Source organism: Veronia pacifica (assembly GCF_001707825.1).
Classification (GTDB): Bacteria; Pseudomonadota; Gammaproteobacteria; order Enterobacterales; family Vibrionaceae; genus Veronia; species Veronia pacifica.
On the sequence record NZ_LYBM01000010.1, the window covers coordinates 1 to 57,671 of the forward strand.

Here is a 57,671-nt window from a genome sequence, read left to right on the forward strand (position 1 = left end):
TCAACCGTCGTTAACGACATTAACCGCAACATTGAAGATATTAATGAGACCACACTGCGCACCGCAGAAACTGCAGCACTGATGGCAGAATCCAGTCAGGAGCTACACCACCTCTCAACCCATCTGGATAAGCTTGTCGGTCGCTTTAAACTCTAAGTGATTATCTCGACGCGAGCGTAAAGCCAGCGACATCTGAAAACCGCCTCAGGGCGGTTTTTTTATGTGCTGATTGTGTAGTTATATATTGATACAGAGACTAGAACTGAGTCCCTAAGCTTAGGTAAACAGCGTCATTGCCCTCATCTGCCAGACCATAAGCAAGCAGCAACGGACCAAATAAAGTGTCGACACCAACAAATACACTGCCAGCATTAAAATAAGGTACATTTTTTAATGATAGCTCTGGGTTATTCCAAATCGCCGCCCGTTCAATAGAGGCACCGACATAGACAGGCGTTTTAAATAAACCGAAGTCGTTGTCTTGCAAACGATAACGGTAGATAAGAGAGCCAAACATGCTGTTGTCTCCGGTCAAGCGACCTCTGGGCAAACCAGATAAGTTGAACAGACCACCCAATTTACGAGGTTCTATCACAAGGTTTGTTTGTGCAAAACCACTTATTGAAGATGACTCAGAAACATCGAGAATATCTGAACTCCCCGAATAGCTGAGCCTACCGTAGACCGTATGCCTTCCAAGGCTTCCCGCATGTAAAAGTTCAAGGTCAAGCTGCTTAGACTTAACAACCGTATTCCCCAAAATAGGCTCAGTAATAAAATCATCTGTCACCCAGCGGTGTCTTGCCAGCAGGAAACTGCCTTCTGTTGGGAATACCCTGTTATCAAGCGTATCTATCGTGTAACTGATGTAAGGCTCACTGCGTACATAATTCTTGCTTTCGATATTCAGTGCGATGGTTTCACCGACCAAACGCTGATAGCCAACACTTAACTGGCTCCAGAGCGTTGGCTGCCAACTAAATTCAAGCCCCACCTCCCACTGATCGGTTCGCTCGACAACCGTGAGATCAGAAAAGGCCCCTTGAACATCAAGGCTGGGCTCGCCACCAAACGTGTAAAAATACCGATTTACCTGTTTTTTCGAATATTTACCCCAAACTAGAGAAAAATACTCTTGGGACGGTACCAGAGGGGCAAACAGCTCTACCCCTACCAATTTATTGTTGCCCATCTCAAGTTCTGTACTCAACTCAGCGCCATACTCACTCAAACCTGTATTGGTGATTCGCATACCAGTGGTATAAAAAGTTGTCGTATTAAAGTCGTCTTCAATAGAGAAACGAAAATCAACGAAGTTTGGCCCCCAACTTCGCTCACGCACCTCTAAGTGCAATATGTTCTCGCCATCATCTTGATGCAAGTGATAGTCAATGGACTCGAACCGGTCTAATGCATTGAGGTTTTCGATCGCCTTTTCCAGTTCACGGGTGTCAATTTTCCCATGCGAAATATTCAGCCTTTCTTTGAGTACTTCATCAGAATAAGGCGACTGATTAGTAATGCCCACCCTGTCCACTTCGATCTGGTCGGCATAGACCAGCTGTTTTCGACGTTGTTGTTTGTTGTCGATATAGGTTTGATATTCTGCAGACGACTTCATGAGAGAAGAAAGGCTGGCCTCTGATGAGAGAGTAATTTGATAGCCTTTTTTGAGTGCTTCCGGCATCCGACCAAATTCTGTCGTTTCCATATCACCCACATCCGGTCTCAACAGAATATCCTGTTGTGACATCTTGGCGATTTGATCTTTGGTGCTATTTTTTACCATGAAATTGATCAACTGATTGCTGACCTGATAGAAACTCTTTAGCTTATCTTCCTTCGCATAATCCGTTCCAATATCCACGGCAATCACAATGTCTGCGCCCATCGCTTTCAACACATCAACAGGCATATTATTCACAGGTCCCCCATCGACAAGAAGCTGTCCATTTAGCCTAACAGGGGGCAGAGCACCTGGAACGGACATACTGGCCAGCATCGCTTCGCTTAGTATTCCACCATCGAGAATAACCGGCGTCAGGTTCTCGATATCTGTCGCGACTGCACGAAAGGGCAAGACTAATTCATCAAACGTTAAAAGCTCCGGTAACGACCCTGTCGATTCACGCAAAATGCGTTTCATATACTGGCCTTGAACGATACCTTGCGGCGTTTTTATTTCTAATCCCTCAAAGCCAATATTTGCTCTTATGTTATATCTATCGTCAGATGCCTTAGTATGAACACGGCGCTCCGCTCTGCCCTCCCTGTCCTGATAGCCTTTGCTCCATTCAATCGACTCAATAAGTACCTCAATATCATCCGCTGACATGCCAGATGCATACAGACCACCGACATAGGCTCCCATACTGGTTCCTGCTACGAAATCAATGGGGATATGTAGTTCCTCCAACGCTTTCAGTACACCGACATGTGCCGCACCCTTTGCCCCGCCGCCACTGAGAGCAAGCCCAACTTTAGGGCGCGATGATTCATCAACATCTGACAAGGCGAAGTCTGAAAACAATACAAAGGGCAGCATGAGTGTGAAAATCATTACTCTGCTGAAAAAAACATATCCCATGAAAAGCGTACCTGCTTGGAATGAAGAAAGACGTTACTCCAGAAACTGCGGATAAAAACGTCGGCCGACGAAAAACTATAAAGCAAACATTGGCGTTCACGGTAACTTTTGAGGGCACTGCTCAATGATGAGAAAACAACGTCCAGAAAACCTACTAGCCATGCATAAAAAAAGCGCCCCTAAGGACGCTTTTCTATTTATCTCGGAGAGATAGAGTGAGAAGAATTACTTCTTCTTCACCGCTTTTTTGTTTGGCAGGTCAGTGATTGAACCTTCAAACACTTCAGCAGTCAGACCCACAGACTCGTGCAGAGTCGGGTGAGCGTGGATGGTCAGTGCGATGTCTTCTGCATCACAGCCCATCTCGATCGCCAGACCGATTTCACCCAGCAGTTCACCACCGTTGGTACCAACAATAGCACCACCAAGTACGCGGTTGGTATCTTTGTCGAAGATCATCTTCGTCATACCGTCAGCACAGTCAGACGCGATAGCACGGCCAGATGCTGCCCATGGGAATGTCGCTACTTCGTAGTTCAGACCTTCCGCTTTCGCTTCTTTCTCGGTCTTACCTACCCATGCAACCTCTGGCTCAGTGTAAGCAATAGAAGGAATCACTTTCGGGTCGAAGTAATGTTTCTTACCAGAAATAACTTCTGCCGCTACGTGAGCTTCATGCACACCTTTGTGCGCCAGCATTGGCTGACCCACGATATCACCCACAGCGTGGATGTGCGATACATTAGTACGCAGTTGCTTATCAACGTTAATGAAGCCACGCTCATCAACTTCGATACCCGCTTTTTCAGCGTCGATCAGTTTGCCGTTAGGAATACGACCGATAGAAACCAGAACAGCGTCGTAACGAACAGGCTCAGAAGGCGCTTTCTTACCTTCCATCGTGACGTAAATACCGTCTTCTTTCGCTTCAACCTTGGTCACTTTCGTTTCCAGCATCAGGTTGAACTTCTTGCTGATACGCTTAGTGAAGACTTTAATGATGTCTTTGTCTGCCGCAGGAATAACCTGATCAAACATTTCAACAACATCAATATCAGAACCCAGTGCGTGGTATACGGTACCCATTTCCAGACCGATGATACCGCCGCCCATAACCAGCAGTTTTTCTGGTACTTCTTTCAGCTCAAGCGCGTCAGTCGAATCCCAGATACGTGGATCTTCATGAGGGATAAACGGCAGCTCAAGAGGACGTGAACCCGCAGCAATGATAGCGTTGTCGAAGTTTACAGTCGTCTGGCCGTCTTCACCCTCTACCACGATGGTGTTAGGACCGGTGAATTTGCCGTAACCGTTAACGACGTTAACTTTACGCATTTTCGCCATACCGCCAAGACCGCCAGTCAGTTGGTTAACAACCTTCTCTTTCCATACGCGGATCTTGCTCAGATCAGTTTGTGGCTCACCAAACACGACACCGTGCTCAGCCATCGCTTTCGCTTCTTCGATAACTTTAGCAACGTGAAGCAAAGCTTTAGACGGGATACAACCCACGTTCAGACATACACCACCTAGCGTGCTGTATTTCTCGATAAGTACGGTTTCCAGACCTAGGTCGGCACAACGGAAAGCCGCTGAGTAACCAGCAGGACCCGAGCCCAGTACAACTACCTGGGTTTTGATTTCTTTACTCATTCTGACCTCATTGTAATCTTATGTCCCTAACAGGCTAATCACGGATATATGCTTATTGTTGCCGAGTGCCTTACGAGGGTTGTCCCAGTAGGGGCCGCTATTCTAGCGCTCAGCGGTCAACCAGCAAATGTAAATCCGGTTAGCCTGTGACCAATACATCAATTCGCGCCAGTTAGACCTCAGGTCTTAGCATACCTGCAACGTTGTCGCAGGCTTGCCACTGGCGCGAACGGGGTGGTGCGTTACAGTACCAGACGACGAATGTCAGACATTACGCCGTTCAGGTAAGTAATGAAGCGCGCACCCTCTGCACCGTCAATAACACGGTGGTCATAAGACAGAGACAGAGGCAGCATTAGGCGAGGTGCGAACTCTTTACCATTCCATACTGGTTTCATTTCAGACTTAGATACACCCAGGATACCTACTTCAGGAGCATTCACGATTGGAGTGAATGCAGTACCACCCAGGCCGCCAAGGCTTGAGATAGTGAAGCAGCCGCCTTGCATGTCAGAAGCAGTCAGCTTACCAGCACGGGCTTTCTTAGAAACTTCCATCAGCTCACGAGACAGCTCATGGATGCCTTTCTTGTTAACATCACGGAACACAGGCACAACCAGACCATTTGGTGTGTCTACGGCGATACCGATGTTAACGTATTTCTTCAGGATCAGGCTCTCGCCGTCTTCTGACAGAGAAGAGTTGAATGAAGGGAAGGCTTCCAGTGCTTTCGCAGCTGCTTTCATGATGAACACCAATGGGGTGATCTTCATGCCAGTGTCTTTCTTCGCCTCAATCGCGTTCTGCTCTTTACGGAATGCTTCAACATCAGTGATGTCTGCATTATCCCACTGTGTAACGTGCGGGATCATTACCCAGTTACGGTGCAGGTTAGCGCCAGAAATCTTCTTGATGCGAGACAGTGGTTTAACTTCAGTTTCGCCGAACTTGCTGAAGTCAACTTTAGGCCATGGCAGAAGACCCAGTGCCGCGCCGTCACCTTTACCAGATGCTGCGCTTGCAGAGCCAGACTCCAGACGCTTAAGCGCATCTTTTACGAAGTTCTGAACGTCTTCTTTAACAACACGGCCTTTACGACCAGTACCCTTAACCTTGGACAGGTTAACGCCAAATTCACGAGCCAGACGACGAACAACAGGAGACGCATGCGCGTACTCGTTGTTTTCTTCAAATTCACCCGTTGCTGCTGGTGCAGACGCTGCTGGAGCCGCTGCTTTAGCTGGCGCAGCTGGAGCTGGAGCTGGAGCTGCTGCTGGCGCAGGCGCCGCTGCAGGTGCTGCACCTGCCACTTCGAATACCATGATCAGAGAGCCAGTCGATACTTTATCGCCCGCTGCTACTTTGATTTCTTTCACAGTACCTGCGAATGGTGCTGGTACTTCCATTGAAGCCTTATCGCCTTCAACAGTGATCAGTGATTGTTCTTCTTCAACAGTATCGCCAACCGCTACCATGATCTCGGTAACTTCTACTTCGTCGCCACCGATATCAGGAACGTTAACTTCTTTTTCTGCAGAAGCTGCTGGTGCAGCCGCTGGAGCTGGAGCCGCAGCAGGAGCAGCTGCTGCAGGCGCTGCGCCAGAGCCAGCGACTTCAAAGACCATGATCAGAGAACCGGTAGACACTTTGTCACCCGCATTCACTTTCAGCTCTTTCAGTACACCCGCGAATGGTGCAGGAACTTCCATTGAAGCCTTATCACCTTCAACAGTGATCAGTGATTGCTCTTCTTCGATGCTGTCACCGATAGCAACCATGATTTCGGTAACTTCAACTTCGTCATCACCGATGTCAGGTACGTGAACTTCTTTCAGCTCAGCAGCAGCGGCTGGTGCAGGCGCAGCTGCTGGCGCTTCAGCAACTGGTGCAGGTGCCGCTTCAGCAGCACCCGGTTCGCCGGCCGCATCAGCTTCAAAAATCATGATCAGAGAGCCAGTAGACACTTTGTCGCCTTCCGCTACTTTGATCTCTTTAACAATACCTGCCTGTGATGCAGGTACTTCCATTGATGCTTTATCGCCTTCAACGTTGATCAGCGACTGCTCTTCTTCAACTTTGTCACCAACGCTGACGAGGATCTCAGTAACTTCAACCTCATCTGCACCAATGTCAGGAACATTAATCTCAATTGCCATTTTATTTGCCTCTTACGCGTACAGTGGGTTCACTTTCTGAGTGTCGATATCGAATTTCTTGATGGCTTCAACCACCACAGATTTCTCGACGTCACCGCGTTTAGCCAGCTCAGTCAGCGCAGCAACAACAACGTAGCCAGCGTTAACTTCGAAATGACGACGCAGGTTCTCACGGCTGTCAGAACGACCGAAGCCATCAGTACCCAGCACACGGAAAGACTCAGCAGGAACAAACGCACGTACTTGCTCGGCGTAGTTCTTCATGTAGTCGGTAGCAACGATAGCAGGTTCAGTACCCATCACTTGCGAGATGTAAGGAACCTGTGCTTCGTCCATTGGGTTGAGCATGTTGTGGCGATCGCATGATTGACCGTCACGAGTCAGCTCGTTGAACGAGGTCACGCTGTATACATCAGATGCTACACCGTACTCTTCGCTCAGGATGGTCGCCGCTTTGCGAACTTCATTCAGGATAGTACCTGAACCCATCAGCTGAACTTTAGACTTGTCGCCCGCTAGTGTTTCTAGCTTATAGATACCCTTACGGATGCCTTCTTCCGCACCTTCTGGCATAGCAGGTTGTGCGTAGTTTTCGTTCATCAGTGTCAGGTAGTAGAACACGTTCTCTTGCTCAGGACCGTACATGCGACGGATACCGTCTTGCATGATCACAGCAACTTCGTAAGCGAAAGTTGGGTCATAAGAGATACAGTTAGGAATGGTTCCCGCCTGAACGTGTGAATGACCGTCTTCGTGTTGCAGACCTTCACCGTTCAGAGTAGTACGACCAGCCGTTGCACCCAGCAGGAAGCCACGCGCCTGTTGGTCACCCGCCATCCACGCCATGTCGCCAACACGTTGGAAGCCAAACATAGAGTAGTAGATGTAGAACGGAATCATTGGCAAGTTGTTAGTGCTGTAAGACGTCGCAGCAGCAACCCATGAAGACATCGCACCCAGTTCGTTGATACCTTCTTGCAGAACCTGACCAGAGGTCGCTTCTTTATAGTAAGAAACAACACCACGGTCTTCTGGGGTGTAGTTCTGACCATGTGGGCAGTAGATACCGATTTGACGGAACAGACCTTCCATACCGAAGGTACGTGCTTCATCAGCAATAATTGGCACGATGTTCTTACCAACGCCTTTGTCTTTCAGCAGTACGTTCAGAGCACGAACAAATGCCATAGTGGTGGAGATATCACGCTTCTGCTCTTCCAGCAGAGGCTTGAAGCTATCCAGCTCAGGCAGAGTCAGCTCATCAGTGAACTTAGGCAGACGCTGTGGCGTGTAACCGTGTAGCGCGTCACGACGGGCATGCAGGTACTTGTGCTCAGCTGAACCTTCTTCCAGTTTCAGGTATGGCAGGTTAACCATGTCTTCGTCAGAAACCAGATCTTGCAGGCCCAGACGGTCACGCAGATGCTGAACATGGCTCATGTCCATTTTCTTCACCTGGTGCGCAATGTTCTTACCTTCTGCCGCAGCACCCATGCCGTAACCTTTAACGGTTTTCGCCAGGATCACGGTTGGACGGTCAGAAGTTTCTTGTGCAGTTTTGAATGCAGCGTAAAGCTTCGACGGCTCGTGACCACCACGTTTCAGTGCCCAGATCTCGTCGTCAGTCATGTCTGCAACCAGAGCAGCCGTCTCAGGGTATTTACCGAAGAAGTGCTCACGTACGTACGCACCGTCTTTCGCTTTCAGCGTCTGGTAATCACCATCAACAGTTTCGTTCATCAGTTGCAGAAGTTTACCCGTGGTGTCTTTCGCCAGCAGTTTGTCCCAACCGCTACCCCAAACCACTTTGATAACGTTCCAGCCAGCACCTTTGAACAGACCTTCCAGTTCTTGGATGATCTTGCCGTTACCCATTACAGGGCCGTCAAGACGCTGCAGGTTACAGTTAACGAGGAAGCACAGGTTGTCCAGCTTCTCACGTGCTGCGAAAGAGATCGCGCCGCGTGATTCTGGCTCATCCATCTCACCGTCACCCAGGAAAGCGTAAACACGCTGGTTAGCAGTGTTTTTCAAACCACGACCGTCAAGGTACTTCAGGAAACGTGCCTGATAGATCGCAGAGATTGGACCCAGACCCATTGAAACGGTAGGGAACTGCCAGAATTCAGGCATCAGTTTCGGGTGAGGGTAAGAAGGAAGACCTTTACCGTCTACTTCCTGACGGAAGTTGTCCAGTTGCTCTTCAGTCAGGCGGCCTTCAACGAAAGCACGCGAGTAGATACCCGGAGAAATATGGCCTTGATAGTAAACCAGATCACCGCCGTCCACCTCGTTCGGTGCGCGGAAGAAGTGGTTAAAGCAAGTCTCGTAGAAAGCAGCAGAGGACTGGAATGACGCCATGTGGCCACCCAGTTCCAGGTCTTTTTTCGAGGCGCGCAACACGATCATGATCGCGTTCCAACGAATGATAGAGCGAATACGACGCTCCAGGTTTACATCACCTGGGTAAGCCGGTTCTTTATCAGCTGGGATGGTATTTACATAGTTGGTGGTGATGCCTGTTGGCATATCAACACCTTCAAGGCGCGCCTGCTCCATAACTTGTTCTAGTAGGAACTGGGCACGTTCTACACCTTCTTCACGAACGACTGACTCAAGCGCTTCTAGCCACTCTTGGGTCTCAAGTGCGTCCACGTCATTTTTCATGACTTCAGACATGGCGATCTATCCTTTCGTTGATTGACTCATACAAAACAAAAATTTTTTGCAGCTGAAAAAACGCATCCTGACAGCTTTCGTAAGCTGTCAGGACGCGCTATTTACAACTAGTCCTTGCGCTGCTGAATTCGGCGTAAGGAGCGCTCTCTTCTGCTCTCCTCCCTGCCAAGGTCCAACAGGGTTTCCTCGATAAAAGCCAGATGTGCATGTGATGCCTGCCGGGCTTGCTCTGGCTCGCCAGCAGTTATCGCCTCTACAATATCGGCCCTATGTTTACTTACCTTATCCACCACCTGTGGGCGGCGGTTAAGCAATTCAAAATTCTTAAGAATATTTTGCTCCAACAAGGGAGCCATGCTGCGAATAATATGCAGCAACACAACGTTGTGGGAGGCTTCAGTTACCGCAATCAGGTAATGCATGACGGCTTCAGCTTCAGCTTTTAAATCGCCCACTTGTTGTGCTTCACGGATCTGATCGTGGAAGCGACAAATCCGAGTAAAATCTTCATCCGTGCCACGCAGGGCAGCAAAGTATGCCGATATCCCCTCTAATGCGTGCCGGGTTTCCAGCAAATCGAGCTGTGATTCAGGGTGCTCTGACAGCAATTCAAACAACGGGTCTGAAAAGCGTTGCCACAACTTATCGCTGACGAAGGTACCGCCTCCCTGTCGACGGTTCAGCAATTTCTTGGCTTCCAGTTTCTGAATAGCTTCTCGAACTGAAGGTCGGGAAACATCAAACTGTTTAGCCAGCTCTCGTTCAGGTGGCAATTTCTGCCCCGGTGACAAGCTACCTTCGAGAATCAGACTCTCCAGTTCCTTTTCAATCACCTCTGAAAGCTTGGGTTGACGAATCCGTTGATATGCCATCTTTTCTTATTTTATTTTGGCGTCTGTGTACCAGAGCGCACTACATCGGTAAATTGGTAATACCAATTTTTGAAAACATGAAAAAAGTTACCAGACAGAGCGACATTTGTCCACTCATACTTGGTTTTCGAAGTTGACAATTTTCTGACATAGTGATCATGAAATAATCGGCAAATGCTCATTGGTCAGACCATTGGATCTCAGGCCAAAAAAATAGCTATTTCAATAATGCGCGATATTTATTCCAGTTAAATGACGGTCCAGGATCCGTTTTTCTACCAGGTGCAATGTGCTCATGCCCTGTTATTCGTTCAGGCGTGATCGCTGGATACTGCGCCATCAGTGCTTTGGATACTGTTTTAAGCGCTAGGTATTGTTGATCGGTATAAGGTAAGTCATCCGTGCCTTCCAGCTCGATACCAATCGAAAAGTCGTTACATTTTTCACGTCCGTCAAAACACGAAACGCCCGCGTGCCATGCGCGTCGGTCAAAAGGGACAAACTGAACGATGCTTCCATCACGACGTATCAGACAGTGTGCCGAAACTTTCACCTCTCGGATTGTATCAAAAAAGGGATCTTCGTCACTCTTTAGCTGACCCAGAAAAAAATCCTCAATATAGCTGCCACCAAACTTTCCGGGAGGCAGACTGATGTTGTGAATGACAAGAAGGGAAATTTCATCACGCTCCCTGTCATCATAATGAGGCGACGCGACCTGTTGTGCCTCTTCTAGTCGGTGATTCTCTATTTTCATGGCGCTTTTATCCCGTAGGTCCTTACGCAAGGATAATAGGCTTTGACTCAGACTGCGACGTCATCAATACCTCTTCCCCTAGCTCATACAGCAGGCAACATGTAAAATTGCTATTAGTTTAGCCGGGTAGCACCGGCACCCATTATTTTTTGTGACGGAATCACCATGACACAACAACAGACATCTCGCGTCCATGACAGCGAAGCTCGCCTTGCCGCGCTTAAAGCACAACTGGCAGAAGACGTGACTCGCTGCGTCACCGATACCCTAAAAGAAGATCTGGGCGGTTCACTGGATGCATCCGCAGATATCACTGCCAGCCTCATCCCGGCCGACAATCACGCCGAGGCAACCATTATTACCCGCGAAGATGGCGTATTCTGTGGTCGCCTTTTCGCAGATGAGGTGTTTCGCCAACTCGGCAATCATGTGAGTATCACATGGCATGTTGAAGACGGTGATACTGTGTCTGCCAATCAGGTGCTGTGCGAGCTGTCTGGTCCAGCGCGCGCATTATTGACTGGTGAGCGCAATGCAATGAACTTTATTCAGACTCTGTCCGGCTGTGCCACCGAAACCGCGCGCTATGTGGCAGAACTCAATGGCACCGCTACCCGTCTTCTCGACACCCGCAAAACCATTCCGGGTCTGCGTAATGCCCTGAAATACGCTGTTGCCTGTGGCGGTGGATTTAACCACAGAATCGGTGTTTACGACGCCTACCTGATCAAAGAAAATCACATTATTGCCTGTGGCGGCATCAAACAAACTGTGGCTACAGCAAAATCGCTCAACCCGGGGAAACCTGTTGAAATCGAGACAGAATCACTGGATGAGCTTCAGCAAGCCATTGATGCAGGGGCCGATATTGTGATGTTGGACAACTTTACGACTGCAATGATGCGTCAAGCTGTTGACCTTAACAAGGGACGAGTTGCATTGGAGGTGTCGGGTAATGTCACACTTAGCACTCTTCGCGAATTCGCGGAAACTGGTGTCAATTATATTTCAGTCGGTGCGCTGACCAAGCATATCCGAGCAATGGACCTTTCAATGCGCCTTAAATGATAGCATTTGCGGCGTTTATCGCGCCGCAATTGTGACATTTGCATGATGCCCCACATTATGTAAATAATTTAAAAGTCAATTACATATAAATCTTATTATCCACTCGAAGTTCACACTTTGTCTCCTATATCCCCTTTTTAACTGCCAGTAAATTGACACAGTTCATACATTTTTTGTGAAGTTAATTAAGGGTAGATTTATGAAGAAACAACAGGGATTTAGTTTAGTTGAGTTGATGATTGTGGTTGCTGTGATTGGCGTTTTATCAGCAATAGCTATTCCCCAATATCAAAACTATGTCGCCAAGTCTCAGGCGGCTGCAGCGTTATCGACAATGTCGGGTCTAAAAACCAATATTGAAAACAGTATTGCTGAAAATAGTGTATTCCCTACACTGCCAGCGACGGCAGCAGGTGATACCACTAATGGCGTACCTGTTCTAACAACAGGCACACTTGCTTTAGCTCCTACAGCTGAGGGATCTGTCGGTGGCACAATGGTTTATGCGTTCAATAATACAACACAGCTGAATACCTTTACTCTTACTTTAACTCGCGGTGTGAATGGTGCTTGGGCATGCTCGTCTAGTGCAGCTAACGCACTTGTGCCAAGAGAGTGCCGTTAATTAAATGAACAAACTGTCAAGTATGTTATTGAGAGCTGAGCTTATCAGCTCCCATCAATTTGACATAATTACAGAGAATGTTTTAAGTAAAAGTAAATCTGAAATATCTGTAATTATTGAGAGGCAGCTACTGTCGAGTAGTGAAGTAGCTGCTGCTCAGAGCAAAGTGCTAAATGAACCAATATTATCTATTTATGATTATGATTATGCTTCGGCAACAGATAGCGTTTCAAGACAAGATCTAGTGCTAAAACTAATGTCACTCCCTCTCGAAGTGACAGAAACAATAGTTACCCTAGCCGTGAGTGATTTCACTAACTTAGAGGCACAAGACGAATTTCGCTTCGCCACTGGTAAAATGATTAAACCTGTACTGGTTGAGTATTCACAGTTACTAGGCGCCATACGAAGACTTTACGGGCAAGCAGTTGGAGACCATACCTCGGCTGCAAGTGTGAGTGACGATGAACTGGCAGAGCTTGCCGCGATTGATGAGAGCAACGAATCCGAAACTGCACTCAATGACGATGCCCCAGTTAGCCGATACATTCAGCGCACCTTGATGGATGCGGTGCGTAAAAATGCTTCCGATATCCACTTTGAACCATTTGAAGACAGTTATCAGGTCCGTTTTCGTCTTGATGGTATTTTGCAGCTTTACAGCACACCGCCTGTTGGGATTTCCCGTCGTCTCTCGACACGGATAAAAATTCTTGCCCGACTGAATATTGCTGAACGTCGACTGCCACAAGATGGTCGGATGAAGCTGGATATTAGTGATAGCCAGAGTATCGATATGCGTATCTCTACCCTGCCCACATTGTGGGGTGAGAAAGTAGTCTTGCGTCTATTGGATAGCGGAAATATCGCACTTGATGTCAGTCAGCTTGGTTTTGATCCTTATCAACAGCAACATTACTTATCTGCGTTGAATAAACCTCAGGGGATGGTACTGGTTACCGGGCCCACTGGCAGTGGCAAAACTGTTTCTCTTTATACAGGCCTGAGCCATCTCAACACTCCGGCACGAAATATTTCTACTGCCGAAGATCCAGTAGAAATTAATCTACCGGGGATTAACCAAGTCAATATAAACAATGATATCGGTTTAGATTTTACAACTGCTCTACGCTCGTTTCTTCGTCAGGATCCGGATGTTGTCATGGTAGGTGAGATTCGTGATTTGGAAACGGCAGAAATTGGAATAAAGGCTGCCCAAACAGGGCACTTAGTGCTATCCACTCTACATACCAACTCTGCTGCTGAAGCCATTACCCGGATCGCTAATATGGGTGTCGCACGCTATAACCTCTCAGCCTCTCTCACTCTTATTGTGGCCCAGCGCCTTGCCCGTAGACTTTGTCAGCATTGCAAAATACCTCAAAAAATGGATGACCCTTTGATTGATCCTATAGTCAGGCATTATCCATCAATTGATCTTAATCGTGCTTGTCAGGCAAACCCCGATGGCTGTGACCATTGTAATCATGGCTATATAGGCCGCATCGGTGTATATGAGGTAATGCCTGTCGATCGGACACTGAGACTGGCAATTGAAGAAGGGGATGGTGCGATACAACTTGAGGAAAAAGCCGTCCAGTCTGGTATGCGAACCCTTATCGAATCTGGCATTGCAAGAGTAAATGAAGGTACGACCAGCATCACCGAATTGATGCGAGTCGCCCAATTATAGGAAAGTCAGTATGAGCAAAATAATTAAAAAACAGAAGCTCAGTGCTTTTCACTGGCGTGGTACCACCCGGACAGGAAAAAAAGTGAAGGGCCAAATGCTGTCGGTTGATGAATCTGATGTCAGGGACGCTTTGTCAAGCCAGCAAATAAAAATCCAAAAAATTCGTCGCCGAAATGCTTCTTCTTTTCAACTAAGAAAGCACACTGCCAAAGCAGAAGATATCACCTTATTTAGCCGCCAAATGGCAACAATGCTAACTGCTGGTGTACCAATGGTTCAGGCACTTCAACTGGTACGCAGCAGTTGTAAAAAAGCCGGGATGAAATACATTATTGCTCAGATTTGTCAGCAAATTGAATCAGGCTCCTCACTTTCTCAAGCATTCCTTACCAGCTCACCGTTATTCGATAATTTTTTCTGTGATTTGGTGTTTACTGGTGAAATGACAGGGCAACTTGATACAGTATTTGACCGCATAAGTTTGCAACGAGAAAAACAGGAAAATATGCGCCGTAAAGTTAAAAAAGCGATGATTTATCCTGCAATCGTCTCAATGGTAGCGGTAGGAGTAACGATATTACTTTTACTATTTGTCATTCCCCAGTTTGAACAAGTATTTGCATCTTTTAATGCTGAACTTCCCTGGTTTACCCAACAAATTCTCGCCGCTTCAGGTTTTATTACTAAACACGGTATTACTATTGCGGTGCTAACTATAATTGGGATAATACTCTGTCACGTAGCACACAAAAAGTATTTCAACTTTCGCCTTAAACTCAGTCGATTCAGTCTGAAATTACCCATATTTGGTGATGTATTTACCAAAGCCAGCGTATCACGCTTTTCCCGCACACTGGCCACTACGTTCAGCGCGGGTATTCCCTTACTCAGTGGGTTGGAGTCGTCAGCAAAAACGGCTGGCAACTTACATATCCAGCAAGTGGTGGAAGAGATACAAAAGAAAACTGCTGCCGGACAGCCGATGCACATCGCGATCCGCGACAGTGGTGCATTTCCCGAATTGGTCACTCAGATGGTCATGATTGGAGAAGAATCAGGCTCATTGGACGATATGCTAAATAAAGTCGCCACTATTTACGAAGAGGATGTCGATAATACCGTCGACAATCTCGGTAAAATCATTGAGCCTATGATTATTCTATTTTTGGGTGGGGTGATTGGCTCTTTGGTCATAGGTATGTATTTGCCTATTTTCAACCTTATGAGCGTCATAGGCTGAACAACAAAACCCATCTCTAACCATGGTGAGAAAGCTGTGTTGGAGTTATCATGACTGCAATATCGTAATTTGGACAATATCATGGATCTGCTTTTTCAGTCCCACGGTTTGTATATCGGCCTAGTCACGCTATTCGGGCTGATTGTGGGAAGTTTTCTCAACGTGGTGATCTACCGCTTGCCTAAAATGCTCGAGCAACAATGGCAACAAGAATGTCATGAGTGCTTCAGCGAATTTCCGGCTCCGAAGCAGCAAACCGCGTTTAATCTGAGTATTCCAGGTTCGCATTGTCCCTCTTGCCAGACGCCAGTCAAAGCCATCGATAACATCCCTGTTCTGAGTTGGCTGCTACTCAAAGGGAAATGCCGCCATTGTGAAGCGAAAATCAGTATTCGTTACCCACTGGTCGAACTGATGACCGCAGCAATCGTGGGTGTGACAGCTTGGGTGCTACCCGGCTCCTGGTGGTCTTTAGCCGTTGTGTTTGCCACTTTCGCGCTTATCGCTCTGTTTTTCATCGACATGGATACTCTGCTACTGCCCGATCAAATTACTCTTCCACTTATGTGGGCAGGGATACTGATGGCAGTGTTAGGCTACTCTCCTGTGTCGCTGTACGATGCAGTCATTGGAGCTATGGCGGGTTATCTGTCTCTTTGGTCCGTATATCAGGCATTTCGCTTGTTAACCGGTAAAGAAGGTATGGGCTTTGGAGATTTTAAGCTGCTGGCAGCGCTCGGTGCATGGCTTGGCTGGCAGCCATTAACATTAGTAGTACTCTTGGCCTCATTTGTCGGTGCAATCGGCGGAATCATCATCATGAGAGTATCAGGAAAAGGTAAAGATCATCCCTTCTCTTTCGGCCCCTATCTCGCGGTAGCTGGCTGGGTAGCTATATTATGGGGAAATGACATCATCGACTGGTACTTAACCCAATATATAGGCCTCTAACATGTCATATATCATAGGCCTGACAGGCGGAATAGGCAGCGGTAAAACCACAGTAGCCAAACTTTTTGCCGAGCATGGTGTCGAAATTATCGATGCAGATATCATTGCAAGACAAGTTGTCAAACCCGGCACCGATGGCTTGGCAGCCATAGCTGAAAAATTCGGTAAAAATATACTGACTCTGGACGGCGAATTGGACCGAACCCGTCTTAGAGAGAAGATCTTTGCGAATCCAAAAGATAAGGAGTGGCTGAACAATCTACTCCATCCGATGATCCGCAAACGGATGATAGAGGACTGTGAGCAGGCAACATCGTCCTATTGCTTATTGGTTGTTCCTCTTTTGGTTGAAAATAATCTCACCTCACTGACCAATCGAGTATTGGTGATTGATGTCAGTGAAGAGACCCAGATTGAGCGCACCATCGCTAGGGATAGCGTATCGCGTCAGCAGGTAGAGAATATTCTCGCCTCACAAGCAACGCGTGATCAAAGGATTAAAGCTGCGAACGACCTTATTACAAATGACAGCAACAGTGATACACTGAAAGAGCAAGTCGTTGTTTTGCATAATAAGTATCTGGCACTTGCCAATAACAAAGACGGTTAATAATGAGCAGCGATACCCTTTACGAACACCCACTGACAGAGCAGGTTCGTGTCTACCTTCGTCTGGAACATTTGCTTAACCAGTTAGATCAGGCTGGTGAGATGTTGTCTCCTCACGACAGCTATGTTTTCTTCAAAAGTCTGTTTGATTTGATGGAGATTCTTGAGCAGGTTCAGGTCAAAGGCGACTTGGCAAAAGATCTCGATAAACTGAAAGGCAAATTGAAGGCTTGGGCTGATGTGCCGGGTGTCGATCGAGAACAACTCGACATGCTGATCACTCGAACTGCTCAGCTACAGCAAAGTTTGCTCCAAGGCCCTAGACTGGGTCAGACACTGAAAGAAGATAAGTTTCTATCTGCTATCAGGCAACGATTTAATATCCCCGGTGGAACTTGTAGCTTTGATTTACCAATACTGCATCATTGGCTAAATCTGCCGTTGGCTCATAAGCAGTCTGACACTCAGAAGTGGCAGGATAACCTCCGTTCACTCAAGAACGCGCTTGGCCTTTGGCTATCGTTAACCCGTGAGAGCGTACAACCTCAAATCTGCCATGTACGCAACGGCTTTTATCAGCAAGATATCGAAAACGCCAGCTTGTTGAGGGTTTATCTGTCACCTGACCATCAATGCTACCCACTTATCTCAGCGCATAAGAGCCGTTTTGCGGTTCGCTTTCTTCCGTTTGACGACAGCGTCGATGTGGCTGAAAATATGAGTTTACACATTGCTATATGTTAATAAGCGTATTTGTTGAGAGTCAGAGCTGTGATTGATAATCAAGATACACAAAATACCAAGCCAACAATTGTGAAATGCCCTACCTGTGGCAATCCCGTTGTCTGGGGTGAAATTAGTCCTAATCGCCCATTTTGCAGTAAACGCTGCCAATTAATTGATTTAGGCGAGTGGGCTGAAGAGGATAAACGTATCCCAGGCGCGCCGGATATGTCTGACAGTGACGGTTGGTCTGAAGAATATTAGATTTGGAACGTTTACTTAGCCTGATAGCGAAAAGCGGAGACGACTCTCCGCTTTTTTTATGTTTGAGTATTTCATTGTCTATCGAGCGTATTGCGGCGATCAAACAACTTTTCCAGCACGACACTGTTGGCTTCAGGAAATGCATATTGGTTAAGCTCGGAAATAGAAGCCCATAGCCCCTTTTGCCCCTCTTTTCCAAACGGCATACCCTCAAAGTCTTTAATCAGAAAAAAATCAAAGCTCAACGATTTTTCCGGATAATCATGGTTGAGAGATAAGAAAGGCTCCGGCCGATGTGCCTGAATACCAACTTCCTCTACCAGCTCACGGATCACTGCTTGCTCTGCCGTTTCTCCTGTCTCAACTTTACCACCGGGAAACTCCCAGAAACCACCTTTATGGGAGTTGGCATCACGCTGAGTGATATAAACCTCGGTCTCGTTGTGATTGAGTATGATACCTGCGGCGATATGCACCCGCTTCTTTTCCATTTTTGATTGTTTCCTGTCTTTTCGTTTTACCGAGCCAGTGACTGATATCGAAGCTGGTCTCATAAAAAAGGCCGCTTAGCGGCCTTTTCATTGTCAGGCAATCTTGCCATGACATTGCTTAAACTTCTTACCCGAACCACAGGGACACGGTTCGTTACGACCAACCTTGCGGCCCTCACGAAGTACCGTTCCCTCACCGGTTGACGCATCAGCCAGTTGATTTTCTGCATCTGCATGGCTCGTTTGCTGACGGCGAGCAGCTTCTTCTGCTTGCTGACGGCGTTGCTCTTCCATACGGTCAACTTCTTCAGGCTGTTGAACGCGTACTTTACTGAGCGTTATGACTACATCAGACTTCAAGCTCTGCAGCATTTCCTCAAACAATTCAAACGACTCGCGCTTGTACTCTTGTTTAGGATTTTTCTGTGCATAGCCACGGAGATGAATACCTTGGCGAAGATGGTCCATCGCTGCAAGGTGCTCTTTCCATAAGGTATCCAGATTCTGGAGCATCACGGCTTTCTCAAAGTGACGAAGAGTCTCTTCACCTGCCAGTGCTTCCTTGGTTTTGTATACGTCTACAATTTGAGCCAGAATGCGTTCACGCAGCTGTTCTTCATAGAGCTTATCATCCTCGTCCAACCAAGATTGGATAGGCATTTCAACGTCGAAGTCTGACTTCAGGCGCTCTTCAAGACCCGCAACATCCCACATTTCTTCCAGAGATTGAGGTGGAATATACTGACTGACTACAGCGTCAACCACATCTTCACGGTTGTAGCTGATCATCTCGCTAATGTCCTGAGACGCCATCAGCTCATCACGCAACTCATAAACAACTTTACGTTGATCATTCGCCACATCATCGAATTCTAGCAACTGCTTACGAATGTCAAAGTTGCGGCCCTCGACTTTACGCTGCGCATTTTCAATTGCTTTGTTCACCCAAGGGTGTTCGATAGATTCGCCCTCTTCCATGCCCAATTTCTTCATCATATTGGACACACGCTCAGAGGCGAAGATGCGCATCAGCGAGTCTTCCATTGATAAGTAGAAGCGGGATGAACCTGGGTCACCCTGACGGCCAGAACGGCCACGCAGCTGATTATCGATACGACGAGATTCATGTCGCTCGGTACCGATAATATGCAAACCGCCAGACTCTTTGACTTTATCGTGCGACTCCTGCCACTTGGCTTTCAGTGCCTCAATTTGGTCATCTGTTGGGTTGTTAAGCTTTTCAACCTCAGACTGCCAACTACCGCCAAGAACGATATCCGTACCACGACCCGCCATGTTGGTTGCTATGGTAACTGCGCCCGGCGCACCAGCCTGAGCAACAATATCGGCTTCCTGAGCATGGAATTTGGCGTTCAATACCTGATGTTTGATCCCCGCTTTTTTCAGCGCTGATGACAACAGTTCAGATTTCTCAATAGAGACTGTACCCACCAGTGAAGGCTGACCGTTCGCACTGCGTGTTTTGATATCCTCAATGATGGCATCAAACTTCTCACGCTCAGTCATATAGACCTGGTCAGCCATGTCGTCACGAACCATAGGTCGGTTAGTTGGGATCACGACAGTATCCAGACCATAGATGGACTGGAATTCGAAAGCTTCTGTGTCAGCCGTACCTGTCATACCGGACAGGCGTTCATACAGTCGGAAATAGTTCTGGAAGGTGATTGATGCCAGCGTCTGGTTTTCGTTCTGGATTTGAACGCCTTCTTTCGCTTCGACAGCCTGATGTAAGCCTTCAGACCAGCGACGGCCCGGCATAGTTCGGCCCGTATGCTCGTCGACAATAATGATTTCACCGTCTTTAACGATGTAGTCGACATCTTTCTCAAACAGCACATGTGCGCGAAGTGCGGCATTAATATGATGTAGCAAGGTGATGTTAGTTGGTGAGTAGAGAGTATCACCCTCTTCCATCAGGCCGTTGGTTTTCAGCAATTCTTCAACAAATTCCTGACCATTCTCAGTCAGGTGGGTCTGGCGACCTTTCTCATCAACAGTAAAGTGACCGTCGCCTCGATACTCTTCGCTGTCTTCTTTTTCCTGACGCTGAAGCTGTGGGATCAACGTATTGATTTTGGTGTACATTTCCGAGCTGTCTTCAGCCGGGCCGGAAATAATAAGAGGTGTACGGGCTTCATCGATAAGAATGGAGTCCACTTCATCGACTACAGCGAAATATTTTTCGCGCTGAACACGATCTTCAGGACGGAAAGCCATGTTGTCGCGAAGATAATCGAAACCAAACTCGTTGTTTGTGCCATACAGAATGTCAGCCTCGTAAGCCTCTTTCTTCTGCGGTGGTGCCATATTTGGAATATTTACACCCACCGACATATCAAGAAACTCAAACAGGGGTCGGTTAGTCTCTGCATCACGTTTGGCCAAGTAGTCATTCACGGTAACAATGTGGACACCTTTGCCAGTCAACGCCCTAAGGTATGCAGGAAGAGTCGCCGTCAGGGTCTTACCTTCACCCGTTCGCATCTCTGCAATTTGGCCGTTATTCAGGACCATACCGCCAATCATCTGGACGTCGAAATGGCGCATACCAAAAACGCGCTTTGAAGCTTCACGGACGGTAGCAAAAGCTTCAGGTAGCAGGTTATCCAGTACTTCGCCTTGCTCTAATCGCTGGCGGAACTCTGCCGTTTTCGCTTTAAGTTCTTGGTCAGACAGTGCTTCAAACTGGGGTTCAAGCGCATTGATCTCTTTTACGACTTTACGCAGGCGACGCAGGGTGCGCTCATTGCGGCTTCCGATCACTTTAGTCAGTAGTTTCGATAACATGGCGTTGCCGTTTCTCTCTTAAATCTGGCTCAGGCCTGATCAGCCGGAGCGGGAATATTTGCCTCACAGTTTCCCGGGCCGCATGTGGGTCCGTATGCCTGTCACGCTTTCGCGGTCACTGCAATTCCAGCAACAGAGAAGATCTTGTGTCGAACAGATGATTTTTCAAGGCCAAGCTTGCGCTTTTTTTCCAATACATCAAACTGGCGACATTGCTGGTGTGAAACAAAATATGATGTCAGACAGCTATAATAAGGCATTATGCGCTTGCATCCCATACGATTTGTGATGACGGCCAGATTGATTGATAAAACTTAGATGTTGTTCATCACCTCAATGCCGATTTACGCATTTAAATTTAATTAATTACGGACTGAGACGGAAAGAAACCATGCGCGATCACAGGCCACAGGCTACGCAGGACCTCTTGGCAGACAGTTTACCCGGACAAATACAGCAACGCGCCCTCGCCCTTGCAGAGTTGAACAAACAGGTATTGGGACTTTTACCCCAGAACGCTGCGAATCAATGTCGAGTGGCAAACTTCCGCCAAGGTGTGTTGATCCTCGAGTGTGGTTCATCTTCTTGGGCAACGCGTCTTAATTACGAAAGAATGAATCTTATAAGTCAGTTAAGACGGGACCTGTTACCAGAGTTGACTACCGTGGATATAAAAATCAATCCATCATTAGCTAGCTCTCATCCCTCTACAATACGAAAATGCGAACCCGCCTTTCCTCCAAGCGTGCTAAGTCTCCAAGCTGCAGAGTACCTTAAAGTGCTGGCTTCTGGCGCAGAAGGAAAAGTAAAAAAACGTCTTGAATCTCTGGCGAAACTGGCGAAGTAATCCTGATTACGTCAGCACAAAGATAATCTGTGTTTTGACATAATCAGTCGCAATATCGTCACAGTTCATTTCAGTGACATGAGAATGGCAGCTGTCGAAGATGGAAAATCAAGCAGGCATAAAAAAACCGGCAGAGGCCGGTTTTTTTACTAGAAAGTGACGTTACGCCAAAACCACACCCGGTTCGGCAAAAGTAACTGGCACTTCTGCGTCTTGTTCAAAGGTGGTCCACTCCCATGCTTCCTGGTCAGCAAGCACCGCCCTCAGAAGCTTATTATTCAAAGCGTGGCCGGGTTTGTAAGCGCGCATTTCACCGATGATATTGTGACCACACATGTAAAGATCACCTATTGCATCGAGTACTTTGTGCTTCACCAGCTCATTGTCATAGCGCAAACCGTCTTCGTTCAATATACGGTAGTCATCCAAGCCAATTGCACAGTCCAGGCTTCCGCCAAGACAAAGGTTGCGAGACTGAAGATACTCGAAGTCGCGCATGAAACCGAACGTACGGGCACGACTTATGTCTTTAATAAACGACTGGGACGAAAAATCCAACACCAAATTCTGATGTTCTGCTTCAATCGCTGGGTGATTGAAATCAATAGCGAAGTCTAAACGGAACCCGTTGTACGGAACGAGTTCGGCCCACTTGTCGCCATCTTCGATGCGAACAGGTTTCTTAATGCTAATAAAACGCTTAGGAGCATTAAGGGTTTCAATACCTGCAGACTGAAGCAAAAATATAAATGGACTGGCACTGCCATCCATAATGGGTATTTCTGGTGCGTCGACCTCGACAATTACATTGTCAATGCCTACTCCCGCAAGCGCTGCATTTAAGTGCTCAACAGTTGAGATACGAACACCGTCGTCATTTACCAACGCCGTACATAGCATGGTATCGCGAACAGATTCAGGATCAGCAGGAAAATCCACAGGAGGCTCAATGTCCGTTCTGCGGTATATTACGCCAGTGTTTGCCGCCGCCGGGCGCAAAGTGAGCGTCACTTTACGGCCAGAATGAAGGCCGATTCCTGTCGTCTGAACAATAGTTTTTAATGTTCTTTGTCTTATCATCTGCAATACCAAAAAAAGTCAATGCGTTAGCTTACCGCACGCGAAAGCGCGCACAATGCTAACATGCAACCGGATGTAAACCAAGTTGCCGACTATTAATCTGCCTGTTTACGCAAAAATGCCGGGATATCCAGGTAATCCTGTTCAGCTTTTTGCTTTGGTACGACGTTTGCGTTATCACTCGCAACAGGTGTATCAATCGCTGTATGCGTCTTAGCCGCTTCCTGTTTTGGTTGTGGCTTTTTCTCTGCAGCAGCAGGTGCAGTGGTTGACTGCTTTTGGTTAGCATTAACCAGAGTGATATCCGGCTTGCGCTCTTGACCAATACCTGTTGCCACTACCGTAACGCGAAGTTCGTCGCTCATCTCAGGGTCCATTGACGAACCGATAACAACCGTTGCATTATCAGAAGCAAACGCTTTCACCGTGTTACCGACAGTCTCAAACTCATCAAGACGCATATCAAAGCCTGCTGTAATGTTCACTAGAACACCACGTGCACCTGCCAGATCTATGTCTTCAAGTAGAGGGCTTGAGATTGCCATTTCTGCTGCTTCTTCAGCGCGATCTTCGCCTGTCGCGACGCCACTGCCCATCATGGCATGGCCCATTTCAGACATAACGGTACGCACATCGGCAAAGTCGACGTTGATCAGGCCCGGACGCGTGATCAATTCAGCGATGCCCTGTACAGCATTACGCAACACATCATTCGCTTTCGCAAATGCGTCAAGCAGAGTAATTCCTCGGCCCAGTACTTTGAGAAGTTTCTCATTAGGGATAGTGATCAGAGAGTCCACGTGCTTGGACAACTCGTCAATACCCTGCTCAGCAAAGACCATGCGTTTCTTGCCTTCAAAGCTGAAAGGCTTGGTCACTACTGCAACAGTCAAGATACCGAGTTCTTTCGCTACCTCAGCGATGATTGGTGCAGCACCTGTACCAGTACCACCGCCCATGCCTGCCGCAATGAACACCATATCGGCACCATCAAGCTCGGCTTTAATGGCTTCGCGATCTTCTAGAGCAGACTCACGTCCGACCTGAGGATTCGCACCAGCACCAAGCCCTTTTGTGATGTCGCCACCAATCTGAATAACGTTGCTGATACTGGTTTTACGCAGTGCCTGTGCATCGGTATTCACAGTGATGAACTCCACACCCTCAATGGACTCACGCACCATATGTTCAACGGCGTTACCGCCGCCGCCACCTACACCAACGACCTTTATTACTGCATCGTTGGACATTTCCATCATCGGTTCAAACATGTGTTCTCTCCGTATTTCCTGTTCGCATCAGGTTAAAATTCTTTTTTTAACCAACCACCAAGCATACTGAACACACTCGAAACAGTACGTTTAGACTCGGGTTCGCTGGTTTCGTTCAATAGATTGTCTTTTCCGTAGTGGAGTAAGCCAACCGCCGTCGCACAATAGGGTGCTTCCACATAATCTGTCAGGCCGGTAACACTCTCTGGCTTACCGACCCGGACTTGATTCTGAAAGACACGCTCTGCGCATTCCACCAATCCTTGCATCTGTGCTGCGCCACCTGTGAGCACAATACCAGCCGCTAGATGGTGTTTTACGCCCTGACTTCTCAGGCGCTCCTGAACCCGGGTCAGCTCTTGCTGAACCAGCCCCAGTAATTCCGTACAGCGTGGCTCTATCACTTCAGACAATGTCTGTCGCTGCAGGCTGCGAGAAGGTCTGCCTCCGACACTGGGTACTTCTACCTTGGCGTCTTTGTTGACCATTTCGCTGACCGCACAACCGTACTTCACTTTAATCTTTTCGGCATCGCTCAACGGCGTGCCAAACGCATACGCAATGTCACTGGTGATCACATTGCCTGCGTAAGGTATGACTTCAGCGTGGCGTAACGCGCCACCTGTCCATACCGAGATATCCATGGTGCCACCGCCAATATCGACCACACAGACACCCAATTCTCGCTCATCTGCAGTGATAACAGCATGACTGGCCGCTAAACCGGAAAATACCAGTTGATCTACTTTCAGTCCGCAACGCTCTACCGCTTTTTCGATGTTCTTTGCGGTATCATTGTGGCAGGTGATCAAATGAACACTTGCCTCCATCCGAACACCAGACAAACCCAATGGATTCTTGATGCCTTCCTGATAGTCAATTTTGTATTCTTGTGGAATAACATGAAGAATGCGTTGCTCATCACTAATCTTCACAGACTTCGCAGTATGGATAACAGTATCAACATCTTCCTGCGTCACTTCTTCATCAGAGATAGAGCACATCCCCCTCTCCGTCTGGCAGTGAATATGCTTTCCTGATAAAGACAGATAGACGGAGCGTATTTGGTAGTCGCACATCAGCTCGGCATCATTAATTGCCTGTTCAACTGACCTGACAACAGACTCCAAATCATTCACCCCCCCCTTATCCATTCCCTGTGAGGGACTGTTTCCGACACCGAGTACATTAACTGTGCCATCAGGCAGGACTTCACTGACAACGACAGAGACTTTCGATGTCCCGATGTCCAGCCCTACTATCAGTGACCTATCTGGCACTTGTTTCATTACAGCTTTATCTCTTGTCATTATTTTTGATTCAATCGATCCCGGTTATCTTTCCATCCAACAGCAGCACCGGTGTCATAGCGCAAATCTACATAACTCAGCATGTGTCCAGACTGACGAATATCGGTGAGTAGCGTCACCAGTCTGCGTAATCTCTCTTCACGGTCACGCCTGCCCAGTTCAATCCGGACGCCATCCCGTGTCACTATCCGCCAGGATTGGCGCTCGTTAAGCGCCAATGCAGCAATATCTATTCCTTCGGGGGCAAGAATATTATTCATCTCCCGCCAAGCTGCAAGTACTTCTGGTCCTTTATCTTGAGGACCGTGCAAAGAAACCAGATTCCTGTCTTTCACATCACTGGGGTCAGCGGCAAATTGTGTACCATCGACATCCAGTAATTGACTTGAGTTCCAGATAGCCGCAACACCGTGTTCGGTAATATGTAACTTAATGATATCTGGCCACTGTTTACGGACAGTCACCCTATCAACCCAAGGGATAGCAGACACCACATCATGAATCGCATCCACGTCCTGAAGCATAAAACTGTTCAGTGCGCCACCAGCATTCACCGCCTGACGAACTTCATCTGCCGTCACATGGGACAACTCGCCATGAATAACCATTTTTGATAGTGGCAGCTGTTGCTCATCACTCATCCATCCAAGGATCCGGACGAGACCCCAGACAAGTAACACAACCACGGCAATCAGAAACAACAAACCTCCCCAGTCGGATTTACCGTTCTGAGGATGCTGGGCAATGTCTTCGGCGATCACACTCGTCATTACAGGACTCTTGTTGATTACTTGCCCGAAATCTACCTGACTCGCAATATGCAAAACTCGACGATTATAACGATGAGTTTGGCAGGTCTCCAATCATTGTTGGCACATATGTACTCATGCTGAGAACCCATCCGCGCAAATTGTAAGATCAAAGGGTGAAAATTAGACATAAACCTTGCTTTTCACCCTTAGCTTCCCGGCACTCTGCTCTCTGTTATGCCGACTCCATGGCCGATTTATCTAGTTTCATAGCAGCCAGTTTTTTAGCTACTTTCGTGATATCTCCCGCTCCCTGCGTCAATATCAAATCGCCTTCAGCCATCACTGCCGCAAGTGCCGCTGGCAGTGCGTTGGCATCAGGTACAAAAATAGGGTCAATTTTCCCCCGTCCGCGAATCGTACGACATAGACTTCTACCATCAGCACCAGCGATTGGTGCTTCCCCGGCAGAGTAGACATCCAACATCAACAGGACATCAACCTTCTCCAGCACATTGGCAAAGTCGTCGTAAAGATCCCGGGTGCGACTGTAGCGGTGTGGCTGAAAAATCATCACCAGCCGCTTATCTGGCCAGCCGTCACGGGCAGCCTTAACGGTTACGTCCACCTCAGTAGGGTGATGACCATAATCATCTACCAGCATCACTTCACCATCGCCAACGGGAAAAGCACCCTGATGGTCAAAGCGGCGTCCAGTCCCCTCAAAGCTCGCCAGTGCTCGTAGGATGGCCTGGTCATCAACACCATCTTCTGTTGCGACAGCAACTGCTGCTGCTGCGTTTAGGGCATTGTGGCGACCCGGAATATTGAGCTGAATATCTAGCGCAGGCCTGTCTTTACGGGTAATAGTAAACAAACCCGTCTGCCCTTGCTGTCGATAGTTGGTTAGACGAACATCCGCATCGTCAGCAAAGCCATACGTGATCACTTGACGTCCAATACTTGGTATCAGCTCACGGACAATAGGGTCATCGATACACAATACTGCCTGCCCATAAAACGGTAAATTATGCAGAAAATCGATAAAGGTCTGCTTCAATGTGTTGAAGTCACCGCCATAAGTATCCATATGGTCAGCTTCGATATTTGTGACTATGGCAACCATCGGCTGAAGGTGGAGGAAAGACGCATCACTCTCGTCTGCTTCCGCAATCAGGTAACGGCTGCACCCCAGACGGGCATTGGTACCAGCACTCTTCACCAGTCCACCATTGACGAAAGTCGGGTCGAGCCCCGCTTCCGAATAGATTTGTGTGGTTAACGCCGTTGTTGTTGTTTTGCCGTGGGTACCAGCAATGGCAATACCATGACGATATCGCATCAGCTCCGCCAGCATTTCAGCACGGCGAACAACAGGAATTCTGGCCGCTTTTGCTGCAGCAAGCTCTGGATTTTCTTTTTGTATTGCAGTTGAAATGACCACAACACTGGCACCCACAACATTGTCAGGCTGATGACCAATGAAAATATTTACACCCATAGCTGACAGGCGTTCTGTCACTGCACTGACGGCGAGATCTGAGCCAGACACCTCATATCCCTCATTGGCGAGTACTTCAGCGATACCACACATGCCCGCACCGCCAATACCAACAAAGTGAATCCGCTTCACCCGGCGCATTTCTGGCACCATGGTTCTGATTTTTTCTAATTGTGGATTATCAAATTTACCCATCACTTTGTTCTCTTTCATTTCGCGACTTGTTTGATGGCGTCAGCAACGCGCTGTCCGGCATCAATGATTGCATTACTTCTGGCTTTCTTTGCCATTGTTTTAAGCCTTTCCCTGTCGAGCTCAGACAAAGCCTGTGACAAGCTTTCAGCGCTGAGTTGTGGCTGCTCAATCATTATCGCTGCACCACTCTTGACGAGGTGGTCTGCATTGAGAGCCTGTTGCCTGTCTTTATGCTGGAATGGAACGAAAACAGCGCCCACCCCTGCAGCGGCAACCTCTGAGACAGTCAGCGCCCCTGAGCGGCAGATAATTAGATCTGCCCACGCATACGCATCGGCAACATTTTCGATGAACTCGGTCACTTGGTGGGTATTGACCCCTGCCTGTAAATAGCGCGATTCAGTATCCTCCAGATTTCCCTTTCCGGCTTGGTGACGCACCTCTACATCAGAGGAGAGCTTGGCAATGGCTTCTGGTACTGTCTGGTTTAGCACACGGGCTCCCTGACTACCTCCCATTACCAGAATTCTGAGCGGCCCTTCTCTGTCACCAAAACGGTCTTCAGGTTCCATCAATTCTGATAAGTCATCACGCACGGGATTTCCCACCACCTCCCGCTCAGGAAACGCGCCAGGAAAAGCCTGTAGTACCCGTGATGCAATCTTTGCCAGCCACTTATTTGTCAGACCTGCAACTGCATTCTGTTCATGCAGTACCACAGGTATTCCACTCAGCCAGGCTGCAACGCCACCCGGGCCACTAACATAGCCACCCATACCAAGCACAGCGTTAGGCCTCCAGTTGCGAATGTGCTGCCGAGCCTGAAAAATCGCATTCAGTATCATAAAAGGTGCCAGCAATTTGCTCTTAATACCGGAGCCACGGAGCCCCTTAACTCTTATGAAATCGATATCTATGCCATGTTTGGGTACCAAATCCGCTTCCATACGGTCAGCCGTCCCAAGCCAGCGAATTTCCCATCCCTGCTTTTTCAGTTCATTTGCCACGGCGAGTCCAGGAAAGACGTGCCCTCCGGTACCGCCCGCCATTACCAGCAGGCGCTTATTCTCTTTCTGATTCTCTTTCATCATTACTTCTGATTCTTTGATGAGCCTGCGACGTCTGCAGTCTGTATTCATAATCGACGCGAATAACCAATGCGACCGCTGTCGCCATAATAAACAGACTCGAGCCACCATAGCTGACTAATGGCAACGTCAACCCTTTGGTCGGTATCATACCTGATGCTGCACCTACGTTGACGAGAGCCTGAAACGCAATCCAAATTCCGATCCCTGATGCCAGAAAACCACCAAACATTTGCTCAGCTTCAAGGCACCGCCGCCCTATCATGAGTGCTTTAAATGCCAGAGCAAAAACCATTAACAGTAGGACACTGACACCAATAAGGCCTAATTCTTCTGCCAGCACAGCAACCACGAAATCAGTATGTGCTTCCGGGAGGTACTCCAATTTTTGAACTGAGTTACCCAAACCCTGTCCCCACCATCCGCCACGGCCAAAGGCCATAAGGGACTGTGTGAGTTGGTAGCCACTGCCAAACGGATCCTGCCAGGGATCGAGAAAAGACGTTACCCGCCTCAGACGATAAGGTTCAGCAATAATCAAAACGGCAATAGAGGCAAGGCCGCCGGCCATCAGAGAAACAAACTGCCAGAGCTTGGCGCCGGCAATAAACAACATGCCAATAGTGGTAACAAACATCACAATGACTGAGCCGAGATCGGGCTGAGTCAGCAACAGCACAGCCAGAAGAATCAACACCCCGAGCGGCTTAATAAAGCCTCGGATTTTCTCCTGCACCTCACCATGCCGTCGCACTAAATAACCTGAGATGAACAACAGTAATGAGAGTTTGGCACCCTCGGCAGGCTGTAGGTTGAAGAAGCCCAGCGGAATCCAACGGGCCGCGCCATTCACCGAGTGCCCGACAAACATCACCACAACCAGCAGACATATGGACAGCAACAACGAAGGCACACTGAGCTGCTCCCACTTCGACAGTGGAATGGTCATCGCAATGCAGGCTAAAAGCGTTGCGCCCAGAAGATAAACTGCCTGTCGGGTTGCGAAGTAAAAAGGCATATCAACAAGGCGCACAGCGACAGGTATCGATGCTGAACTGACCATTATCAGGCCAAAAAGCATTAACCCCAATGCCAGCCATACTAACTGTCTGTCATAAAGCACAGGCTGAGAAGGTTCAGTAAACCAGCTTGCCACCGGATTATATTTCAGCCTGCTAATCATCATAACGATACCTTTCTGCCGTCATTGAGCGCCTTTGCCACACAGCAGAAAGTGTCACCACGCTCCATGAAGTTTGCAAACTGATCAAGGCTGGCACATGCCGGTGACAGTAAGACCATATCACCCTGCACTGTTCGGGCATAAGCCTCGGACATCGCCTCATCCATGGTTACAGTAGTAATTGCATCATCGGATAGTTCAGCTAGCACAGTCCCATCTTTCCCGAAGCAATAGATTTGCGCATTCAAGGCGTTCAATGCTGGTTGTAAAGCAGAAAAATCAGCACCTTTACCGTCGCCGCCAAGAAGGAGGTGTAATCGGCCATTCAATGTCAAACCGTCAAGGGCAGCAAGCGTGCTCGCCAGATTGGTTGCTTTCGAGTCGTTAACCCAAAGCACACCATTTGCATTAAGCACTGTCTGGCATCGATGTGGTAGACCGCCATATTCTTTGATTGCTGAATACTGAGCCTGACGGGATATATTTGCAGCATCTGCGAGTGCCATCGCGGCGAGACAGTTTGCTACGTTATGACGACCAACAAGTGCAATATCTGACACTGCTAGCAAAGGTTTCTCATCAACACTTAACCATTCACCTTGTTCGGAAGACGTCAGTGAATACTTACCATGAGAAAAACCAAATGTAGCCTCGTCTGCTGAATTAACCGGCTGAGTCTGAGCATCATCATTGTTCCAAACGGCAAGACGACACTGATCAAAGATCCGTAATTTTGCCGCTTTATAGTCCTCCATACCCTCATATCGGTCCATATGATCCTCAGACAGATTAAGGAAAGCCGCAGCAGTCAAGTCGAGTGATGACGTCGTCTCAAGCTGAAAACTCGATAATTCTAAAATGTACAGTTCATGGTTATCGGCCAGCATGTCGAGCGCTGCATGGCCAATATTACCGCCGACACCGACATCAATACCGTCATGCTTTGCCATCTCGCCGACCAGACTGGTCACCGTACTTTTACCATTTGAGCCAGTAATGCCAATAACAGGCGCTGTCACTGAACGGGCAAAGAGTTCAATATCCCCAATAATCTCGATACCCTGTGCCGCTGCGCGTTGTAATTCTGGGGATGCCAATGCAATACCCGGGCTTGAAACAATCAAATCGGCGGAATGTAACCAATCGCTATTCCAGCCGCCTGAATGAAGCGCAACATCATCGGGTAACTGGTCGACACCCGGAGGATTTTGACGGGTATCAATCACTTTTATACAACTCACTTCATCAAGCCGTTGAAGGTGCCTGACGACGGAAAGCCCGGTCATACCGAGCCCAATCACAACAACTTGTTTTGTTGCTAAACCGTCTTTCATTTATCGAACCTTCAACGTCGCCAGCGCAACCAGTACCAGAATCAGAGATATAATCCAAAACCGGACTATCACTCTTGGTTCAGGCCAGCCTTTTAACTCGTAGTGATGATGAATAGGGGCCATACGGAAGATACGCTGACCACGAAGTTTATAAGAACCAACCTGCAAAATCACCGACAGCGTTTCCATGACAAACACACCGCCCATGATCACCAGTAACAATTCTTCACGCACCAACACCGCAATAGTGCCCAATGCACCACCCAGCGCCAGTGAACCCACATCACCCATGAAAACCTGTGCAGGATACGTGTTAAACCACAGAAAGCCGAGGCCAGCACCGACAATCGCGGTACACACTACCACCAGCTCACTGGCATGCTTGAGATAAGGGATATGAAGATATTCGGCAAAATTGACATTGCCAGTCGCCCAAGCGATGAAGGCAAACCCGCCTGCGACCATTACAGTTGGCATAATGGCAAGACCATCAAGGCCGTCGGTCAAATTAACGGCATTACTGGTACCCACAATCACAAAATATGTCAGCAAAATGTAGAACAAACCTAGCTGAGGCATTACATCTTTGAAAAATGGCACCACCAGTTGCGTTGCGGCCGTGTCCTTACCATGAGCATAGAGGGCAAACGCGACCACAAGTGCAATGGCTGACTGCCAGAAGTATTTCCAGCGAGCAATCAGGCCATCGCTGTTTTTACGGACAACTTTTCGATAATCATCAACGAAGCCTACGGCACCATAACCCAGTAATACTGTCATCACAGCCCAAACATAAGGGTTGGACAAATCAGACCAAAGCAGCACTGTGATAGTAATGGCAGCGAGGATCATGATCCCGCCCATCGTCGGTGTTCCGCGTTTACTGAAATGTGACTCAGGACCGTCATTACGGACAACCTGACCAATTTGCATCATTTGTAAACGCGCAATAAGTCGTGGCCCCATCCAGAGGGAAAGCAGCAGTGCTGTCAGCGCACTGACAATTGCACGAAACGTCAGGTAATCAAAGAGACGCAAAAAAGAGAGATACTGCTCGAACATCTGAGATAACCAGACAATCATTGCGCCGCCTCCTCTATCGCTTTTACAACCTCGGACATTTTCATTCCATTGGCACCTTTTACCAACACAGATACCTCGCCTTTATTTTTCATTAATTCCACTACATGCGCGATAAGCGCACCTTTATCGTCAAAATGCTTACCCTGACAACGTTCGCTAATCACTGCGCTCTCTGGTCCGTATGTCACTACTGTCTGGATAGAGGACTGACAGGTGTATTCTGCAACTTGTTTATGAACATCTTTGCTGTGTTCACCCATTTCAGCCATATCGGCAAGAATAATCACCTTGTCACCGTCAAAGCCCGCGAGCATATCTACAGCAGCTTTCATAGCCGCAAGGCTGGCGTTATAGCTATCATCAATCAGTCGCAAGCCAGCGCGGGGATAACTTATTGCTCCGCGTCCCTTTACCGGAGCTACCTGACTCAACCCGGTTACCACCTCTTTCAGACTTATACCCAGGCTCATAGCAGCGGCTGCAGCCATAAGCGCATTAGAAATATTGTGTCGACCGGGTAATGTCAGCTCAACAGTGCCAGAGCCCTCAGGGGTAATAAGCTCGAAACGGAAACATCCATTGTCGCGCGCAACAATATCATGGGCCTGCAGATCTGCGGATGAGTCAATGACTGAGGTTGTGAGCAAGCACTTACCTTTGAAGTAACTTTGCCAAGATTCTCCCCCGTGACTATCACAGTTAATAATCGCTGTATCATTTTCGGACAGGCCAGAAAAAATCTCACCCTTAGCGCGTGCGACGCCTTCAAGAGAGCCAAAACCTTCCAGATGTGCTGCGGCAAGATTTGTTACTAATGCAATATCTGGCATAACCAGTGAGGTAGTATATGCAATTTCGCCTTCATGGTTTGCCCCGAGCTCCATAACTGCATACTGATGGTCTGCTTCCAATCTCAGTAAAGTAAGAGGGACACCGATGTCGTTGTTAAAATTACCTTCGGTGTAAAGCGTTTTTCCTTTCGCTGAGAGAATACTGGCGAGCATCTCTTTTACTGTGGTTTTTCCGCAACTCCCAGTCAGGGCAACAGTTTTTGCACGGCTTTGGGATTTGACCCACGCACCAAGCTGCCCGAGGGCAAGGCGGGTATCGTCGACAACTAACTGAGGGATATCGATATCAAGGTGACGGGAAACGAGAAGCGCCGTTGCGCCTGCAGCCACTGCCTTGTCTGCAAAATCATGAGCATCGAACCTTTCTCCTTTGAGAGCGACAAAAAGTGCCTCTTCAGACAAAGTTCGGGTATCTGTCGATACCTGGCTAATGATACTGTCAGTTCCAGACAGATTTGCATCGAGAATATCGGCCAGCTTACTGAGTTTGACAGGAATCATTGGCCAGCCTCCAGTAAAGCCTGAGCCGTTTCCCGGTCAGAATAATGAATCTTGCCGGAGGCTAACACCTGATAGTCTTCGTGCCCCTTTCCTGCTACCAAAATGACGTCATCAGGACCAGCCTTCTCAAAAGCAAATGTCATCGCTTCTCGTCTGTCATGCAGAACGTTGGCGTTATCTGGTGCAGTCATCCCTGACAACATATCGTTAATGATTTGAACTGGAGATTCAGAGCGTGGGTTGTCATCTGTCAGAATAACGTGATCGGCCATCTGCTCGGCAATTTCTGCCATCATCGGGCGCTTACCCGTGTCACGATCTCCGCCGCAACCGCAGATACACCACAATTGCCCCTTGGTGTGACGACGAGAAGCATCAAGGGCTTTTTCCAGTGCATCAGGCGTATGTGCATAATCAACGACGATAAGAGGTAATTTTTCACGGCTAAAGACCTCCATCCGACCGCATACTGCAACAAGTTTGCCCGCCGCTATAAGTAAATCATCAAGCGGGTAACCCATCCCAAGAAGAGTCGCCAAACTCAGCAGTAAGTTTGAGACATTAAAAGGCCCCACAAGTGCAGCGTTAAATTTACCCGCTCCCCATTCTGAGTCGAACGCAACTTCGACACCATGAGGGCTGTACTGAGCATCCGTTAGCCAAAGCTTTTTTCCCTGATGCTGACTGACCGCTGCCTGACTATTACCAACTGCAATGGCCTCCGGCATATTTTTCAGCCACTGTTGCCCAACACTGTCATCCGCATTAATCACCGAGACCGGACAACCATAATGAGTGAAAAGCATTAACTTAGCTTCTGCATAGGCTTCCATGGTGCCGTGATACTCGAGATGATCCCGGCTTAAATTGGTAAAGACTGCCGCATCAAAATTAACAGCAGATACTCGCCCCTGTACTAAGCCATGCGAAGACACCTCCATAGCAACATGGGTAGCTTGCTGTTGATGAAAATCTGCCAAGTTTTTCTGAATGTCTAGCGCACTGCCAGTCGTGTTGGCGGCGGGTTTCAACGCATCCAGAAAGCCATTGCCCGCAGTACCCATCACAGCGCTCTTTTTACCCAGAAGGTTGAGCCATTGTGAAAGAAGCTGGCTGATGGTTGTTTTACCATTGGTTCCTGTTATGCCGACAACCCTGAGACGTGAACTGGGAGACTGATAAAAACGGGCTGCAATCTCAGAGAGACAAGATTTAAGATAAGGAAGAGTGATAACGGGAATACCGCTGTCGAATGCGCTGCTGGTATTGTCACCAGACTCACCGCCATCAGCAATCACGGCACACGCACCGGCTTTTATGGCATCGGCGATAAAACGTCGTCCATCCACGACATGGCCTTGAATGGCGATAAACACATCACCCGGCTTGAGCTCGCGATGATCGAGCGTTATCCCGGAAATGCTGACATCCGGTGCATCCGGATACCAAGGTGACAGTAATTCTTTAAAACTTGTATTCGGCATCAGCTTGCCTGTTCTACTTATCCATAATATGTGCCGTTTGCAAAGATGCATCCGGAGCAACGTTTAAAATTTGAAGCGCACTTTTCATCACTTCAGAAAATACTGGAGCAGCAACCTGACCACCGTAATATTTATCACCCTGTGGCTCATTGATGACGACCACCAGCGCAACTCTTGGGTGACTTATAGGGGCGATACCTGCGGTATACCCAATATATTCGTCGCTGTAGCCCCCAGACACCGCCACTTTTGCGGTTCCGGTTTTGGCACCAACACGATAACCATCAACTGCGGCCCGGTGAGCACTGCCTCCCTTTTCGGTAACGGATTCCAGCATATCCAATACCATCAATGCATTTTTCCGGGAAACCACTTGTTTACCCGGTACGACATCTTTCGTTTTGATAATAGATAAAGGCCGGTTAACCCCACCGCTTCCCAATGTGGAATAAGCCCTGACCAACTGAGCAGGTGTAATGGACAGCCCGTAACCAAAAGAGAGAGTTGCCCTTTCAAAATCAGACCAACGAGTGCGGGAAGGAAAAAGACCAGAAGACTCGCCAACCAAGTTAACGCCCGAGAAATCACCCAGACCAAAACTGCTATAGAGACCCAGTAACGCTTCTACTGGCATAGCAAGAGAAAGCTTACTAACTCCTATATTACTGGATTTCTTCAGGATCTTACGCAGTGTGGCTTTACCTACTTTTGACGTATCCCTGACTCTGGCACCACCAATTTGCATGATGCCTGTTGTGCCTGTGTTGATCACCGTGCTGCTGTCAGCGATACCATTTTCAAGCGCCGCAAGCACAACAAAAGGCTTAACGGTTGAGCCCGGTTCAAACACGTCAGTGATTGCCCGGTTTCTCATTTTGAAACTTTTTAGATCTTCACGGTTGTTGGGGTTGTAGGAGGGCGCATTGACCATAGCCAATACTTCACCGGTATTTACATCCACCATCACCAGACTGCCAGAACGCGCTCTATAATCCGCAACGGCCTGTTTGATTGCCCGGTATGATATAGCTTGCAGCCGCTGGTCAATACTCAGTTGAAGCGCATTGCCGTCCTGGCCTTCTTTGACTGCAATCGTTTCAACGACACGACCAAATCTGTCTTTCCTGACGGTTTTCTTACCCGGCTCGCTGCTCAGCCAATCGTCATAACCACTTTCAACGCCTTCCAAGCCATGACCGTCAATGCCCGTCACCCCGACCAAATGCGCACTCACCTCTCCCGTTGGATAAAAACGGCGAGATTCCATCTTCATTCCAATACCAGGTAGTTTTAGCTTTTTGATGTAAGCAGAGACAGCAGGGCCAACCTGACGTTGAAGATAAATGAAACGGCGTTTTTGATTGTCTGAAAGACGTTTAAGAAGCGTATTACGGTCAATCTCAAGTACGTCAGCCAAAGCGTGCCAGCGGGGCGTATCAGCAAGTCCACCCTGTTTGAATATTTGATAAGGATCCGCCCATACCGCCTGTACAGGTACACTGACTGCCAACGACTCTCCATGCCTGTCAGTGATCATTCCGCGGGCTGAGGGCAAAGCCTTAACCCGAACTGATCTCATATCTCCTTCCTGACGCAGAAAGTCGGGCTCAACGACCTGAATATAAGCAGCTCTTGCAATCAGCCCAACAAGCGCAGTGGCAATACAGGCACACACAAACACAAAGCGCCAGCGTATGAAAACCGGCACTTTCTTTTGATGTTTTCTGGGGCCTGCAGGCGACATGTTCTTTTTCAATGCTTACTCACCACCACTTCACTGCCAGAGCCCGGACGAACCATTTCCAGCTCACTACGCGCCTTCGACTCGACACGGCTGTGTTCTGATAAGGCATGCTCTTCCAGAATCAGGTTTCTCCACTCCACCTCAAGCCGCTCTTGCTCAACCAACAGATTGTCATGTTGCGCAATCGTCGCCCGGGTCATCTGCGTGACATACACAACAGCAAAGGCAGACATCAATACCAGAGCCAGCAGGATCAGAGGATATTTTCCTACCGACCCCAAGTCATAAGCTATCTGACGAACCAGCCCTGGCGATGATGTTGTCATTTAGTTACCCAGTTTCTCCGCCACCCTCAGCACTGAACTTCGGGAGCGAGTATTATCTGCAACTTCGTTATCTGACGGTTTTAGTGCTTTGCCCACTGGTTTCATACTCGCTGTGCCCATTGCTTTTATTTGGTCTTCAGTGAGCGGAACACCATGGGGAATGTCTGGGCCTTTACTCTGCTTGCGAATAAAGCGCTTCACCAGTCGATCTTCCAAAGAGTGGAAGCTAATCACAGACAAACGGCCGCCTGGAGCAAGAATGTCACTTGCCCCCTGCAACGCGGTTTCGATTTCTTCCAGCTCGCTGTTTATATAAATGCGAATAGCCTGAAAGCTGCGGGTTGCCGGGTGCTTCTTTTTTTCTTTGATTGGCGATGCGGCGGCAATTAGGTTAGCCAATTGCAAAGTTCGGGTGAGAGGCTCTTTTTCTTCATCTTCGCGATGCGCAACGATGGCGCGGGCAATACGCTTGGCGAAACGCTCTTCACCAAACACTTTTAAGACCCAAGCAATATCGTCGGCATCGGCAGTTTGGAGCCATTCAGCTGCACTGATTCCGCTGGTTGGATCCATTCGCATGTCCAAAGGACCATCGCGCAGAAAGCTGAACCCACGTTCTGGATCATCCAGCTGCGGGGACGACACGCCAAGGTCAAGTAAGACACCGTCAATTTTTCCAGCCAGCTCAAACTCGTCGGCATACTGCGCGAGTCCGGAAAAAGGGCCGTGAATAATGGTGAACCTATCATCGTTGATGGTTTTGGCCGTTTCAATGGCTTGGGGATCACGGTCAATACTATAGAGTCGTCCATTCTCCCCGAGACGGGCGAGTATTTGGCGGCTGTGGCCACCGCGACCAAATGTACCATGACGTAAATACCGTCGGGTTTAATCGCAAGACCATCAATCGATTCGTTCAGAAGAACGGAAACGTGAGAAAACTGTTCTGACATAATACGGTTCACCTATAGCGACAAGTCGCTGAGACGGTCATTTAATGAGTCCGTCGCTTGGGTCTGAAGTTGAATATCCTGATCAATCTGTTGCTGCCATTTTTCCTGTTGCCAAATCTCAAATTTATTGAGCTGTCCGACCAACATAGCTTTTGTGTCAAGCCGAGCGTAATCACGTAATGTTGGCGCTAACAGAAAGCGCCCCTGACTATCCATTTCACACTCAAAAGCATGTCCCAAAAGCAGTCGTTGCAAACGTCTCTCAACAGGATTCAAACTAGATAGCCGGGATAGCTTGGCCTCTATCCGTTCCCACTCTGGCAACGGATAAAGCAGCAGGCAGGGTAACTGGTGGTCGATGGTACAAACAAAAACGCCATCGCACTGATCCGCAAGCTCTTCGCGGTATCTTTTCGGCAATGACATACGGCCTTTTGAATCAAGTGAAATGGCGGTAACACCCCTCAACATATCACTTGTATCCCTCTTCCACCAAATTTACCCACTTTATTCCACTTCTCTCCACCCTCAAAGTGTATGTATCAGGTAAAAAGAAAGTCAAGCAAGCATCAATTGACCATCGCAACAAGTGGCAATATGTCTAGCTAATATCAAGGAGATATTGCCCAATATATTTGCCAAATGTTCCAGGATAAGAAAACTAACTGGGCCATGCGGTTGTTATTTCAACATATTGCATCGAATAACTTCGCCCGACCACAAAGAAAGAAGGCGAGCTAAAAATTAGCTCGCCTTCTCTCGATATGTGTTGAGTCGGCCTGTAAGCCGGGTTCTGTACCGTTTAAAAAACGGTGGTAGCCATTCGTCTAGGCCTGCAATCGCTCGCAGGCTCAAGCAACCTACCCGTCCCCAACGCGGACCACGCCAATAGGGACCTATTTGGTCTTGCTCCGGGTGGAGTTTACCATGCCACGAACTGTTGCCAGTCGCGCGGTGCGCTCTTACCGCACCCTTTCACCCTTACCTGTTCTATCCCAAAGAGACAGCCATCGGCGGTTTACTCTCTGCTGCACTGGTCGTGGGCTTTCGCCCCCCAGGCGTTACCTGGCACCCTGTCCTGTGGAGCCCGGACTTTCCTCCCCTTTGTCAGTCTCCCAAAGGACATCAACAAAGCAGCGACTACCCGGCCAACTCAGGCGGCGGATTATATAGAAGTTACCAGATGAGATCCAGCACGACTTTCCCTGAAACAAAACTACAAAGAAATTGAGTTTGACCATACCGAAGATAATGAGGCTAAACTCTCCGGACAGATATGAACGAAAGGGAGTTTTTACAGGTTTTCCAGACCCCACTTATAGAGCGCATTCTTTTTAACCTGATACAACTCGGCGGTCAGTGCAGCGGCTTTTTTTAACGGAAGCTCGGCGGCCAATAAAGACAGTGCGCGGGTAGACTCAGGCGGTAAATCAGACTTTTCCGCTCTGTGTCCCGCAACAAGAAGCACCATTTCCCCCCGAATGCGGTTGGTATCCTCTTCCAGCCAAGGGATCAATTCACCGAGCGGTGCACCATGAATCGTTTCATATGTTTTAGTCAGCTCACGCGCGAGTACGACTTTTCGGTCGTCTCCCAAAACATGCTTCATATCAGCTAATGCATCCAGGATCCGGTGAGGTGACTCATAGAAGATCATGGTACGAGGATCTGACGCAAGTTCAGTAAATTTATCCTGACGTCCCTTACTTTTCGGTGGCAAAAACCCCTCAAAACTAAAGCGATCGGAGGGAAGTCCTGATGCACTCAACGCAGTGATAATGGCACATGCTCCCGGTAAAGGAACAACACGAACACCAGCGGCACGACAACGATGAACAAGGTGATAACCCGGGTCTGATATAAGGGGCGTACCTGCATCTGAGACCAGAGCAATAGACTCCCCACCTTGTAAGCGCTGGATCAGAGTGTCCGCTTTTTGTTGTTCATTGTGATCATGTAAAGCGTAAGTGCGCGTTGCAATACCAAAGTGCGATAACAGCTTTCCAGTATGGCGGGTATCCTCCGCAGCAATCAGATCGACATGAGACAGAACAGAGAGTGCGCGCTGGGAAATATCACCGAGATTACCAATCGGTGTAGGCACTATATATAAAGTTGAGACGTCAACCACGGTCGAAGTTTGATCAGTCATTTGTTTCGGAACCTTTGGGCGATTAAGATAGAGGGTAATTTCTCACAGTCTGTAGATGCTCATGCGTAAATTAACCAATAAGTGCAAAAGTGTATCACGAGTTATCATCTCAATCGCACTAGCAGTTATGCTTGCTGCCTGCGCTACGGCGCCCAAAAAGGAAGAGGTCGCCAAGTACGATATTACGGTCCCCGCCACAGAGACCTCGACGACTTACTTATTAATGGCAGAAAAAGCCGAGTTGAGTAATCGAACTGATCTGCATTTATTAGCATTAAAGGCATTAATCAGTGAAGGCCAATATGGGCAGGCTGAACAGATCGCGGAAAAGCTAGCCTCATCATTACTGACGCCACTGCAACGATCTGAGCTTCTGCTAAATCAGGCTGAGCTGGCCATTGCAGGGGATAAATTGGCCGTTGCACTTAACAAACTTAATTTTAATCCAGCATGGCAACTTCCATCCAATCAGTATCTTCGCTTCCACCTCATCAAGGCAAAAATTTATGAGTTACTGGAGCAAAATACCGACGTAGTTGTGTCTTTAGTTGAAGCCTCCTCATATATGACGATCTATGAGCAACAGTCTGTATGGGAGAGAGTTTGGCGTCTATTGGCTCCTATGCCACCCTTTGAGAGTGCAAAACTGGCAAAAAGCACAAATCCTGTTTTAGCGGGCTGGATTGAGGTATTGGATTTACTCCGACTCAACAGTGGTGATCCAGACAAACAACAACAAGCTCTGATTGATTGGGGGCTGCAAAACCCTACCCACCCAGCAGTGAGTTTTCTGACCAATAGCCCATCTCTGATGGCGGACCTTGAACCTTACAGCCCACGTCACATTGCGCTGTTACTTCCATTGAGTGATAAATACGCGCAACAGGGGCAGGCACTTCGTGATGGCTTTATTCAATCAATGCTCGACAGTGAAGCCACACCCGGCGTTGAGCCGCCGAAGGTCAGCTTCTACGACACCAATGCGTTGAGTATGGTTGATATTCACAAGGCGCTGGCGAAGGACAACATTGACTTCGTTATTGGTCCTTTGCAGAAAGACAAAATTGCTCAGTACTTAGATACAGCGACGCAACGTATTCCAATGCTGGCAATGAATGTACCGCCATCGTCAGACAAGGCAAAAGGCGGAAATATCTGTTACTTCGATCTTTCTCACGAGCAAGAGGCTGCGCAGGCTGCGCGCTATATCTTCAGTAAAAAGTATCAGTACCCACTCGTTCTGGCACAGGATTCCAGCTATGGAAAAAGAGTCAGTAGTGCCTTTGCCAAACAATGGGCATCCGAGACGGGAAGACCTGCCCAAGTGGAGTACTTCTCAGATCAGGCGACCATGCAGCGCCGTATCCAGACTATTTTCGGCCTGTTTGATAGCCAGAACCGCATTGAGCAGATGAGACAAATACTGAGCCTTGATCTCGAAACCGAGCAGCGCAGTCGCAGAGATGTGGATGCGGTATATCTGGTCGCCAGTGCTCGCCAGTTAATGTCGCTCAAGCCTTTCATTGATATCGCTATTAATCCGGATGTCATGCCTCCAAAACTGTTTGCAAGTTCAAAAAGCAACGGTACTGTCAGTGGTATAGGACAGATCAGTGAAAACGGCGAAGTGAAAGGAGTGTCGTTCAGTGACGTACCGCTTATCATCGACCAAAATAACCCGGCAGCCGTGCGCTTCCATCAACTTTGGCCCAGCCAGAAAAATACCTCGACCCGCCTCTATGCCATCGGCATGGATGCCTACCAGTTGATTCAAGCTTTACCTCGTATGCAGGCGTCTTCTGATTTCAGACTTCAGGGTCAATCAGGTGAGCTGTCTATGACAGACGGGTGCATTGTTAATCGGTCTTTGAGCTGGGCGAAATTTGGGGATCAAGGCATTGTTGCCGTGGAGTAAGAAACAAACCGGCGACTATTATGAGCAACAGGCCTGCAGGCACCTAACGAGCTGTGGGCTTAAAGTGTTAGAGAAAAATGCCCGATTCAGGTACGGCGAGATAGATCTCATCATGATGGATGGCAATTGCATCGTCTTTGTTGAAGTAAAGTTCCGAAAAAGAAATAATTACGGAGTTGCTGCAGGCGCGATTAGCCGTAAAAAAAGAGAAAGGCTTTACGCCGCAGCTGAGATCTGGCTTGGAAAGCAGGGTAGAAACAGTATTCATACAGAATTCAGATTTGATGCCATCACATTTGATGGAGATGTTAATTCAATCAACTGGATAAAGAATTTCGCAATTGAAGGGTTTTAAATGCTAGAAAGCATCAAAGAGAGCTTCACAGAGAGTATTCAGACACAGATTGCCGCCGCAGAAGCGTTGCCGGAACAGATATCCAAAGCCGCTCAGGTTATGGTGCAATGCTTGCTTAACGGTAACAAAATCCTCTGTTGTGGAAATGGCGGCTCGGCAGCGAATGCCCAGCACTTTGCTTCATGCTTACTGAATCGCTTTGAAACCGAGCGTCCAAGCTTGCCAGCACTTGCTCTGACCGCAGACACTGTCACCTTGACTGCAGTTGCCAATGATTACCACCACGATGAGGTTTTTTCAAAGCAGGTACGTGCCTACGGCCAAACTGGCGATGTTTTGCTCGCGTTCTCTACCAGTGGCAACAGCAAAGATATCATCAAAGCGATGGAAGCTGCCGTGACCCGTGATATGACTATCGTCGCGCTCACGGGTAAAGATGGCGGAGAAATGGCTGGGCTGTTGGGAGAACAGGATGTTGAGATCAGAATCCCTTCGCAGCGCACGGCCAGAATCCAAGAGGTGCATCTCATCACACTCCACACACTTTGCGACCTGATTGATCAGGTGCTGTTCCCCCAACACGGAGAGTATTGATGCGACTTCATCTGGTCTTTCTGATTGTTCTTGCAACGTTATCAGGCTGTTCAGCTATCTATACCAAAGACACTCGCTCATCATCCATCGAATGGAATGACAGTAAAGTCGTTATTGGCATCGCAGGTATCGTCAACAAGGCACCTTTCAAGGGGCAGATCAGGGCAAATGCCGTGTCGTATGAAGGTAATGTGCTTATCGTTGGTCAGGCTGTTAATGATGAAATCAGGCAACAGTTCATTGCCAAAGTTAAGAAACTCAATAACGTTGGACAGGTATTCGATAAATTGCGTGTCAGGCCACTTCTAACACTGCAGGAAATTAGTAAAGACACTTGGATAACGACTAAGGTTAAGTCTTCATTGATTGCTAGTAAGAAGCTGAACGATATTTATATTCAGGTACTGACTGAGGATGGAGAGGTATTCTTAATGGGATATGTTTCTAATCAACAGGCTGACATGGCAACTGAAATTGCGAGGAATATTTCCGGGGTTAAGCGGGTTATCAAAGGCTTTAACTATGTTGAAGACAGTGCAACCAGTGAAGATTGACCGACAGACAATAGTGCTGAATGATCTGTTGTAGCGTTGAAAAGCCACAGAATCATAGCGCTTTCCGTTATGAGATATTTCAATCTGCTAAATTTTTTGGATATTTTCGTTGCTAAAAACTCAGACTTCTATCCGAGAGGAATGACACGGTCGCGCGAATCTACTCGTAACCAAAGACAAAAAACGCAGCATAAGCTGCGTTTTTCCATTGAGCTGACGGAAACTAGCTGGCAGTTACTTAACTACTGTCAGCGTCGGTCTGCCTTTAGACTTTTTAGGCGCTTCCGGGTCAGGGGCAGTATCTGTTGCATCCTGTTCACTGTCGTCTTCTACTTTGACAGCATCAACAGCTTCCATAGTAGGCTCTTCTTCAACAACATCGTAACCTTCAACGGGTTCTTCAACTACGTGCTCTGCTGAAGCTGCTTCATAAGCCTCTTCTGGCTCGAACATAGTCCCTGCTCCATTTTCTCTCGCATAAATGGCGAGTACGGCGGAGAGAGGAACCTGAACCTCCATAGGACGGCCACCAAAGCGCGCGCTGAAAACGACATGATCGTTGCCGAGAGATAAGTTGCCCACAGCTCTCGGCGCAATGTTTAGAACGATTTGTCCATCCTGAACATATTCGAGCGGCACAATAACGTCGTCCTGCTCGGCATCAACAACCAGATGAGGGGTCAGATCATTATCCAGAATCCAGTCGTAGAAGGCTCTAAGCATATAGGGCCGACGGGGAGTCAGGGATATGTCGCTCATATTATTGTCCTGCAAGACGCATTTCGCGCTCAGCTTCTGTAAGTGAAGCAAGGAATGAGTCACGTTCAAAAACGCGTGCCATATATGCTTTCACTTCTTTCGAACCCGGACCGCTAAGTTCAATACCCATTACAGGTAAACGCCATAGCAGCGGAGCCAGATAACAATCCACTAGGCTGAATTCTTCGTTCATAAAGAATGGATATTCAGCGAATACAGGTGCCAGTGCCAGCAGTTCTTCGCGCAGTTGGTGACGAGCACGCTCTGCTTCTTCTGCATTGCCTTTTTCGATTTTTTCAGCCAGCGAATACCAGTTTTTCTCAATGCGGAACATCATTAGACGGCTGTTACCGCGGGCAACAGGATAAACAGGCATCAAAGGTGGGTGAGGAAAACGCTCATCCAAGTATTCCATGATGATGTTAGCGTTGTACAGAGCCAGCTCGCGATCAACAAGGGTCGGTACTGAATTGTACGGGTTTAGATCAAGCAAATCCTCTGGCAGGTTGTTTGGATCAACCAGTTCGATCTCAAAGGTTACGCCTTTCTCAGCGAGAACTATACGCACCTGATGGCTATACATGTCTGATGCGTCAGAGTACAACGTCATCACCGAGCGTTTATTGGCAGCAACAGCCATTAACCCCTCCAGAATGTTTCATTTACAGAAAGTAAAGGGGGCACTTGCCCCCATTTGATTTAGGATCAGTAACTCACTAGGGTAACCGATCAATGTACATCACGCCAATACTCTTTCTTCAGCAAAATTGACAAGATCATAAAAATAACGAGAAACCCCATTACCCAATAACCTAGACTCTGACGCTCAAGTTTCATTGGCTCTCCAGAGTATTCGAGGAAGTTCACAAGATCACGAACTGCATTGTCGTACTCATCGGGGCTCAGTTCACCATTGCCCAAAGATTCAATTCCTTGAAACTCCTCAACCATCTCGCCATCAAGTAATACTTTTTTGTATGTTTTAACTGGCGTTCCCTGAAGCTCCTCAAGCACGTGTGGCATGCCTACACTGGGGAAAACGGTATTATTAACCCCGAATGGACGGGATTCGTCAGCGTAGAAAGAACGAAGATAGGTATATACCCAGTCAGTTCCCCGAACACGCGCGACCAGTGTTAGGTCAGGCGCTGGAGCCCCAAAATACGTAGCTGCATCCGAAGTAGAAATCGCATTTTTCATCAGATCGCCTATTTTAGCATCCGGATCAAACATGAGATGCTCCATCATCAGATTCTTGGGGATGCCTAAGTCTTCTGCAACTCGCTCATAGCGCTGATATTGCGTTGCATGGCAGCCAAAACAGTAATTCATAAACAGTCTGGCGCCATTTTGTAGCGAACCTTTGTCCGTTAAATCATTGTTTGCGCTGTCGAGCGGAACACTTGAACCTGCAGCCAAAACCATAGTTGGCAACAGGGCGAATAACATTACAATCCATTTCTTCATTTGTAACTCACCCTCTCCGGCAGCGGTCTCGTTGCTTCGTTCTTGCTGTACACAAATAAGAGAACAAAGAACATGAAGTACCCAAAGCTGAAGATCTGCGCCATCAGCGTGTAGGTTGGCGTCGCAGGCAATGCACCAAGAATGCCCAGACCAATAAAGCACACAATGAACTGTGCAATATTTGCAAGATGCCAACCACTGCGGTAACGGTAAGATCGTACTTTACAACGGTCTAACCAGGGCAGCAGGAAGAGAACGACAATGGATGCCCCCATAGCTATAACACCAAGCAGCTTGTCCGGGACAGCGCGCAAAATCGCGTAGAAGGGAGTGAAGTACCAAACTGGAGCGATATGTTCTGGCGTTTTGAGCGGATTCGCAGCCTCAAAATTAGGCGGTTCTAGGAAATATCCGCCCATTTCAGGGTTAAAGAAGAGAACATAACTAAATAGCAGGCCAAAACCAGAAATTCCGATGAGGTCTTTGACCGTGCCATAAGGGTGGAAAGGAATCGAATCGATAATGTCATATTTTTTGGTGTAGTACTCGTGAAACGGAAAACGAGTTTTGTATCCCTCTCCCTTCGAGCCTTTAGGGAGCTTCGTCTCTATACCGTCAGGGTTGTTAGACCCCACTTCATGCAGAGCAAGCACGTGCAATACGACCAGTAATAAGAGCACTATCGGCAGGGCAATAACGTGAAGAGCAAAGAAACGATTCAGAGTCGCGCCTGAGATAACATAGTCACCACGAATCCAAAGCGTTAAATCATCACCAATGACAGGGATCGCACCGAATAATGAAATGATAACCTGCGCGCCCCAATATGACATTTGCCCCCATGGCAGAAGGTAGCCCATAAAAGCTTCAGCCATCAGCACCAAAAAGATCAACATACCGAATACCCACAATAATTCGCGTGGTTTCTGATATGACCCGTAGATCAAGGCACGGAACATGTGGAGATAGACGACGACAAAAAACGCGGATGCACCCGTTGAGTGCATGTATCTGAGTAACCAGCCGTACTCAACATCCCTCATGATGTATTCAATGGACGCAAACGCTCCATCTGCTGAGGGGTTGTAGTTCATTGTTAACCATATACCTGTAAGTATCTGATTAACCAAAACCAACATTGCCAGTGAACCGAAAAGGTACCAAAAGTTAAAGTTTTTCGGCATCGGATATTCGGACAAATGCTTTTTATATGCATTCATCGATGGAAGACGTTTCTCAAACCAATTAGCAATACTTTCCATTATGCCACCCCATCGTCAGCGCCCACCAATATGCGGGTCTCACTCAAGTATGTGTAGGGAGGAACGAACAGGTTGAGCGGAGCAGGAACACTCTGAAACACACGACCTGCCATATCGAATTTGGAGCCATGACAAGGGCAAAAAAAACCTGAGGCCACACCGTTTACTTGTTCGCTAAAAGTGTCTGGAAGATAGGTAGGCGAACAGCCAAGGTGGGTGCAAATGCCAACAGCAACAAAAATCTCTGGTTTTACAGATCGATAACTGTTGGAGGCGTAACTGGGTTGCTGAGGTTCTTCGGATGAGGGATCGCGTAGCTGAGAGTCAAGTGAGGGTAATTGATCAAGTATCGCCTGACTTCGTCTTACAACCCAAACAGGTTTACCACGCCACTCGACGCGAACCATCTGTCCTTGTTCTAGTTTGCTTATATCGACTTCAACTGGAGCTCCGGCAGCTTTGGCTTTTGCGCTCGGATTCCATGACTTTATAAAAGGCACAGCGACGGCAATCGCCCCCACGCCACCTACGACTGATGTCGTGGCGGTAAGGAAACGGCGTCGGCTGGAGTTTACTGGCACATTGCTCATCCAACATTCTCCCATGTGCTCCCGCACGGATTTGTATTTATGTCCCTATGCGTCCCTGGAGCTTGTGGCTTAGAAAGGGTAATGCGACCGATTTTTTACGTTATATGGCATCGAAAGTACGCATTCCCATCGCTTGAATCATAAATAAAACCCTACTTTTTGACAAGGTAAAGCTACTTTTTTGTAACAAATGTGATGTCAGCACAGATTAAGTGTTTAAAAGGGACAAACCGCCGCTTTTACTGGGAATTTTGCAAGTATAGAACAACGAAAGCGGGATATTGAGGGGCTATGACAAGGCGCGGTTGTTAAAGGAATGTATAAAAAAAGCCTGACATTGAAGCCAGGCTTTTTCGAATCCAAATTCCGGGACAAAGCCCGAAGCGAAATTAACGCTTAGAGAATTGTGGACGACGACGTGCTTTACGCAGACCAACTTTCTTACGTTCAACGCGACGTGCGTCACGAGTAACGAAGCCAGCGGCGCGCAGAGTAGGACGTAAGCTCTCATCGTACTCCATCAGAGCGCGAGTGATACCGTGACGGATCGCGCCAGCTTGACCAGAGATACCACCACCAGCAACGGTGATGTACAGGTCCAGCTTCTCAGTCATTTCTACCAGCTCAAGTGGCTGACGAACAACCATGCGAGCAGTTTCACGACCGAAGTACTCGTCCAGAGAACGTTGGTTGATTACGATGTTACCGCTACCCGGCTTGATGAATACGCGAGCTGCGGAGCTTTTGCGGCGACCAGTGCCGTAGTATTGTTCTGCCATTGCTATATCCCCTTAGATGTCTAGTACTTTCGGTTGTTGAGCCGTGTGCTTGTGCTCAGCGCCCGCGTAAACTTTCAGTTTACGGAACATGGCACGACCTAGAGGACCGCGTGGCAGCATGCCTTTAACAGCAAGCTCGATAACCATCTCTGGCTTCTTAGCGATCAGCTTGTCGAAGCTGATTGACTTGATGCCACCAATGTAGCCAGTGTGGCTGTAGTACATCTTGTCAGTAGTTTTCGCACCAGTAACAGTTACTTTTTCTGCGTTGATAACTACGATGTAGTCACCAGTGTCAACGTGCGGAGTGTACTCCGGCTTATGCTTACCACGTAGACGTGATGCAATCTCAGTTGCGATACGACCCAGAGTTTTGCCTTCTGCGTCTACAACATACCAGTCGCGTTTTACGGTTTCTGGTTTAGCAACGAAAGTTTTCATGCTAATAAATACCCGATTCTAAAATAAATTTCACTTAAGGAGCCAGTGGCTCCCACTGTTAAGAGTCCATTCAACACCCCTTCGAGTGGTGGTACCCTCGGCCGTAGCCTTTCAACAGTAACGGTGGGTCGGCGGATTATAGGGTACGCTGGGGAAAAAATCACCTTTTTTCACCAAAAATACACGCTTTTTTGTCTCGCCATCTTGAAAGCATGACTAATCATCTTTTTGTCACGTTAGGGGAGATGTTCTAATGCCAGATAATCATGGCTTTGCATTTCATTCAGTCTTGATAGACAACGCTTAAACTCAAATGACAACCTGCCACCTGAGTACAGTTTTTCTGCAGGAACAGCAGCTGAAATGATAAGTTTGACATTGCGTTCATAAAACTCGTCCACCATAGCAATAAAGCGCCGTGTTGCATCATCGTTCTCCACGCCCATTTGCGGGACCTCAGACAACAATACCGTATGATAAAGGCGAGCAATTTCAATGTAGTCGGCTTGTGATCTCGGGCTGTCGCAGAGCGCATCAAAGGAAAAATGCACTACGCCCTCCGCGACACGTCGGACATCAATTTGGCGGTTGTTAATGCAAATATGACTATTAAGACGAAGAGGTTCAGTGGCTAACTGGCTAAAATATTGCGCCAAATTCTGTTCCGCTTTTTCATCTAACGGCGAGTGATAAATTTCTGCCTGCTCTAAGGTTCTTAGTCGATAATCTGTGCCCGAATCGACATTCACAATCTCGCAGTTCTTATTGATAAGCGCGATTGCAGGTAAGAAGCGTGCTCGCTGCAAACCATTGCGGTAGAGCTCATCAGGTATGATATTCGATGTAGCAACCAGACATATTCCTCTGGCGAACAATGCCTCAAGCAAGGTTCCCAAAATCATGGCATCAGTGATATCAGAAACAAAAAACTCGTCAAAACACAAAATCTTTGTTTCATGCGCGAGTTTGTCTGCCACCTTCTCAAGCGGATCACTTTCGCCGTCAAGTAATCTGAGTTCTTGATGAATGCGGTGCATGAAGCGATGGAAATGCATTCGCATTTTGTTCTCAAAAGGCAGTGACTCGTAGAAAAGATCGACTAAATAGGTTTTACCTCGCCCGACCCCTCCCCAAAAATAAAGTCCTAACTCAGGTTCTTTTGAGGAGTGCCTTTTTTTCTGACTGGTGAATGGCCATCGGAAGATGCTTTTTTTGCTCTCGGTTTCTGTTTCTTTGATCAGTCGATGATACAAATCATCTAACTTTTCTACTGCCATTTGCTGTGCAGGATCGTGGTAAAAATCAGGTTTCTCCAGATCTTTTCGGTAAAACTCAATTGGCGTCATGACGAAACAAAACCTCGTTTTCAACTTAAATCAGGCAATTACTGCCTAAGCTCCATGTCCGAATCAATAGTACCACGGGGTTATTTTGCCATGTATAGTAAAAGGGTAAGTGAAAACATTTTATACCTCTGAAACATCTCGATGAGCAGAATGATCGCTTCATCAAAGGTGTTGAGTAAAACACATCATTTTTTAACGTTGACGAACAAGGAGCAGTTATGACATTGATCAACGCGTTGGTTTTTTTGATCATTGGCATTGTTATTGGTTTTTTCCTGTCGCGTCTGACATCAGGAAATCCTTCCCAGCAAAAAGAACTAAAGAAGGATCTTGAAAAGTCGCGCTACGAGCTCGCGCAATATCGTCAGGATCTTGTCGATCACTTTTCTCACAGCGCCGAGTTGCTTGATAACATTTCAAAAGACTACAGCAAGCTGTATAAGCATATGGCAAATGTCTCCTCCGAGATGGTTCCCGACTTACCTCCTCAAGACAACCCATTCACCAAAAAGATTTCGAAAATTGCTGATGTTTCAGATAAGGAAAAAGAACATCAGGAGCCGCCACGTGACTATTCTGAGGGCTCAAGTGGCTTACTCAGAGAAGCACAAGGCGAAAATAAGGCTGGTTAATAATCGGACTCTGTCTCAGGCATTGAACTTTTTTACATTGGCCCCACTCTTATAGTTGTCTGTAAACGGGAGTGAATTTATGAAGAAAAAGTCTCTAATTGCACTGAGCAGCCTTTCTCTGCTTGTAGGTTCGGCCTTCCTAGCATTACCTGCATCTGCTGCTCTGCCTACTGTTGTATCCGGGCAGGCAATGCCGAGTCTGGCACCCATGCTAGAAAAGGTCAGCCCGGGTGTCGTCAGTATTGATGTGGAAGGAAGCCACGTTTCTAAACAGCGTTTACCTGAAGGGTTTCGATTCTTCTTTGGCCCTGATTTCCCATCAGAGCAGGTTCAGGAAAGGCCATTTCGTGGGCTGGGTTCGGGTGTGATCATCGATGCTAAAAAAGGGTATGTGATCACTAACCATCACGTTATCGATGGTGCAAAAAAAATCACTGTACAACTTAGCGATGGGCGGGCGCTCAACGCAGAACTCATTGGCAGCGACCAGTACTCAGATATTGCGCTTCTCAAACTAGAGGAAGCTAAAGATCTGACAGCGGTGCAAGTGGCTGATTCTGACGATTTACGAGTCGGCGATTTCGCTATTGCTATCGGTAATCCATTTGGCTTGGGTCAAACGGTTACATCAGGCATTATTTCGGCATTGGGCCGCAGTAATCTCAATTTAGAAAACTTCGAGAACTTTATTCAGACCGATGCGGCTATCAATAGCGGAAACTCAGGTGGTGCCTTGGTCAACCTCAACGGTGAGCTGATTGGCATTAACACTGCTATCCTAGGCCCAAATGGGGGCAACATTGGTATCGGTTTTGCTATTCCCGCGAATATGGCCAAGAACATTGTCGATCAAATTATTGAGTATGGGCAGGTTAGACGCGGTCGTCTGGGTGTCCATGGACAAGAACTCACGTCTGAACTCGCTGAAGACTTTGGCTATGAAACCAACCACGGCGCTTTCGTCAGCAAAGTTGATAAAGATTCAGCAGCTGACAAAGCAGGTGTCGAAGCGGGTGATATCATCGTCTCTGTCAATGGTAAGAAGATTCGAAGCTTTGGTGAGCTCAGAGCCAAGATTGGCTCGCTTGGTGCGGGTAAACGCGTTGAACTGGGCCTCATACGTAATGGTCGAGAAAAGAATGTGACTGCCGTGCTTAATGACATTGGACAAACCGCAAAAGCCGAAACACTCCACGAGGGTTTACAAGGCGCAGCTCTTGAAAACTACAACGCCGAAGGGCAGGTTGGTGTGTTAGTGGCAGATGTCACCAAAGGCTCACTCGCCGCAGCAAGTGGACTGAAGAAAGGTGATGTGATCATTGGTGTGGGAAGAAAAACCATCAGAAACCTTGGAGACCTTCGCAAGCAACTCGACGGTAAACAGGGCACCTTACCTCTCAATATTCTTCGCGGTTCTTATTCAATGTACTTGATGATTCGATAAGTATCACAATGTGACCTCGATATTTTAAAGGCCCGAATTATCGGGCCTTTTTCGCGTCTACTCAAGTTCAGGTTTCGATGATATCCTCTGTATGTATTTCACACATTTGGGAAAATAGTATTCATGTTGGCATTTCTGGCACGCTCTGTAATTCTGGGAACACTGGCGGCAGTCTTGCTACTCTTCTTCTTTCCTTCTTTGCAATTAAAGCCCGTTACCGACATCCTGACGATAAAACCAACATCATCAGACAAGCCGTTATTGTCATATAACGAGGCATTTCGCAGAGCCTCACCGGCTGTCGTAAATATCTACAGCAAACGGTATAACGCCGACAGACGCAAAGTTGATTTGGTTGACGCAGCATCTGGCGTCATCATGAGTGACAAAGGATTCATCCTCACTAACTACCATGTCATTGTACAGGCAGAGGAAATTACGGTTGCACTGCAAGATGGCCGGATAACAACAGCTCAACTTATTGGCAAAGATGAGAAGATGGATTTAGCTGTTTTACGCATTGAAATTGATGATCTTCCCGTTATTCCATTGGACCTCAGTTACGAGCCGAAAGTGGGCGACGTGGTACTGGCAATTGGCAATCCTTACAATCTGGGGCAAACCAGCACCTACGGCATTATTTCTGCTACGGGACGCTCTGGAGTCAGTATTCTCGGCAGTCCTCAGGATTTATTGCAAACCGATGCCGCGATTAACCGGGGCAACTCAGGTGGTGCGCTGATCAATAGCCGCGGCGATTTTGTCGGCATTAATACCGCTTCACTCCAACAGGCAAAAGATTATGAAACGCAGGGGATCTCATTTGCTATTCCCTACCCGATTGCCATCAAGATTATGAATAAACTTGTCGCGGACGGACGAGTGATCAGAGGCTACATTGGGATCAGTGGGCAGGCGATCTCAGCACTGACGGCGCGTTTACTCAACATTGAACCACTGTCAGGCGTTGTCATAAACAGTGTCGCAAAAGGCGGCCCTGCAGATCTTGCGGGGATCTTGCCCGGCGATCTACTTATTGAAATCAATCAAACACCACTCAACAATAAGTTGAATACTGGTTTCGATATCGTTGCTGACTTGCGCCCTGGAACCAAAACAACGATGAAGATCATCCGTAGGGGTGAAACGTTGGTGCTTCCAATCGTGATAGGTGAAGATAAGTAACCTGCTTATATCGAAAGATTTGTCAGCAAGATATAAAGAATCACAGTGTTAGTCGATAGAGCCCGTAATAAGAAAAAACCACCTTTCGGTGGTTTTTTTTAGTCTCGAATACGCTCGATGTTGACGCCGAGCGGTCGTAACTTATCTTCTATACGGTCATAACCGCGATCGATATGATAAATCCTGTCTACCACTGTCGTGCCCTTGGCAATCGCACCCGCGATAACCAGACTGGCTGACGCACGTAAATCGGTCGCCATCACTTGCGCACCACTTAAACCATCACAATCACCGCATATCACTGTATTCCCCTCAATTTCAGCATGGGCTCCCATACGCTGTAACTCAGGAATATGCATGAAGCGGTTTTCAAAAATGGTTTCAGTGATAACGCCGGTGCCTTTCGCCATCAAATTAAGGAGGGAAAATTGCGCCTGCATATCTGTCGGGAAGCCGGGATGAGGAGCAGTGCGGATATTTACCGCTTTCAAGTGCCTGTCGGTCATATCGAGTGATATCCAGTCATCACCTGTCTCAACCGCGGCACCAGCTTCTTCAAGCTTCGCCAATACTGATTCCAATAATCTGGCTGATGTATTTCGGCAGATGATCTTGCCGCCTGAAACAGCTGCTGCGACTAAAAATGTCCCTGTTTCAATGCGGTCAGCAACCACTTTGTGGTATCCACCACCGAGACGTTCAACCCCCTCGATAGTAATACTGTCGGAGCCTGCACCTGAAATCTTTGCACCAAGTGTATTCAGGAAAGCCGCACAATCTTCAATTTCAGGTTCACGCGCCGCATTCTCAATGACGGTCGTGCCCTCAGCAAGTGTGGCTGCTGCCATAATAGTCACCGTGGCACCCACGCTGACCTTATCCATGACAATATGCGCCCCTTTCAGGCGGCCACGAACACTGGCTTTCACATAACCTTCTTCTAGGGTTATCTTCGCCCCCAGTTGCTCAAGGCCGTGAATATGGAGGTCGACAGGCCGTGCACCAATTGCACAGCCTCCCGGCAACGATACCTGACCTTCACCGAAACGCGCAACCAAAGGCCCGAGAGCCCATATAGAGGCCCGCATCGTTTTGACCAGGTCATAAGGCGCACAGAAGTTATCAACGCCACTCGCATCAACATACACAGAGCCATTACGTGACACTTTAGCCCCCAAGCGAGATAGCAACTCCATAGTGGTATCGATATCTCGGAGCTTGGGAACGTTAGCCACTTCAACTGGCTCTTCAGCAAGAAGCGCGGCAAAAAGGATGGGGAGAGCGGCATTTTTTGCACCAGATATGGCAACCTCGCCCTGAATAGGACCACCACCCTCTACTCTGAATTTTTGCATGAAACCCTCTTACAACGGTTGCATTAGCTTTTTATCACGAGCCCACTCAGCTGGCGTCATGGCTTTGATACTGAGCGCATGAATCGCATTGCTTCGAATATGTTCCATCAGTGGTGCGTAGATGGTCTGCTGCTTTTTAACACGCGACATATTTTCAAACATCTCACCGACGGCAATCACTTCAAAGTGGCTTCCTTCACCTTTTACGTGCAACTCGTCCAGTGACAGAGCGTCTTCCAGAATGGATTTTATTTCTGTTATTTCCACTGTTTTACCTCATATTAAGCAGCAGACTTGCCAGTCAGCAAATTGTCAACATTACTCAGTGTCAACAGAACCTTCAGCTGCTCTGGTAGTTCCAGCAGCGTAAGCTGCTGGCTATTATTGTTCAGCGAGTTTTGTAGATGTAACAACATTGCCATGCCCGCAGAATCAACGCGTTTTAGGCCGGACAAATTCAGTTTTACATCGTTATCTTTCGGCAACCACTCGATACGACGTCGCCAGAAATCTGGTACAGAATTCCTGTCCAGTTCCCCGGTGAGGCAATACTCGCCAGCACTTGTCATTTCCCACTGTAAAGAGGTACTCACTTGTTGACCTCTTTTGGTGTGATTGGCTGCTTAGCCAGAGTTTCGAGTTGATCGGCGACAGCTAGGATACCATTTTTACGCAGCTCAGTGCTCCACTCGCTTTGTTTGGTGTTCAACATACTGACACCTTCAACATCGACGTCATAACCCTGCCACTCTCCAGTCTTGGTGTTTTTACGCAACTTAAAATCAAGACGAATCGTCGGCCGGGCAGTATCAAAAATTTCGACTCTGACCGCAACGACCTTTCTCTTTGGATCAATTCTGCTCGGCGATTCAACATTAATCTCTTGATTAGTATATTGGGTCATGATCTGTGCATAGGCAGCAATCAGATAATCTGTGAAGGCGGTTACAAATTGAGCCCGCTCTTCCTTTGTTGCCTTTTGTGCAGCACGGCCCAGCACTTTATAGGCTGCATACTTAACGTTGATGTGAGGTAATAACTCCTCACGGGCAACATCACGTAACAATTCAGGGTTGGCCTGATACGTTTTGTAATCTTTCTTAATTCGAGCAAACGCGTTACGTGATACCTGATTAATTAGGGTATAAGGATTCGTTGCGTCAATATCCTCTTTCGCCACAATACCTGTCTCAGTTGCAGCATGGGCAGTCAATGCTGGCATGGTACCAAGGCAAGCCAGTAAGATAATTCCTGATATTTTTTTAAACATGACAATTAATCCTTTTTATCACCGAGACTAAACAAGACCTGGCCGATCAAATCTTCAAGCACAATCGCTGAGCGGGTATCCTCAAGAAGATCACCATCCTGCAGCAGTGCGATGTCATCATCAACAAAGCCGGGTTTAATACCAATATACTGCTCACCCAGCAAACCTGAGGTCAATATTGCCGCGGAACTGCTCTCTGGGAAGTGACCATAAGACTCGTCAATATCCATGACAACAGTGGGCAAGTAATCAGGTGCAGTAAGAGAAATGGCTTTGACACGTCCCACAACCACGCCACCCACCTTTACTGGCGAGCGTACTTTCAGTCCACCCACATTTTCGAAATGCGCGGTGATTTCATAGGTGTCGCTCTTTGTCAGACTCTTTACATCTGCAACCTGAAAGATCAGCACCAGAATTGCTGCAATCCCTGCAATAACAAATGTACCGACCCAAAATTCTGTTTTTCTTGTTTGTTGCATGTTTTAACTCCCAAACATCAAGGCGGTAAGGACAAAGTCCAGACCTAATACTGCTAAAGATGAGTGCACAACGGTGCGTGTGGTTGCCTGACTGATCCCCTCAGATGTTGGCACTGCGTCATAACCATTGAAGAGTGCAATCCAAGTGACTGTAATGGCAAAAGCCACACATTTGATCAATGAATTACCGATGTCATAACCTAAATCGACTGACGACTGCATCAAGGCCCAGAAGCTGCCATAGTCAATGCCCTTCCAGTCGACACCGACCAGTTGCCCGCCCCAAATTCCCACGGCGATAAAAATCATCGCGAGTAATGGCATAGAGATCACCCCCGCCCAGAACCTGGGTGCAATCACACGCCGGAGAGGATCGACCGCCATCATTTCCAGGCTGGATAGCTGCTCAG

54 protein-coding genes, 1 other RNA gene and 1 pseudogene (1 of these 56 running past the window's edge) are annotated in these 57,671 nt (G+C 47.8%); 16 read left to right on the plus strand and 40 right to left on the minus strand.

The window, feature by feature from the left end; translation table 11 throughout:
- Nucleotides 1-256: 256 nt before the first annotated feature.
- The 6 genes from A8L45_RS07235 to ampD form a co-directional block, all read right to left on the minus strand.
- Nucleotides 257-2,560 (minus strand): patatin-like phospholipase family protein, encoded by a 2,304-nt coding sequence (locus tag A8L45_RS07235; protein ID WP_245680667.1) that lies wholly within the window; start codon nt 2,558-2,560, stop codon nt 257-259.
- A gap of 252 nt (nt 2,561-2,812) precedes the next feature.
- Nucleotides 2,813-4,240: a dihydrolipoyl dehydrogenase gene (gene lpdA, locus A8L45_RS07240; protein ID WP_068900718.1), complete on the minus strand. Its 1,428-nt coding sequence runs from the start codon at nt 4,238-4,240 to the stop codon at nt 2,813-2,815.
- A gap of 242 nt (nt 4,241-4,482) precedes the next feature.
- Nucleotides 4,483-6,396 (minus strand): pyruvate dehydrogenase complex dihydrolipoyllysine-residue acetyltransferase, encoded by a 1,914-nt coding sequence (gene aceF, locus A8L45_RS07245; protein WP_068900720.1) that lies wholly within the window; start codon nt 6,394-6,396, stop codon nt 4,483-4,485.
- Nucleotides 6,397-6,408: 12 nt separating this feature from the next.
- Nucleotides 6,409-9,075 carry a pyruvate dehydrogenase (acetyl-transferring), homodimeric type gene (aceE, locus tag A8L45_RS07250; RefSeq protein WP_068900722.1) on the minus strand — a complete coding sequence of 889 codons (2,667 nt, stop codon included), beginning with the start codon at nt 9,073-9,075 and terminating at the stop codon, nt 6,409-6,411.
- A gap of 107 nt (nt 9,076-9,182) precedes the next feature.
- Nucleotides 9,183-9,947 (minus strand): pyruvate dehydrogenase complex transcriptional repressor PdhR, encoded by a 765-nt coding sequence (gene pdhR / locus A8L45_RS07255; RefSeq protein WP_068900724.1) that lies wholly within the window; start codon nt 9,945-9,947, stop codon nt 9,183-9,185.
- 217 nt (nt 9,948-10,164) lie between these two features.
- Nucleotides 10,165-10,704 (minus strand): 1,6-anhydro-N-acetylmuramyl-L-alanine amidase AmpD, encoded by a 540-nt coding sequence (gene ampD / locus A8L45_RS07260; RefSeq protein ID WP_068900725.1) that lies wholly within the window; start codon nt 10,702-10,704, stop codon nt 10,165-10,167.
- Between the two features lie 165 nt (nt 10,705-10,869).
- Here ampD and nadC point away from each other — a divergent pair, with 165 nt between their 5' ends.
- The 8 genes from nadC to yacG all read left to right on the plus strand — a co-directional run bounded on the left by nadC (nt 10,870) and on the right by yacG (nt 17,877).
- Complete coding sequence (gene nadC, locus A8L45_RS07265; protein ID WP_068900727.1) at nt 10,870-11,772, plus strand: carboxylating nicotinate-nucleotide diphosphorylase; 903 nt, start codon at nt 10,870-10,872, stop codon at nt 11,770-11,772.
- Nucleotides 11,773-11,971: 199 nt separating this feature from the next.
- Nucleotides 11,972-12,397: a pilin gene (locus A8L45_RS07270; protein ID WP_068900728.1), complete on the plus strand. Its 426-nt coding sequence runs from the start codon at nt 11,972-11,974 to the stop codon at nt 12,395-12,397.
- A 4-nt stretch (nt 12,398-12,401) separates the two neighbouring features.
- A complete protein-coding gene (pilB, locus tag A8L45_RS07275; protein ID WP_068900729.1) occupies nt 12,402-14,090 on the plus strand; it encodes a type IV-A pilus assembly ATPase PilB in 1,689 nt (562 codons plus the stop codon).
- Nucleotides 14,091-14,100: 10 nt separating this feature from the next.
- Nucleotides 14,101-15,330, plus strand: a complete 1,230-nt coding sequence (locus tag A8L45_RS07280; RefSeq protein WP_068900731.1) for a type II secretion system F family protein — start codon at nt 14,101-14,103, stop codon at nt 15,328-15,330.
- Nucleotides 15,331-15,411: 81 nt separating this feature from the next.
- Nucleotides 15,412-16,281: a prepilin peptidase gene (locus tag A8L45_RS07285; RefSeq protein WP_068900733.1), complete on the plus strand. Its 870-nt coding sequence runs from the start codon at nt 15,412-15,414 to the stop codon at nt 16,279-16,281.
- A gap of 1 nt (nt 16,282) precedes the next feature.
- Nucleotides 16,283-16,891 carry a dephospho-CoA kinase gene (coaE, locus tag A8L45_RS07290; RefSeq protein WP_068900735.1) on the plus strand — a complete coding sequence of 203 codons (609 nt, stop codon included), beginning with the start codon at nt 16,283-16,285 and terminating at the stop codon, nt 16,889-16,891.
- Nucleotides 16,892-16,893: 2 nt separating this feature from the next.
- Nucleotides 16,894-17,634: a cell division protein ZapD gene (zapD, locus tag A8L45_RS07295; protein ID WP_068900738.1), complete on the plus strand. Its 741-nt coding sequence runs from the start codon at nt 16,894-16,896 to the stop codon at nt 17,632-17,634.
- A 27-nt stretch (nt 17,635-17,661) separates the two neighbouring features.
- Nucleotides 17,662-17,877: a DNA gyrase inhibitor YacG gene (gene yacG / locus A8L45_RS07300; protein WP_245680668.1), complete on the plus strand. Its 216-nt coding sequence runs from the start codon at nt 17,662-17,664 to the stop codon at nt 17,875-17,877.
- Between the two features lie 71 nt (nt 17,878-17,948).
- Here the strand turns inward: yacG and mutT are convergent, their stop codons facing one another.
- The 3 genes from mutT to A8L45_RS24485 all read right to left on the minus strand — a co-directional run bounded on the left by mutT (nt 17,949) and on the right by A8L45_RS24485 (nt 21,439).
- Nucleotides 17,949-18,368, minus strand: a complete 420-nt coding sequence (gene mutT / locus A8L45_RS07305; protein WP_068900741.1) for an 8-oxo-dGTP diphosphatase MutT — start codon at nt 18,366-18,368, stop codon at nt 17,949-17,951.
- Between the two features lie 93 nt (nt 18,369-18,461).
- Nucleotides 18,462-21,179, minus strand: a complete 2,718-nt coding sequence (secA, locus tag A8L45_RS07310) for a preprotein translocase subunit SecA (protein ID WP_068900743.1) — start codon at nt 21,177-21,179, stop codon at nt 18,462-18,464.
- A gap of 101 nt (nt 21,180-21,280) precedes the next feature.
- Entirely contained in the window at nt 21,281-21,439 is a 159-nt protein-coding gene (locus A8L45_RS24485) for a hypothetical protein (RefSeq protein WP_175401935.1), read from the minus strand.
- 131 nt (nt 21,440-21,570) lie between these two features.
- Between A8L45_RS24485 and A8L45_RS07315 the strand changes: the two genes are divergently transcribed.
- Nucleotides 21,571-22,026 (plus strand): DUF721 domain-containing protein, encoded by a 456-nt coding sequence (locus A8L45_RS07315; RefSeq protein ID WP_068900745.1) that lies wholly within the window; start codon nt 21,571-21,573, stop codon nt 22,024-22,026.
- Nucleotides 22,027-22,188: 162 nt separating this feature from the next.
- Here A8L45_RS07315 and lpxC read toward each other — a convergent pair whose 3' ends face one another.
- From lpxC to rsmI, 17 genes and pseudogenes are all read right to left on the minus strand, one after another.
- Entirely contained in the window at nt 22,189-23,106 is a 918-nt protein-coding gene (gene lpxC, locus A8L45_RS07320) for a UDP-3-O-acyl-N-acetylglucosamine deacetylase (protein ID WP_068900747.1), read from the minus strand.
- 95 nt (nt 23,107-23,201) lie between these two features.
- Nucleotides 23,202-24,377, minus strand: a complete 1,176-nt coding sequence (gene ftsZ, locus A8L45_RS07325) for a cell division protein FtsZ (protein WP_068900749.1) — start codon at nt 24,375-24,377, stop codon at nt 23,202-23,204.
- A gap of 32 nt (nt 24,378-24,409) precedes the next feature.
- Complete coding sequence (ftsA, locus tag A8L45_RS07330; protein WP_068900923.1) at nt 24,410-25,666, minus strand: cell division protein FtsA; 1,257 nt, start codon at nt 25,664-25,666, stop codon at nt 24,410-24,412.
- 20 nt (nt 25,667-25,686) lie between these two features.
- Complete coding sequence (locus tag A8L45_RS07335) at nt 25,687-26,457, minus strand: cell division protein FtsQ/DivIB (RefSeq protein ID WP_068900751.1); 771 nt, start codon at nt 26,455-26,457, stop codon at nt 25,687-25,689.
- Between the two features lie 214 nt (nt 26,458-26,671).
- Nucleotides 26,672-28,132, minus strand: a complete 1,461-nt coding sequence (gene murC / locus A8L45_RS07340; protein ID WP_068900925.1) for a UDP-N-acetylmuramate--L-alanine ligase — start codon at nt 28,130-28,132, stop codon at nt 26,672-26,674.
- Between the two features lie 14 nt (nt 28,133-28,146).
- On the minus strand, nt 28,147-29,223 hold the full coding sequence (murG, locus tag A8L45_RS07345) for an undecaprenyldiphospho-muramoylpentapeptide beta-N-acetylglucosaminyltransferase (protein ID WP_068900753.1): 1,077 nt from the start codon (nt 29,221-29,223) through the stop codon (nt 28,147-28,149).
- Nucleotides 29,195-30,403, minus strand: coding sequence for a cell division protein FtsW (ftsW, locus tag A8L45_RS07350; protein ID WP_175401936.1), 1,209 nt, complete (start codon nt 30,401-30,403; stop codon nt 29,195-29,197). The genes murG and ftsW overlap by 29 nt, the downstream gene beginning before the upstream one ends.
- Nucleotides 30,403-31,737, minus strand: coding sequence for a UDP-N-acetylmuramoyl-L-alanine--D-glutamate ligase (murD, locus tag A8L45_RS07355; protein WP_068900757.1), 1,335 nt, complete (start codon nt 31,735-31,737; stop codon nt 30,403-30,405). Before murD ends, ftsW begins: the two co-directional genes overlap by 1 nt.
- Nucleotides 31,738-32,820 carry a phospho-N-acetylmuramoyl-pentapeptide-transferase gene (mraY, locus tag A8L45_RS07360; protein WP_068900759.1) on the minus strand — a complete coding sequence of 361 codons (1,083 nt, stop codon included), beginning with the start codon at nt 32,818-32,820 and terminating at the stop codon, nt 31,738-31,740.
- On the minus strand, nt 32,817-34,172 hold the full coding sequence (gene murF / locus A8L45_RS07365) for a UDP-N-acetylmuramoyl-tripeptide--D-alanyl-D-alanine ligase (protein WP_068900761.1): 1,356 nt from the start codon (nt 34,170-34,172) through the stop codon (nt 32,817-32,819). The genes mraY and murF overlap by 4 nt, the downstream gene beginning before the upstream one ends.
- On the minus strand, nt 34,169-35,656 hold the full coding sequence (gene murE / locus A8L45_RS07370) for a UDP-N-acetylmuramoyl-L-alanyl-D-glutamate--2,6-diaminopimelate ligase (protein WP_068900763.1): 1,488 nt from the start codon (nt 35,654-35,656) through the stop codon (nt 34,169-34,171). Before murE ends, murF begins: the two co-directional genes overlap by 4 nt.
- A gap of 13 nt (nt 35,657-35,669) precedes the next feature.
- Complete coding sequence (ftsI, locus tag A8L45_RS07375; protein ID WP_068900765.1) at nt 35,670-37,400, minus strand: peptidoglycan glycosyltransferase FtsI; 1,731 nt, start codon at nt 37,398-37,400, stop codon at nt 35,670-35,672.
- Nucleotides 37,401-37,408: 8 nt separating this feature from the next.
- On the minus strand, nt 37,409-37,726 hold the full coding sequence (ftsL, locus tag A8L45_RS07380) for a cell division protein FtsL (RefSeq protein ID WP_068900767.1): 318 nt from the start codon (nt 37,724-37,726) through the stop codon (nt 37,409-37,411).
- Nucleotides 37,727-38,679: pseudogene (gene rsmH / locus A8L45_RS07385) on the minus strand (16S rRNA (cytosine(1402)-N(4))-methyltransferase RsmH). It abuts the gene before it with no gap.
- A 12-nt stretch (nt 38,680-38,691) separates the two neighbouring features.
- On the minus strand, nt 38,692-39,150 hold the full coding sequence (gene mraZ / locus A8L45_RS07390; protein ID WP_068900769.1) for a division/cell wall cluster transcriptional repressor MraZ: 459 nt from the start codon (nt 39,148-39,150) through the stop codon (nt 38,692-38,694).
- Nucleotides 39,151-39,445: 295 nt separating this feature from the next.
- Nucleotides 39,446-39,835: RNase P RNA component class A (gene rnpB / locus A8L45_RS07395), an RNA gene on the minus strand.
- A 138-nt stretch (nt 39,836-39,973) separates the two neighbouring features.
- Nucleotides 39,974-40,831, minus strand: a complete 858-nt coding sequence (gene rsmI, locus A8L45_RS07400; RefSeq protein ID WP_068900771.1) for a 16S rRNA (cytidine(1402)-2'-O)-methyltransferase — start codon at nt 40,829-40,831, stop codon at nt 39,974-39,976.
- A gap of 61 nt (nt 40,832-40,892) precedes the next feature.
- Between rsmI and A8L45_RS07405 the strand changes: the two genes are divergently transcribed.
- From A8L45_RS07405 to A8L45_RS07420, 4 genes are read left to right on the plus strand one after another with little or no spacing between them, the layout of a single operon-like run.
- Entirely contained in the window at nt 40,893-42,746 is a 1,854-nt protein-coding gene (locus A8L45_RS07405; protein ID WP_245680669.1) for a penicillin-binding protein activator, read from the plus strand.
- Nucleotides 42,733-43,101, plus strand: coding sequence for a YraN family protein (locus A8L45_RS07410; protein WP_245680670.1), 369 nt, complete (start codon nt 42,733-42,735; stop codon nt 43,099-43,101). Before A8L45_RS07405 ends, A8L45_RS07410 begins: the two co-directional genes overlap by 14 nt.
- Nucleotides 43,102-43,695: a phosphoheptose isomerase gene (locus A8L45_RS07415; RefSeq protein WP_068900777.1), complete on the plus strand. Its 594-nt coding sequence runs from the start codon at nt 43,102-43,104 to the stop codon at nt 43,693-43,695.
- Nucleotides 43,695-44,249: a BON domain-containing protein gene (locus A8L45_RS07420; RefSeq protein WP_068900782.1), complete on the plus strand. Its 555-nt coding sequence runs from the start codon at nt 43,695-43,697 to the stop codon at nt 44,247-44,249. Before A8L45_RS07415 ends, A8L45_RS07420 begins: the two co-directional genes overlap by 1 nt.
- A 234-nt stretch (nt 44,250-44,483) precedes the next feature.
- On the opposite strand, the gene sspB is transcribed toward A8L45_RS07420, so the two are convergent.
- From sspB to zapE, 8 genes are all read right to left on the minus strand, one after another.
- The gene (gene sspB, locus A8L45_RS07425) at nt 44,484-45,008 is read right to left on the minus strand and encodes a ClpXP protease specificity-enhancing factor (protein ID WP_068900784.1); all 525 of its coding nucleotides are present in this window, start codon (nt 45,006-45,008) and stop codon (nt 44,484-44,486) included.
- 1 nt (nt 45,009) lies between these two features.
- On the minus strand, nt 45,010-45,648 hold the full coding sequence (gene sspA / locus A8L45_RS07430; RefSeq protein ID WP_068900786.1) for a stringent starvation protein SspA: 639 nt from the start codon (nt 45,646-45,648) through the stop codon (nt 45,010-45,012).
- A gap of 89 nt (nt 45,649-45,737) precedes the next feature.
- Nucleotides 45,738-46,475: a cytochrome c1 gene (locus A8L45_RS07435; protein ID WP_068900788.1), complete on the minus strand. Its 738-nt coding sequence runs from the start codon at nt 46,473-46,475 to the stop codon at nt 45,738-45,740.
- Nucleotides 46,472-47,737 carry a cytochrome b gene (locus A8L45_RS07440; RefSeq protein WP_068900790.1) on the minus strand — a complete coding sequence of 422 codons (1,266 nt, stop codon included), beginning with the start codon at nt 47,735-47,737 and terminating at the stop codon, nt 46,472-46,474. Before A8L45_RS07440 ends, A8L45_RS07435 begins: the two co-directional genes overlap by 4 nt.
- Nucleotides 47,737-48,327, minus strand: a complete 591-nt coding sequence (gene petA / locus A8L45_RS07445; RefSeq protein WP_068900792.1) for a ubiquinol-cytochrome c reductase iron-sulfur subunit — start codon at nt 48,325-48,327, stop codon at nt 47,737-47,739. Before petA ends, A8L45_RS07440 begins: the two co-directional genes overlap by 1 nt.
- A gap of 389 nt (nt 48,328-48,716) precedes the next feature.
- Entirely contained in the window at nt 48,717-49,106 is a 390-nt protein-coding gene (gene rpsI, locus A8L45_RS07450; RefSeq protein WP_068900794.1) for a 30S ribosomal protein S9, read from the minus strand.
- Nucleotides 49,107-49,118: 12 nt separating this feature from the next.
- Nucleotides 49,119-49,547, minus strand: coding sequence for a 50S ribosomal protein L13 (gene rplM, locus A8L45_RS07455; protein ID WP_068900795.1), 429 nt, complete (start codon nt 49,545-49,547; stop codon nt 49,119-49,121).
- 236 nt (nt 49,548-49,783) lie between these two features.
- Nucleotides 49,784-50,893, minus strand: coding sequence for a cell division protein ZapE (zapE, locus tag A8L45_RS07460; protein ID WP_068900797.1), 1,110 nt, complete (start codon nt 50,891-50,893; stop codon nt 49,784-49,786).
- A 218-nt stretch (nt 50,894-51,111) separates the two neighbouring features.
- Between zapE and zapG the strand changes: the two genes are divergently transcribed.
- The 3 genes from zapG (at nt 51,112) to degS (ending at nt 54,154) form a co-directional block, all read left to right on the plus strand.
- Nucleotides 51,112-51,525 (plus strand): Z-ring associated protein ZapG, encoded by a 414-nt coding sequence (zapG, locus tag A8L45_RS07465; RefSeq protein WP_068900799.1) that lies wholly within the window; start codon nt 51,112-51,114, stop codon nt 51,523-51,525.
- Nucleotides 51,526-51,604: 79 nt separating this feature from the next.
- Nucleotides 51,605-52,969, plus strand: a complete 1,365-nt coding sequence (locus A8L45_RS07470) for a Do family serine endopeptidase (RefSeq protein WP_068900802.1) — start codon at nt 51,605-51,607, stop codon at nt 52,967-52,969.
- A gap of 123 nt (nt 52,970-53,092) precedes the next feature.
- Nucleotides 53,093-54,154, plus strand: coding sequence for an outer membrane-stress sensor serine endopeptidase DegS (degS, locus tag A8L45_RS07475; RefSeq protein WP_068900804.1), 1,062 nt, complete (start codon nt 53,093-53,095; stop codon nt 54,152-54,154).
- 98 nt (nt 54,155-54,252) lie between these two features.
- Here the strand turns inward: degS and murA are convergent, their stop codons facing one another.
- The 6 genes in view from murA to mlaE are tightly spaced (at most 53 nt apart) and all read right to left on the minus strand, a layout consistent with a single transcriptional unit that may run on beyond the window.
- Nucleotides 54,253-55,509: a UDP-N-acetylglucosamine 1-carboxyvinyltransferase gene (murA, locus tag A8L45_RS07480; RefSeq protein ID WP_068900806.1), complete on the minus strand. Its 1,257-nt coding sequence runs from the start codon at nt 55,507-55,509 to the stop codon at nt 54,253-54,255.
- A gap of 9 nt (nt 55,510-55,518) precedes the next feature.
- Nucleotides 55,519-55,776 (minus strand): BolA family iron metabolism protein IbaG, encoded by a 258-nt coding sequence (gene ibaG, locus A8L45_RS07485; protein ID WP_068900808.1) that lies wholly within the window; start codon nt 55,774-55,776, stop codon nt 55,519-55,521.
- 14 nt (nt 55,777-55,790) lie between these two features.
- Nucleotides 55,791-56,102 (minus strand): STAS domain-containing protein, encoded by a 312-nt coding sequence (locus tag A8L45_RS07490; protein WP_068900810.1) that lies wholly within the window; start codon nt 56,100-56,102, stop codon nt 55,791-55,793.
- Nucleotides 56,099-56,731 (minus strand): phospholipid-binding protein MlaC, encoded by a 633-nt coding sequence (gene mlaC, locus A8L45_RS07495; RefSeq protein ID WP_245680671.1) that lies wholly within the window; start codon nt 56,729-56,731, stop codon nt 56,099-56,101. The genes A8L45_RS07490 and mlaC overlap by 4 nt, the downstream gene beginning before the upstream one ends.
- Nucleotides 56,732-56,784: 53 nt before the next feature.
- The gene (gene mlaD / locus A8L45_RS07500) at nt 56,785-57,261 is read right to left on the minus strand and encodes an outer membrane lipid asymmetry maintenance protein MlaD (RefSeq protein WP_068900813.1); all 477 of its coding nucleotides are present in this window, start codon (nt 57,259-57,261) and stop codon (nt 56,785-56,787) included.
- Nucleotides 57,262-57,264: 3 nt separating this feature from the next.
- Nucleotides 57,265-57,671, minus strand: the 3' portion of a protein-coding gene (mlaE, locus tag A8L45_RS07505; protein ID WP_068900815.1) for a lipid asymmetry maintenance ABC transporter permease subunit MlaE. The gene runs 373 nt beyond the window's last position; 407 of the gene's 780 nt are visible here — the last part of the coding sequence; its start codon lies off the right edge, out of view — the gene reads right to left on this strand; its stop codon occupies nt 57,265-57,267.

Bases quoted from the DNA above. Each gene is read 5' to 3' on its own strand.
- aceE (WP_068900722.1), bottom strand. From the start codon at position 9,075: ATGTCTGAAGTCATGAAAAATGACGTGGACGCACTTGAGACCCAAGAG.
- ftsI (WP_068900765.1), bottom strand. From the start codon at position 37,400: ATGTCGCCTGCAGGCCCCAGAAAACATCAAAAGAAAGTGCCGGTTTTC.
- A8L45_RS07420 (WP_068900782.1), top strand. From the start codon at position 43,695: ATGCGACTTCATCTGGTCTTTCTGATTGTTCTTGCAACGTTATCAGGC.
- A8L45_RS07335 (WP_068900751.1), bottom strand. From the start codon at position 26,457: ATGACGAGTGTGATCGCCGAAGACATTGCCCAGCATCCTCAGAACGGT.
- degS (WP_068900804.1), top strand. From the start codon at position 53,093: ATGTTGGCATTTCTGGCACGCTCTGTAATTCTGGGAACACTGGCGGCA.
- ftsA (WP_068900923.1), bottom strand. From the start codon at position 25,666: ATGAAACAAGTGCCAGATAGGTCACTGATAGTAGGGCTGGACATCGGG.
- A8L45_RS07315 (WP_068900745.1), top strand. From the start codon at position 21,571: ATGCGCGATCACAGGCCACAGGCTACGCAGGACCTCTTGGCAGACAGT.
- ampD (WP_068900725.1), bottom strand. From the start codon at position 10,704: ATGAAAATAGAGAATCACCGACTAGAAGAGGCACAACAGGTCGCGTCG.
- sspA (WP_068900786.1), bottom strand. From the start codon at position 45,648: ATGGCTGTTGCTGCCAATAAACGCTCGGTGATGACGTTGTACTCTGAC.
- pilB (WP_068900729.1), top strand. From the start codon at position 12,402: ATGAACAAACTGTCAAGTATGTTATTGAGAGCTGAGCTTATCAGCTCC.
- sspB (WP_068900784.1), bottom strand. From the start codon at position 45,008: ATGAGCGACATATCCCTGACTCCCCGTCGGCCCTATATGCTTAGAGCC.
- A8L45_RS07235 (WP_245680667.1), bottom strand. From the start codon at position 2,560: ATGATTTTCACACTCATGCTGCCCTTTGTATTGTTTTCAGACTTCGCC.
- mlaC (WP_245680671.1), bottom strand. From the start codon at position 56,731: ATGCCAGCATTGACTGCCCATGCTGCAACTGAGACAGGTATTGTGGCG.
- murC (WP_068900925.1), bottom strand. From the start codon at position 28,132: ATGGGTAAATTTGATAATCCACAATTAGAAAAAATCAGAACCATGGTG.
- murE (WP_068900763.1), bottom strand. From the start codon at position 35,656: ATGCCGAATACAAGTTTTAAAGAATTACTGTCACCTTGGTATCCGGAT.
- aceF (WP_068900720.1), bottom strand. From the start codon at position 6,396: ATGGCAATTGAGATTAATGTTCCTGACATTGGTGCAGATGAGGTTGAA.
- mraZ (WP_068900769.1), bottom strand. From the start codon at position 39,150: ATGTTGAGGGGTGTTACCGCCATTTCACTTGATTCAAAAGGCCGTATG.
- rplM (WP_068900795.1), bottom strand. From the start codon at position 49,547: ATGAAAACTTTCGTTGCTAAACCAGAAACCGTAAAACGCGACTGGTAT.
- zapG (WP_068900799.1), top strand. From the start codon at position 51,112: ATGACATTGATCAACGCGTTGGTTTTTTTGATCATTGGCATTGTTATT.
- zapE (WP_068900797.1), bottom strand. From the start codon at position 50,893: ATGACGCCAATTGAGTTTTACCGAAAAGATCTGGAGAAACCTGATTTT.
- zapD (WP_068900738.1), top strand. From the start codon at position 16,894: ATGAGCAGCGATACCCTTTACGAACACCCACTGACAGAGCAGGTTCGT.
- secA (WP_068900743.1), bottom strand. From the start codon at position 21,179: ATGTTATCGAAACTACTGACTAAAGTGATCGGAAGCCGCAATGAGCGC.
- nadC (WP_068900727.1), top strand. From the start codon at position 10,870: ATGACACAACAACAGACATCTCGCGTCCATGACAGCGAAGCTCGCCTT.
- murA (WP_068900806.1), bottom strand. From the start codon at position 55,509: ATGCAAAAATTCAGAGTAGAGGGTGGTGGTCCTATTCAGGGCGAGGTT.
- mraY (WP_068900759.1), bottom strand. From the start codon at position 32,820: ATGATTGTCTGGTTATCTCAGATGTTCGAGCAGTATCTCTCTTTTTTG.
- A8L45_RS07470 (WP_068900802.1), top strand. From the start codon at position 51,605: ATGAAGAAAAAGTCTCTAATTGCACTGAGCAGCCTTTCTCTGCTTGTA.
- murF (WP_068900761.1), bottom strand. From the start codon at position 34,172: ATGATTCCTGTCAAACTCAGTAAGCTGGCCGATATTCTCGATGCAAAT.
- rsmI (WP_068900771.1), bottom strand. From the start codon at position 40,831: ATGACTGATCAAACTTCGACCGTGGTTGACGTCTCAACTTTATATATA.
- pdhR (WP_068900724.1), bottom strand. From the start codon at position 9,947: ATGGCATATCAACGGATTCGTCAACCCAAGCTTTCAGAGGTGATTGAA.
- A8L45_RS07285 (WP_068900733.1), top strand. From the start codon at position 15,412: ATGGATCTGCTTTTTCAGTCCCACGGTTTGTATATCGGCCTAGTCACG.
- ftsW (WP_175401936.1), bottom strand. From the start codon at position 30,403: ATGATTAGCAGGCTGAAATATAATCCGGTGGCAAGCTGGTTTACTGAA.
- rpsI (WP_068900794.1), bottom strand. From the start codon at position 49,106: ATGGCAGAACAATACTACGGCACTGGTCGCCGCAAAAGCTCCGCAGCT.
- ftsL (WP_068900767.1), bottom strand. From the start codon at position 37,726: ATGACAACATCATCGCCAGGGCTGGTTCGTCAGATAGCTTATGACTTG.
- A8L45_RS24485 (WP_175401935.1), bottom strand. From the start codon at position 21,439: ATGCCTTATTATAGCTGTCTGACATCATATTTTGTTTCACACCAGCAA.
- mutT (WP_068900741.1), bottom strand. From the start codon at position 18,368: ATGGAAAAGAAGCGGGTGCATATCGCCGCAGGTATCATACTCAATCAC.
- lpxC (WP_068900747.1), bottom strand. From the start codon at position 23,106: ATGATAAGACAAAGAACATTAAAAACTATTGTTCAGACGACAGGAATC.
- mlaD (WP_068900813.1), bottom strand. From the start codon at position 57,261: ATGCAACAAACAAGAAAAACAGAATTTTGGGTCGGTACATTTGTTATT.
- A8L45_RS07435 (WP_068900788.1), bottom strand. From the start codon at position 46,475: ATGAAGAAATGGATTGTAATGTTATTCGCCCTGTTGCCAACTATGGTT.
- A8L45_RS07415 (WP_068900777.1), top strand. From the start codon at position 43,102: ATGCTAGAAAGCATCAAAGAGAGCTTCACAGAGAGTATTCAGACACAG.
- A8L45_RS07440 (WP_068900790.1), bottom strand. From the start codon at position 47,737: ATGGAAAGTATTGCTAATTGGTTTGAGAAACGTCTTCCATCGATGAAT.
- murD (WP_068900757.1), bottom strand. From the start codon at position 31,737: ATGAAAGACGGTTTAGCAACAAAACAAGTTGTTGTGATTGGGCTCGGT.
- coaE (WP_068900735.1), top strand. From the start codon at position 16,283: ATGTCATATATCATAGGCCTGACAGGCGGAATAGGCAGCGGTAAAACC.
- murG (WP_068900753.1), bottom strand. From the start codon at position 29,223: ATGATGAAAGAGAATCAGAAAGAGAATAAGCGCCTGCTGGTAATGGCG.
- A8L45_RS07280 (WP_068900731.1), top strand. From the start codon at position 14,101: ATGAGCAAAATAATTAAAAAACAGAAGCTCAGTGCTTTTCACTGGCGT.
- petA (WP_068900792.1), bottom strand. From the start codon at position 48,327: ATGAGCAATGTGCCAGTAAACTCCAGCCGACGCCGTTTCCTTACCGCC.
- A8L45_RS07270 (WP_068900728.1), top strand. From the start codon at position 11,972: ATGAAGAAACAACAGGGATTTAGTTTAGTTGAGTTGATGATTGTGGTT.
- ftsZ (WP_068900749.1), bottom strand. From the start codon at position 24,377: ATGTTTGAACCGATGATGGAAATGTCCAACGATGCAGTAATAAAGGTC.
- lpdA (WP_068900718.1), bottom strand. From the start codon at position 4,240: ATGAGTAAAGAAATCAAAACCCAGGTAGTTGTACTGGGCTCGGGTCCT.
- A8L45_RS07405 (WP_245680669.1), top strand. From the start codon at position 40,893: ATGCGTAAATTAACCAATAAGTGCAAAAGTGTATCACGAGTTATCATC.